Origin of the sequence: Curvibacter gracilis ATCC BAA-807, assembly GCF_000518645.1 — a bacterium.
Taxonomy (GTDB): Bacteria; Pseudomonadota; Gammaproteobacteria; order Burkholderiales; family Burkholderiaceae_C; genus Curvibacter; species Curvibacter gracilis.
This window is the reverse complement of sequence record NZ_JADZ01000018.1, coordinates 1-56,637: the sequence shown is the minus strand read 5'-3', so window position 1 is coordinate 56,637 and position 56,637 is coordinate 1. Positions and strand designations below refer to the sequence as shown.

Genomic DNA, 56,637 nt, shown 5'->3' with positions numbered 1-56,637 from the left:
GCATTGGCGCTCCGCAGCCGAGAGTCCCCGAGCGCGGCCCTGCGCTCGAGGGCCTGGGCGTCAGCGATCAGGTCCGTGTGATCGATGCGCCGCCGTCCACCAGCGACGCGGTCCCCGTCACGAAGGCGGCGTCGTCGGACGCCAGATACAGAACCGAACGAGCGAGCTCCTCCGGCGCGGCCACGCGCTTGAGCGCATGCAAATTCGTCACGAACGATTGCGACTCCGGTGTGTTGTTCATGCTGCGGTACATGTCGGTGTCCACTGCGCCGGGCAGGATGGCGTTCACGCGGATCCCCTTCGGGCCATATTCGGACGCCAAGGCCTGCGTCAGGCCGATCAGGCCCGACTTGCTGGCCGCATAGGCCGCCACGCCCGGGAAGGCAAAGGTGTGACCGACAAAGGTGGAGGTGAAGATCACCGAGCCGCCGCCTGTCTTCTCCATCTGTGCGATCTGGTGCTTGGCACCTAGGAAGGCGCCAGTCAGGTTGATCGCCAGTGTGTCGGTCCAGCCGGCTTCTGACACACCGGTGCTGGGACCGGCTTCGCCGAGCGTGCCGGCGTTGTTGAAGGCAATGTCGAGGCGGCCGAAGCGGCTCACTGCCAGTTCGGCGGCGGCCTTGGCGTGGGCTTCGGACTTCACGTCTCCCGCCAATGCCACGGCCGTGCCCCCGGTAGCGTGAATTTCCGTGACCAGCGAGTCGAGCTCCGAGGCGCGACGGGCGGTGACGACGATGCTGGCGCCTTCCTCGGCGAACAGCTTGGCGGTGGCTCGGCCGATGCCCGAACTGGCACCGGTGACGAGGGCTACTTTTCCGGACAGACGTCCCATGATGATCTCCTTGCGGTTGAGGCTCGGATGCCAGGACATCTCGCATCTCGTCGCCATGGATTCAGTATGGCGAGCGAGTACTGTTCGCGGTAGATTGCGAATCTCGGAACTACTTTCCGGAAAGCCAGAACAATCATGCTCAAAGTCGAGGGAATCGCCAGCTTCGTGGCCGTGGCCGAAGCGGGCTCGATCAGTGAGGCCGCGCGACGCCTGCACCTATCGAAATCGGTCGTCAGTGAACGCCTGGCCGACATCGAAAACAGTCTGGGTACCAGGCTGCTGCACAGAACCACGCGCAAGATCAGCCTCACCGAGGACGGCACCGCATTCCTCGAGAGAGCCTTGCGAATCATGCGGGAAATGGAGGAGGCCACGGCCGAGATCTCCGAGCGTCGAGGCACCCTTTCGGGCCCACTGCGAATCTCTGCGCCGGTCACCTTCGGGCGACGACATCTTGGCCCTGCGCTCTACCCGTTCCTGATCGCCAATCCTGCGATTGAGCTCACCCTTGACCTCGATGATCGGCGCGTAGACGTTTCAGCCGCGGGCTATGACGCGGTGGTCCGCCATGGCGTGATCGAGGACTCACGCTTGGTCGCGTGGACGCTGGCGCCAAGCCAGCGCGTGTTGGTGGCCTCACGAGCGTACCTGGAGCGGTACGGAACACCGACGGATGTGGAGGCGTTGCGCACGCATCGGGGCATCTTCTACGTCAACCGCGGCGTGGCAGACTGGCAGTTCGTGGGCGAATCAGGGGTGCAGAGCGTGCGCGCCAAGGTGGCACTGCGTGTGAACAACGGCGACATGATGTTGGACGCCACGCTGGCCGGCGTGGGCATCTCGCTGCTACCGGGTTTCATCGCAGGCGAAGCCATTGGGCGTGGCGACTTGGTACCGATTGAGGTCGGCGCCTCGACCGCCCACGAGTTCATCTACGTGGCGCATCCCGAAGGGCGGCGCACCTCGGTCAAGCTGAGAGCCATGACCGAGGCGCTGCGGAACGCCATAGGGACACCGCCCTACTGGGACGCATGGAAAGATGCGGAATCGGGTCGGAGCGTCATCGCGTAGCGCCCGGGCGCCAGCGCCTTCACGACGGTCCCGACCCGCCGTCGTCAAACCGCCTCTGCGCTTTCGCCGGCCTTCGACCGCGCAGTGGCGCCGGGTACAGGCCGAAGTTCCGTTCCCCGAGGGGCAGGTCATCACGGCGGGATTCAATCTGGCAAAGACACCCACACGCGTCGGAGCCAGACCTCTGCCACCTGCGGCCACCCGCTCGTGTGTCGAGCCGGCAGAGTGCCAGCGCCGGAAAGGGCACAAGAGGGTGAGCCGCCACGGGCTGCGCCCCTCAGCGGGCCGCCGGCGCAGCCAAGGGCGTCGGCTCAGGCGCCCGGGGCAGGGTCAGCACGAACTCGGCCCCGCCCGCAGGGTGGTTGGCCGCGCTGAGCTGGCCGCCATGCTGCTCGACCAGCCCGTAGCTGATCGACAGGCCCAGCCCGGTGCCCTTGCCCACCGGCTTGGTGGTGAAAAAGGGATCGAACAGGCGCGACAGGTGCTCCGGTGCGATGCCGGGGCCGTTGTCGCGCACCGACAGGCTCAGCCGCTGCGGGCTGCGGCTGAGCTCGATCCACAGGCGTGGCGGGGCGATGCCGGCGCCGGCCACGGCGTCCAGGGCGTTTTGCAGCAGGTTCATCAGCACCTGCTGCAGCTGGCCGCCGCTGGCGATCACCCAGGCGGGCTCACCGGGCTGCCAGTTCAGTTCAAAGCCCGCGGCCTGGCCCTTGCGCACCCAATGCACGGCGCGCTCGACCACCTCGCAGAGGTTGACGCAGCTGCGCGCCTCGGGGTCCATGGCCGAGAAGCGCTTGAGGCCGTTGACGATGTCGGTCGTGCGCGTGGCGCCCTCCACCGTGCCTTCGATCAGCGAGGGCAGGTCGGCCAGCAGCGCATCGATGCGCAGTTGTTGGCGCAGGTCGGCCATGGCGTGGGCGCTGGCGCCCCCATGCAGGGCGCCCAGGTAGCGTTGCAGGCGGTCGCTGTAGCGGCTCAGGGCGTGCACATTGCCCAGCACAAAGCTGATCGGGTTGTTCAGCTCGTGGGCCACGCCCGCCACGAGTCGCCCCAGCGAGGCCATTTTTTCGGAGTGCAGCAATTGCTGCTGCGCCTGCTTCAAGGCCTCGTGGGCGCTGCGCAGCTCGTGGTAGGCGCGTTTCAGTTCGGCGGTGGGCCGGGCCACGAACACCGTGCCGGCGCGGTGCCCGCTGGGCCCGACGCGCGGGGTGCAGTTGGCGTCCACCGACACCGCGTGGCCCTGGGCGTCCAGCAGCATCAGCTCCAGGCCCTCGCCGCGCCGTGGGGCCTCGTGGTGGCCCAGCACGCGGCGCGCCCGCTCGGCACTGGCCTCATCGGCCAGCAGGTCGAACAGCAGCGCTCCGCGCAAGGCCTCGTCGCTGCGGCCCACCAGCTCGCACAGGGCGGCGTTGGTCTCCTCGATGCGGCCATGTTCGTCGCACACCACCAGCACATCCGACATGGCCGACAGCACGCTGAAGATGAATTGCTGCGATTGCTCCAGCTCGGTGTTCTTCTTCTCCAGCTCGATCTCATCGCTGATCAGCTGCGAGTAGACCTCGTCCATCTTCTGGATCACGTCCACCCAGGTGGATTCGTCCACCCCGTCCATGGGCAGATGGGGCATCAGCGAGTCCAGGCCCTTGGGCCGCTCGGGGGGGTGTCGGGCGTCGGCCATGCTCGGGCTCAGTGGACGGTGCAGACCATGCAGGGGTCGAACGAGCGCACGATGTGCTGCACCGACACCGGCGTGGCCTCGCCGGGGCGCACCGGCGCGCCTTCCAGGGCCCCCTCCAGGGCGCCGGCCTGGCCGCTGGCGTCGCGCGGAGAGAAGTTCCAGGACGTGGGCGCCACGATCTGGTAGTTGGCCAGGCGGCCGTCGCGCACTTCCAGCCAATGGCCCAGCGCGCCGCGTGCGGCCTCGGTCAGCCCCACCCCCGATCCGTCTTCCCAGCGGGTCGGGGCACTCACGCACCAGGGCTCACCGCCCTGCAGGGCCCGCAGCCAGCCCTCCATCAGCGGCAGCACACGGGCCAGCTCCAGCAGGCGCGACATCACCCGCGTGTAGACGGTGCCACCGTGCCGGCCCACCAGGTCGAGCACCAGCGGCGAGCCGGAGCAGAGCTGGCGCGCGATGGCGCCGGTCTCCACCACGGCGCCACCCAGGCGCGGGGCCTTGTTCCAGGTGTAGGCGTGGGCCTTGTCGGCCAGCGGCTGGGTCAGGCCTTCGCTCGGGTGGCGCGGGCCTCCGGCATCGCTGAGCCAGGCATGGGTGGCGTCCTCCCGGATGGCCGCCAGATCGAGGGCTTCGCGCAGGCCCGTGTCGGCGCGCCACAGTCCGCCGGGCAGCGCATGCCCGCCCCCGGCCTGGGGGTAGGCGCCGTAGCTCAGGTAACGGCCGGGCCCGGGGCCCAGGCGCTGCAGGCCCAGCGCCTGGCTCACGCTCATGAAAAAGCGCAGGTCGCCCTGCCAGGGGTCTTGCGCATGCCAGGCCATCAGGGCGGCCTCGCTGTCCAGCGCATTGATCTGCTCCAGCGGCGCGGCAAACAGCTGCTCCTCCAGAAAGGCGCGGAACTCGCGCAACTGCGCCAGCAGGCGCACGCGCTCCACCGCCTCCAGTGCCCGCGTGCTGCCACCGGGCTCCAGCCCCTGGGTGTGCGGCCAGCGGCCGGCCAGGGTGCCCAGCAGGGTGAACCAGCGCTCGCGGGCGGCCAGGGCGGCGCGGCTGCGGCTGCCGTGGGTGGGGTCGTGGCGCTGCCGAGCGGCTTCGTGCCAGGGCTGGTCCGCGTACACCTCGCGGCAGAAGTCGGGCATGAAGAACAGGTAGAAATGCGTCAGGTGGTCGGCCAGGTTCTCGGTGGCCAGCACCAGGTTGCTCATGTGCAGGCCGTTGGGCGGCACGCTCAGGCCGGCCCGGTCGGCCAGGGCCCGGGCCGCGGCCACCGACTGCGAGACCGAGCAGATGCCGCAGATGCGGGGCACATAGACCAGGGCGTCCATGGGCGCCTTGCCTTGCAGGATCTGCTCAAAGCCCCGGTACATGGGCGCATTCACATAGGCGGCGCGCACCTGGCCGTCGGTGACCTCCAGGCTCACCTCCAGATCGCCTTCCACCCGGTTGAAAGGGCCTACCAGCAAGCGTGTCATTTGAGCCGCGTCTTTCGGATCGTGGGCAGCACCACCAGGTGGTCGGCCACCGCATTGAGTTTCACCCGCCGCGGGGTCGCCGATTTCGACAGCGAGGCCAGCGCCACGAACCAGGCCTTGGGCATGTCGGTGGGCAGCCCGATCGGGATGCCCACCACCTTGGGGGTTTCGTGGAACGGGTGGCCGGGCTCCTGAAAGCCGGGCTCGGTGCAGGCGATGCAGGCATAGCCGCCCCGGGTGCACGAGCCCTGGCCGTTCCACAGCCGGGTGTTGCAGTCGGCATGGACTTGCGTGCCCTTGCAGCCGCGGTGCTCCATCATGCAGCCCAGGTCGGAGGGCTTCTCGGCACTGGCCTTGAACTCGTAGTACTCGTTGCGCGTGCAGCCGTGGTGCACCAGGTGGTCGGCAAAAAAGCGCGGCCGACCCAGGGCGTCGAGCTGTTCGGCGCCGAACTCGCCGGCCGCCAGCGCCATCAGGCTGTCCAGCACCCACTGCGGGTGGGTGGGGCAGCCGGCGATGTTGATCACCGGCAGGCCGCTGGCCGAGCGGAACCCCGCCCCCAGCAGTCCGCCGGCGTGGTCGTCCTCGTACTGCAGGCCGCAGGCCTCGGTGGGGTTGTCGCCGCCTGCCGTGATCCCCCCCCAGGCGGCGCAGCTGCCCACGGCCACCACATGGCGGGCCTGCCGGGCCAGGCGGCGCACCCAATCGATCATGGGCAGGCCCGTGCCGGCCAGCACATGGAAGCGCCCGGTGCCCCCGGGGCCGCGCAGCAGCGAGCCCTCGACACACAAGGCATCGAGGTGCTGGTGCCCGTCCAGAATCCGCTGCAGCAGGTCGATCACCTCATGGCCGCTGGACAAGGACAGCGAGGGGTGCCACAGCAGCTCGATGCCCGCGTTGCGCAATTGACCGTGGAAGTCCTGGGTCTGGGCGCACAGCAGCGACATGCTGCACCCGCCGCAGCCGCCCGACTGCAGCCACAGCACCGTGAAGCCAGGTGGGTTCATGGGGTCATCCTTCCAGGCCGAAGCGGGCCATCTTGCTGCGCAGGCCGACCCGGGACAGGCCCAGCTCGGTGGCGGTGCGGGTCTTGTTCCAGCGGTGGCGCAGCAGGGCCTCGCGCAGGATCACCGCCTCGATCGCGTCCAGGCGCTCGCTCAGCGTGCCCGCGCTGGGCAGGCCGGAGGGCATGGCGCTGCTGCGCCCTGCGGCCCCGTGCAGCACCCGGCTGGACAGGGCGCTGGCGCCCAGCACCTCGCGGTCGCTGAGCGCCACGGCGCGGGCGATCTCGTTGCGCAGTTCGCGGATGTTGCCCGGCCAGGGGTAGGCCATCAGGCAGCCCAGCGCTTCGTCGCTCAGGCTCATCCCGGGCCGGCCCAGCTCGGCGCCGACATCGCTCACCAGGCGGTGGGCGATGAGGGCGATGTCGCCGGCACGTTCGCGCAGCGGCGGCACGGTCAGGCTGACCCCGGCAATGCGGTAGTAGAGGTCTTCCCGGAACAGGCCCTCGCGCACGCGCTGCTCCAGGTCGCGGTGCGTGGCGGCGATCACCCGCACGTTCACCGGCACCGGTCGGGCGCCCCCCACGGGCCGCACCTCGCCCTCCTGCAACACGCGCAGCAGGCGCACCTGGAAGGCCGGCGAGGTTTCGCCGATCTCGTCCAGGAACAGCGTGCCGCCATGGGCGCGCTGGAACAGGCCGGGGTGGTCTTCATAGGCCCCGGTGAAGGCCCCACGCTTGTGGCCGAACAGCTCGGACTCCAGCAGGGTGTCGGGGATGGCGGCGCAGTTCTCCACCACGAAGGCCCCGCTGGAGCGCGGGCTGGCGTAATGGATGGCTCGTGCCAGCAACTCCTTGCCGCTGCCCGACTCGCCCAGCACCAGCACGCTGATGTCGTAGCGGGCCACCCGGGCCGCCACTTCGCACACCGTGTCCAGCGGGCTGCCGGGGGCGCGTTCGATGCGGTCGAAGTCAAACACCGCCCGGGCCCGGTCGAGCTTGGCGCTGGCGCGTTGGCGCAGCACCGGTGTGCTGCTGCGCAACTCCAGGTGCAGCCGGTGGGTGTCACGCTGCAGGGCCTGGGTCTCCACCGCGTTGCGCACCGTGCCCAGCAGGTGTTCGGGCACCCAGGGCTTGAGGATGTACTGGTAGATGCCGGCGTCGTTGATGCCCGCGATGATGTCTTCCGAATCGGTGTAGCCCGAGATCACGATGCGCACCGTGTCGGGCCAGCGTTCGCGCACTTCCTTGAGAAAGCCCACCCCGCTGAGGCCGGGCATGCGCTGGTCGCACAGCACCACGCTGACCTCGTGCTGCTCCATGTGCCGGCGCGCGGCCTCGGCGTCGCTGGCCGTCAGGACCCGGAACTCCTCGTCCAGCGTGCGGCGCAGCGCCTCCTGCGAGCGCACCTCGTCGTCCACCACCAGCACAAGGGGAAGCAATTCAGGGGAGCTCATGGTGGGTGTCTTGGTGGGGCGGGCTGGCGGATTGTAAAGGGGGGCACAGCCTGGTCACAGGGCTGTTTTCCCGGGGGCTGGCGAGCCTTCAGCAGATGCGCGGCAGCGGTTCGCCGCTGAGCCAGTCCACCACCCGCTTGCCCCCGAAGCGGGTGTTCATCTGCACGAAATGGTGCGGGTCGGCGCTCACCGTGCCGATGCGCGTGGCGCGCCGGCCCAGGGGGTGGGCGCGCATCGCCGCCAGGACGGCCGCCTCGTCATCGGGGGCGCAGATCGCCACCAGCTTGCCTTCGTTGGCGATGTAGAGCGGGTCCAGGCCCAACAGCTCGCAGGCGGCCTCGACCTGGGGCAGCACTTCGATGGCCGCCTCTTCCAGCACCATGCCCACGGCGGACTGCCGGGCGATCTCGTTGAGGGTGGTGGCCAGCCCACCGCGGGTCGGGTCGCGCAGCACGTGCAGGCCCGGTGCGGCCTGCAGCATGTCGGCCACCAGGGTGTGCAGGGCCGCGCTGTCGGACAGGATGGCGGTCTCGAAGGCCAGCGACTCGCGTTGCGACAGCACCGCCACGCCGTGCTCGCCGATCGGGCCCGACAGCAGCACCACGTCGCCGGCCCGCGCATGGGCGCCGCTGACATCGATGCCCGGTGCCACCACGCCCACACCGGTGGTGCTGATGAAGACCCCGTCGCCCTTGCCGCGTTCGACCACCTTGGTGTCGCCGGTGACCACGGGCACCCCGGCCTCGCGTGCAGCCCGGCCCATGCTTTGCACCAGGCGCTGCAGATCGGCCAGCGCAAAGCCCTCTTCCAGAATGAAGCTGGCCGACAGGTACAGCGGCGCGGCGCCCATCATGGCCACGTCGTTGAGGGTGCCGTGCACGCTCAAGGCGCCCAGATCCCCGCCGGGGAAAAACAGCGGCGACACCACATGGCCGTCGGTGCTCATGACCAGGCGGCCGGCCGGGGGCAGGGGCAGGGTGGCGCCATCGTTGCCTTGGCGCAGAAAGGCGTTGTCCAGCGCGGGCAGGAACAACTCTTCGATCAACTGGGCGCTGGCGCGCCCGCCGGCGCCGTGGTTCATGTCGATGCGCCCGTGGCGGATGTCCAGGGGGCGGATGTAGTCTTTGCGCAGGCTCATGGGGGGCAGGTCCTTGGGTCCTTGGGGCTATTGATCAGGCCGATTCGGCGACGATCGCGATGTCGCGGAAGCGCCCGTAGGAATAGTGTGCGGCGCAGGCGCCCTCGCTGGAGACCATGCACGAGCCCACCGGGTTCTCGGGGGTGCACACGGTGCCGAAGATCTTGCAGTCGGTGGGCTTTTTCACCCCGCGCAGGATCGCCCCGCATTCGCAGGCCTTGTTGTCGGCCACGGCCCGGTAGGGCAGGTCGAAGCGGCGCTCGGCGTCGAAGGTGGCATAGGCGTCGCGGATGCGCAGGGCGCTGTCGGGCACCTCGCCCAGGCCGCGCCACTCGAAGCTGGGCCGGTGCTCGAACACCTGGGCCATCAGGGCCTGGGCGTGGCGATTGCCGTGGCGGTCCACCGCACGGGTGAATTCGTTCTCGACCAGCGCGCGCCCTTCGTTGCATTGGCGCACCAGCATCAGGATGGCCTGCATCACGTCCAGCGGCTCGAAGCCCGCGATCACCACCGGTTTGCGGTAGCCCACCGCAAAGGGCTCGTAGGGGGCCGATCCGATCACGATGCTCACGTGCGCCGGGCCGACAAAGCCGTCCAGCGGCACGGTGCCGTACTGGGCCACCTCGGGCGAATTCAGGATGTGCGTGATGGCCGCGGGCGTGAGCACATGGCAGCACAGCACGCTGAAGTTGAGCAGCCCCTCGGCCTTGGCCTGTGTGATCACCAGGGCGGTGGGTGGGGTGGTGGTTTCAAAGCCGATGGCGAAAAACACCACCTCGCGCTCGGGGTTGCGGCGCGCAATGGCCAGGGCGTCGGCGGCCGAGTACACCATGCGGATGTCGCCGCCACGGGCCTTGGCCTTCATCAGCGACAGGCCATCGGAGGCCGGCACCCGCAGGGTGTCGCCGTAGGTGCAGACGATGGCGCCATGCTGCAAGGCCAGCCGGATCGCCATGTCCACCCGGCCGATGGGCAGCACGCAGACGGGGCAACCCGGGCCATGCACCATGCGCACGTTGGGGGGCAGCAGCTCGGCCACGCCATAGCGCGAGATCGCGTGGGTGTGCCCGCCGCAGAACTCCATGAAGTGGTAGCGGCGGGCGGGGGCGGCCTCGCTGGCCAGGCGCTGGGCGATCTGGCGGGCGAGATCGCCGTTGCGGAATTCGTCGATGTACTTCATGGCTTGAGCGGTGTTTCGGTGTCGAGCAGGGGGGTGTCCAACGGAGCGTTCAGTTCAACGTCCAGGTGGGCCATCTCCTCAAAGAGCGCCAGGGTCCGGGCGGCCTCTTCGGGGTCGATGCGGCCGATGGCGTGGCCCACATGCACGATCACGTAGTCGCCCGGCCGCGCATCCGGCACCAGGGCGATGGAGATGGTCTTGCGCACACCGCCCAGATCGACGGTGGCCTGAAGGTCGTCATGGAGGTCGATCAGGAGGGCTGGCAGGGCAAGGCACATGGCTGGCTTTCGGGGGCGGTTTCGGTTTCGGTCGGGGGGGCACTGGCCCGGATCTGGTGGGCGGCCACCCAGGCCTGGCCCAGGGCCAGACCGGCGTCCCCGCAGGAGTGGTTCAGGGCGCGGTACACGCTCAGGCCGCGCTGGCGCAGCCCCTCGGTCAGCTGCTCGGTGAGCAGGCGGTTGAAAAAGCAGCCGCCGCCCAGGCACACCGAGCGGGTGCCGGTGGCTTCGGCCGCCAGCGTGGCCCAGTCGGTCAGGCCCCGGGCCAGCTGCCGGTGAAAGTGGGCCGCGGCTCGGGGGGCGTCGAGCTGCGGTGTGTCCAGCAACTCGGCCAGCAGGGGGCGCAGGTCCAGACCGCTCAGCGAGACCGGCAGCGCCGGCGAGGTGGGCAGGCTCTGCGGGCCGTGCTGGGCCAGCCAGGCTTCGGCGCGGGTCTGCAAGCGGATGGCGGCCTCGGCCTCGTCGCTTTGATGAATGCTCAGGCCCAGCGCGCCGGCGGCCGCATCGAACCAGCGCCCGGTGCTGCTGGTGGGCGGGCAGTTCAGTCCCCGTTGCAGCAGCGTGTGAACCCCGCGCGCACAGGCTTCGCCGGCCGGGGCGGCGAAGCGCCCGGGCACCTCGTCCAGTCGGCCCAGGGCGTGCAGGGCGGCTGCCGCCATGCGCCAGGGCTCGCGGGCCGCCCGGTCGCCACCGGGCAGGGCGATGGGGCTCAGGGAGCCCAGGCGGCGCCATTCGCCGGGGCTCACCCACAGCAGCTCGCCGCCCCAGGCGCCGCCGTCGGTGCCCAGCCCCACGCCGTCGAGGGCCAGGCCCACCACCGGCTGATCGAGCCCATGTTCGGCCATCACCGCCCCGATGTGGGCATGGTGGTGCTGGACCCCGACCGCAGGCAGTTCCCATTCGTGGGCCAGGCGCACGGCCAGCCGGGTGCTGAAGAAATCAGGGTGCAGATCGTGCGCCACCACCTGCACGCGGTGGCGCGCCTGGGCCGCCAGGCCCCGGGCCGAGGCCTCCAGGGCATGGCAGGCCTGCGGGTCGCTCAGGTCGCCATGTGGGGCGGACCACTGCAGGCCCTGCGGGCCGAGCAGGCAGGCGCGGTTCTTCAGCCAGGCGCCGCAGGCGAGCACGGTGGGCTGGGGGGCGGTGCGGTCGGGAGGCGTCACGGGGTCATCGCAGGCAAAAGCGCTGGTTTCAGGCGGGCACCCTGGCGCAGCTGAGCCAGTTCAGCCAGGCGTCCATGCCCTGGCCGGTGCTGGCCGAGAGCTTGATGACCTCGATGGTCGGGTTGACCTGGCGCGCGGCCGCGATGCAGCGCGCCACATCAAAGCGCAGGTGGGGCAGCAGGTCGACCTTGTTGAGGATCATCAGCTGGGCGGCGGCAAACATGTCGGGGTATTTGAGCGGCTTGTCCTCGCCTTCGGTGACCGACAGGATGGCGACCTTGGCGGCCTCGCCCAGGTCCCAGACCGCGGGGCAGACCAGGTTGCCCACGTTTTCGATGAACAGCAGGCTGTGCGTTTGGGCGTGAGCGTGATGGTGGTCGTGGTCGTGATGACCGTGGTGGGCGTGATCGTGGCTGTGCAACTGGGCAAACGCCTGCGCCACCATGGGGGCGTCCAGGTGGCAGCCCTTGCCGGTGTTGACCTGCACGGCCGGTGCGCCGGTGGCGCGGATGCGGTCGGCATCGAAGCTGGTCTGTTGGTCGCCCTCGATCACGGCCACCTGCAGGCCCGGCTCGCGCCGGCGCAGGGCTTCGATGGTGGCGCACAGCAGCGTGGTCTTGCCCGAGCCCGGGCTGGAGACCAGGTTGAGCGCCGTCACGCCATGGGCCTCGAAGTGGGCGCGGTTGAGGCGGGCGATGCGGTTGTTCTCGCCCAGGATGTCGGTCTCCAGCTTGATGGCCCGGGCCTGGCTCATGCCGGGCACGGACACGCGTGCCGCGCCGGCGCCAAAGTGCAGGTCGCCGGTCAGGGCGTTGACCTGCACCGGGGTCTCGGCCGCGTTTTCTATCTGGGTGGGGGCCTGGGTGGGGGCGGGGCCATCGCTGTGGTGATGGCCGTGGCCCTGACCGTGACCGTGCATGTGACCGTGCATGTGACCATGCCCGTGGGCATGTTGGTGGGCAGGGTCCTGGCTTGGGGAGGCGGTGCTGGCGCAACCGCAGACGACGCACATGGGCTTCTCCTCGGGGTGGTTCGTGATGTCGGGGTGGGGGGGCAGGGCGGGCTCGTGGGGCGGCGGGGCTCAGTCGTCTTCCACCTGCAGGTCCAGCACGCGCAATTCGGTGCCGCCGGTGGGCTGGAGCTGAAAGTGCCCGCAATGCGGGCAGGCCTGGCCCCGCTGGGCCAGCGCCACGGTGAGGCCGCAAGGCAGGCACCAGGCCTGACCCGGGGGCTCTTCGATGACCACGTGCGCGCCTTGCAGCAGCGTGCCCGGGGCCAGGGCTTCCAGGGCGAAGCGCAGCGCGCGGGCCTCCACGCCGGCCAGTTGGCCGGCTTCCAGACGCAGCTGGGTGACCCGTCGGAAGCCTTCCCGGCGGGCTGCGTCTTCGACCAGTTGGAGGATGCCTCCGGCGAGACTGGCTTCATGCATGCTGGGGGGCCTCCATCTCATAACTCACGCACGGATCGTACGCGCAGATCAGGGCCTGGACCTGGGCCTGCACCCGGTCTGGCGCGTCATGGGCGGGCCAGGCTTCCAGCGCCTGGGCCACCGACCCCCGGGGGTGGAAGTTCCACTCGGTGGGCGCCAGCACCTGGCAGTCCAGCACACGGGCCTGCGTGTCGGCCCGGCTCAGGCGCACCCGGTGCACCAGCAGGCCCCGCGCCATCTCCACGGCGGCCAGCCCTTCGCCCGGGCCGATGGGCCATTGCGCGGTCTGCAACCAGCCGCGGCCGCAGCGCCCCGGCTCGTCGGGCAGTGCCAGGCGAACCAATTCGGCCAGCCGGGCGCCCAGGCGCAGCCAGGGCGTTGCCGGGGCCAGGGTTTGAGCCGGCTGTGTGTGGCGGCGGCTCCAGGGACCGGTTTCGGCGCACTGGCCTTGCCAGTCGGGTTGACTGCTGAAGCGGTGCTCTGTCGCCAGCCGCCGGGCCAGCGCCTGGGCGGCGGCCTCGTCTGGCCAGGGCAGCAGCGGGCTGGCGGCCTGGGCCTGGTCGGTCCAGGCACGGGCCTGGCCCAGCAGGCGGGGCAGCCAGCCGTCGTGCGTGTCGCACCATTGCCTGAGATGGGTCTCGGGGCGCAGCTCCCAGGCGCTCAGCCAGCGCTCGGCGGGCTGGCCCAGCAGGTGGTGGGCCAGCCATTGCGGCAGATCCCCCAGGCCCGATCCCGGGCGCTTCAGCGCCGGGCAGCTGGCCAAGGCGTTGGCGGCCTGCACCGCGTGGGCGGGTTCGCCTCCCAACTGGCGTGGCCAGTCCAGCAGGATGCGGCGCAGGTGTTCGCGCAGGGTTTCCTCATGCAACGCGGCCAGGGCCTGGGCGTGGTCTTCGCCGGCCGGCTGGCCGCAGGCGGCCTGCACGGCCAGGCTGGCGCACAGGCGCTGGGCCTGCCCGCACAGGCTGAACAGCCGCCCCGCCAGCGCCGGCAACTGGTCAGCCGGCTGGCCGGGGGCCAGGCGCGCCAGCCAGTCCTGGCGGGTGCTGTGCAGGTTGTCCGGGCGCGCCCGGCCCGGCCGCAGGCGCAGGTGGCCGGCCAGGCCCGGGGGCGGCAGGTGCTCGCTCATGCGCTGGCCCCCCGGCCCAGAAAAAAGGCCCGGCGTGCCGGCATGGGTGGCGTGGCGCACGCGGGATGTCGGGCCTCGGCCTGCTTCAGCGGTGCGGGGTCTTGGCGCAGCAGTCGCAGCACCTCCTGCGCCGTGGCCTGTGCGGCGGCATGGTCGGCAAAGGCGAACATGGGCGAGAACAGGGAGCAGGCCTCGTACGCGCCCAGGGTGTCGTCCCAGGCCGAGATGAACTCGAACTCCGAGCTTCCGATCTGGCGGATCCGTTTGCGCCCAGGCTGCCGTGGCAGATCCTGGCGCTGCAGGGGCAGGCAGACCAGATTCATGAACCAGGGGGTGATCAGCACGCCGAGGCCGGCCTCGGGCTCTGGAGGAGGGGCTTCAGGATCGACCGGTGCGCATTCAAATCCCAGGGCTTCCACCCGCAGCAAGGGGTGCAGCACGGGGATGCCGGCCATGCGGTGGCCGGCAATCTCCTCGAACAGCCCGGCCAGGGCGCGGCTGCGCGCCTGCAGCAGCGCGGCAGCATCGGGCGGGTGGCGGATGTCGTGCACCATCAGGTCTCAGCGGATCTCAGCGGGGGGCGTCGTCCAGCACCATGAACTGGTCGGCGTCGCCGTCGCAGTTCGGGCAGCGCCAGTGCGTGGGCAGCGCGGTGAAGGCCACGCCCGGCGGGATCTGCCAGACCGGGTCGCCCTGGGCCGGGTCGTAGACCCACCAGCAGATCTTGCACTCCAGCCGCGCCCCCGGCGCCAGGCGGGTGGCGTCTCCGAGGTAGCTGCCTTCGAAGCGGGCGGCGCTGCCGGTGCTCATGCCTGCACCACCCAGTGCAGCACCTCCTGCAGGCGCTCATGCGAGTCCTGCAGGTCTTCCGGGGCGGCCAGCGCCACTTCGGGCAGGGCGGTGATCTCCACCGTGTTGAGGATCACGGTGTCCGCCGAGTTGTAGTACACCACCCGCCAACCGTTGGGCCGGCAGGTGTTGGTGATGCGGCAGTTGCCGTAGCCACGTGACAGGATCAGCACCCGACCCGTGCCCAGGTGGTGGTCCAGAAAGCCGATGTCCTCCACCGTCATGGGCAAGAGCGTGAGGTTCACCACATGGGCGGGCTGACCGGCTTGCCAGTCGTGCATGTGGTCTTCGATCTCGGCCAGCACGGCGGGGGCGTTCTGCACATTCGGGGGCAGGGCGCCGGCCCATTCGGGCAGTGCCGGGCGCCAGTCCTGCTGTGCGGCCTCGCGCAAGGCCTCGGGGATGGGGCCCAGTTCGATCTGGTCATCCACCGGCACGCCATGGACCGAGCGGATCACCCGCCACACGCCCGCGAACACGGATTCCTGCACGTTGATCTCCGTGGGCTCGTCGCCCAGCGGGGTCACCCGGGCGCTGACCTCGCCTTCGCCCAGCACCTGGTTCACCAGTTGCCGGTCGGCGGCGTCGAGGTGGTTCAGGCTGAGGCGCTGGTTGGCGCCGCCGTGGCGCACTTCGGCCAGGGCGCTCAGGGCCGCCTGCAGCACCCGGTGCGCGCCCACGCGATCGGCCACGTCCTCGGGTTCGGGCAGCGGTGGGGCGTGGAAGGTGCTCATGCCCTGGGGCATGGGCATGTAGTCCAGGGTGTCTTCTTCACTCTGGCTGCCGGGGCCCAGGCCCACGACGGGAATCGGAAAGTCTTTCATGCGGCAGCCCTTTCAATGGCAGTGGGAGGCAGCAGCGTCGCCCGAGACCACGGCAATGCCGACGCCGGGGGCGCGGCTGATCGGCCGCGCCAGGGTGGCGCCGACTTCGCGCACGAAATCCTCCCAGTCCAGCATCCCGCTCAGGGCGCCCACATAGCCGCCATCGCGCAGGAAGACCAGGGTGGGCCAGCGTTGCGAGCCGAAGCGGCGCGCCAGCCGCTCCTCGCTGGCACGGGGCACCACGCCGATCTGGAAGCGCCCGGCATGGGCTTGCTGCAGTTCCGGCAACACCACCGCCACATCCAGGCCTTCCGGGAAGCGGGTGGTGTCCCCGGTGAACAGCAGCACGCGGTCGCCGCCGGCGGCGGCCCAGGTGTCCAGGTTGTGCTCGTCGACCCATTGGCCGTTGAACTGCGTGATCAGGCGCTCGACCAGGGCCGGGGTGTCGGCCGGCGTGACCGGGGCCTGCACGGGCAGGCGGACCAGGTTCACGGGCAAAGAGGGGGTGTCGGTGCTCAAACGGGTTCTCCGGTGGTGGGCAGGGCGGGGCGGCCCGAGAGGGCCAGCAGTTCGTCCCGGCTCAGGCTCGAGGGCAGGGCAAAGGCCGGTTCGGCGCAGGCCTCGCCGGCCAGCGCCGCCTGCATCAAGGCCAGGGTGTCGTTGATTTCGCGCGCCCGCTCGGGCGACAGGATCTCCTGCGCGCTGTCGATGAAGACCAGCAGCCAGTCGCCCGGCTGGCAGGGGCCTACCAGGGCGGTGCGCACGCGGCGCAGCTCGCCGGGGCCGGCGCACAGGGCGTGGCCTGGCTCCAGCCGAACGACCTGCATGGGGATGCCGATGCACATGGGCTCAGGCTCCGGTCGGCATGAAGCGCTCGTCACCGACCCGGCAGGCCAGCGCCTCGGGCGGGCGCTCGGCTTCGTAGCGGTTGAGCGCCAGCTCGGCAAAGGTGATGGCTTCGTGATCGGGCAGCGGTGTGTCGCGCGGCCGGGGCTGGGCGCCCCACTGGCGCAGCCTGTCCAGGCCCAACGCCAGGGCGTCTTCCAGGGCCTGCTTGACCCGGGGCCGCAGGCTGCCGCCGTAGTCGTCCAGCTCTTCGGGCTGGCAGCCCAGCAGCACCACCTCCTGTGGATACTGCTCGGTGAGCTTGGCCAGCATCAGCACCTCCTGGAAGCCGGTCTGGTGCAGGCTCATTTTCTTGGCCCCCATGAAGGCGGGCACCTCGTCGCCCTCGATCACCTTGAGGGTGCCGGGCGGCAGCCCGTAGTCGATGGCATCGAAGATCAGCAGGCGCGAGGCGGCCTGCACGTGCTGGATCAGGTACAGGCCCTGGGTGCCGCCGTCGATCAGGCGCACCTGGTCGGCGAACTCGTAGCGCCGGTGCAGGGCCTCGACGCAGCGCACGCCGAAGCCCTCGTCGGCCCACAGCACGTTGCCGATGCCCAGCACGCAGAGGATTGGGGGGGCGTCGCTCACGGCCTCAGTCCTTGAAGGTGCGGTGGCCCGAGATCATGGTGCTGACCACGCTGGAGCGGCCCATGATGTCTTCGCGGATCGCGGCGTAGACGTGGATGATCACGAATACCACCAGCACCCAAAGGCCCAGGTGGTGCCAGGTGTGCACGTCCTGCGATTGCCCGAACAGGGGAATCACCCAGCCGAACAGCTTGTCGGCCCAGGAGCCGCGTTGCGCCCCTTCGGCATACAGCGCGAAGCCGGTCACGATCATGAACACGGTGGTGAGCAGAAACACGAAGACCATCGCGAAGCGGGCCAGCGGGTTGTGCCCCACGTACTTGCCCGGTCGGTCATTGAGAAAGCCATACCAGCGCAGCAGCACGCCGATCTCGCGCCAGTAGGCTTTCTGGAAGATGGGCACCCAGAACAGCTCCCGCGCATGGTGGTTGCCCACCAGGGCCCAGTACACCCGACCCAGCAGGCCGATGGCCAGCACATAGCCGGCGCTGAAATGGGCGAAGCGGATGTAGCCCATGATGAAGTGCTCACTGGCCTCGCCGCTGACCGTGGGCAGTGGCGAACCGATGAGGTAGCCGGTGATGGCCAGCACCGTGATGGCCAGGGCGTTGACCCAGTGCCAGGCACGCACCGGGGCCTCGTAGACATAGACCGATTTGAGCGCACGGGCCTGGGCGACCTGCAGCGCGTCGGCTGGGCTTTCGCTGGCCGAGACGGGCGTCAGCGGAACCTCGTTGGCAGATGGGGATGACATGGTGGTACCCGTTCATCAAAGTGAGGGGGGAGGCCGCCTCAGAGGCGGCCGAGCAGCATCAGGCCGCCACTGCCGGCCAGCAGCGTGGCCAGGCCCTGGCGCACCCAGCTCGGCACCCGTGTCAGCGCCTGGCCGGTCAGCAGGCCCAGGCCATGCAGCAGGGTGGAGCTCAGCACAAAGCCCAAGGCGTAGCCCATCCACAGCCCGCCCGCGCCGGCTTCCGCGCCATGGGCCAGGCCGTGCAGCAGGCCGGCACCGGCCACGGCGGCCAGCCCGAGCCGCACGCCGGTGCGCTGGCCCCACAGCAGCAGCGCGCCCATCAGCACCACGCTGGCCGCGATGGCGACCTCCAGCCCGGGCAGGACCGGGTTCACCAGGGCCAGCATCGCGCCTGCCAGCAGGCTCAGCAGGAACACGGCCGGCCCCAGCAGGCGCTGGCCGGCCGGCAGGGCCACGGCGGACCAGACGCCCACCGCCAGCATGGCCAGCAGGTGGTCCAGGCCCAGGAAGGGGTGGGCCAGCCCCTGGGCCAGGTCTTGCACGCCATGGCCGGGGTGGGCCTGGGCGGCGCCGGCCGCCAGCAGGGCCAGGCCGGGAATGAGGGGGCGCATCAGTGTCTTCATTGCGTTGTCTCCGGAGGTCGTTGGTCGTCGTTGCCGGGCGGGGTGTTCAGCGCACCTTGACGCTGGTCAGTTCAGCGCCGTCCGGGCTCATCACGTGGGTGGAGCAGGCCAGGCAGGGGTCGAAGGAGTGCAGGGTGCGCAGGATCTCCACCGGCTGCTCCGGGTTGACCATGGGGGTGTTCAGCAGGCTGGCCTCGAAGGCGCCGATCTGCCCCTTGTTGTCGCGCGGGCTGCCGTTCCAGGTGGTGGGCACCACGCACTGGTAGTTCTCGATGCGGCCGTTCTTGATGCGGATCCAATGGCCCAGAGCCCCCCGCGGTGCCGCCACGGTGCCCACGCCCTTGGCCTCGGCGGGCCAGGTGGCAGGGTCCCATTTCTCGACGTTGGCCGTGCTGGTGTCACCCGCCTTGATGTTGGCCACCAGTTCCTTGAAGTCGTCGTACATCATCTCGCCGCAGTACTGCGACTCGAGGGCGCGCGCCAGCGTGCGGCCGATGGTGGTGGGCAGCAACTGCTTGAGGCTGTACTGGGTTTCGGGCAGACCCAGGGCCTTGGGGATGCCGCTGTTGATCATGCTGGCCGAGAAGTCCACCTGCTCCTTCACGCGCTGGCAATGGGCGTGGCCTTTCTTGGCGTGGGCGTAGGCCAGGATGTAGCGCGACAGCGGGCCGACTTCGACGGCATGGCCGCGCCAGCGGGGCGACTTGATCCACGAGTACTTGGCGCTTTCGTCGATTTCCTGGATGTGGGTGCGCGTGCCCTTGGTCTTGTCGCCCAGGACGTAGTTGGGTTCGGTCACGCCGTCCCAGGGGTGCAGGCCCTTGGTCTCGTCGGCGTACTGGTACCAGCTGTGGGGCACGAACTCCTGCACCTGCTCGGGGTCGCGCGGGTCCACCTCGTGCAGTTCGTCCCAGTTGCCGTTGAGGATGGCGCCCCCGGGCAACTGGCGGGTGCGGGCGTCGCCCATGACCTTTTCATAGGTGCCGTAGTCCATCACATTGGTGGCGGCCAGCCCGCCGCCGTGCAGCCAGCCGGCCTGCTTGTACAGCGTGCCGATGGCCAGCACGTCAGGGATGTAGACCTTGTTGTTGAAGTCGATCATCTCCTGGATGCGGGCCTCGACGAAGTTCAGGCGCTCCATGTTGATCGGGGCACCGGCCGCGCCGTCGTGGTCGAGGTTGATGGCGCAGGGCACGCCGCCGACCAGGTAGTTGGGGTGCGGGTTCTTGCCACCGAAGATGGTGTGGACCTTGACCCATTCCTTTTGCAGGTCCAGCGCTTCCAGGTAGTGGGTGACGGCCATCAGATTGGCCTCGGGCGGCAGCACATAGGCCTTGGAGCCCCAGTAGCCATTCATGAAGGGGCCGAGCTGGCCGCTTTCGACGAACTTCTTCAGTCGGTTCTGGATGTCGCGGAAGTAACCGGCCGAAGACAGCGGGTGCGACGGCGAGACCAGTTGCTGGAGCTCCGAGGTCTTCTTGGGGTCGGCCTTGAGGGCCGAGACCACGTCCACCCAGTCGAGCGCATGCAGGTGGTAGAAGTGCACGGCGTGGTCATGCACCTGCAGGGTCTTGGCCATGATCTCGCGGATCAGGTAGGCGTTCTTGGGGATGACGATGCCCAGCGCGTCTTCCACCGCACGCACCGAGGTCAGGGCGTGGCAGCCGGTGCACACGCCGCAGATGCGTTCCACGAAGGCCCACGCATCGCGTGGGTCGCGGCCCTTGAGGATCACCTCCAGGCCACGCCACATGGTGCCGGTGGACACGGCGTTGCGGATCACGTTGTTGCTGTCGACGTTGACTTCGCAGCGCATGTGGCCTTCGATGCGGGTCACCGGGTCGACCACGATGCGGCGGCCCGAGTTGTCCATCTTGAAGCCTTGAGTTTCGTAAGCACCCATGTCTTGTCTTCCTGTTCTGGCCTGGTGTCAGGCGGTTGGGCTGGTGTCTTGCTTCTGGGTGGCGCGCTTGATGGCCGAGACGGCCGCGTGGGCGGCCACGGCGGCCCCCACGGCGCCGGCGGCGGTGGCGCCGATGCGGTCCGCGTTGGCCTCGATGCCGAACTGCGGGATGTTGCTCAGGCGCTCATAGAACGAGCCCTTGTCCCAGAAGCCGTCTTCGCTGCAGCCGATGCAGCCGTGGCCGGCCTTGATCGGGAAGCTGGTGCCCCCGTTCCATTGCACGGTGGAGCAGGCGTTGTAGGTGGTGGGGCCCTTGCAACCCACCTTGTAGAGGCAATACCCCTTGCGGGCGGACTCGTCGTCGAAGTGCTCGACAAACTGGCCGGCATCGAAGTGGGGCCGGCGGTAGCACTTGTCGTGGATGCGCTGGCTGTAGAACATCTTCGGGCGGCCCTGGCGGTCCAGTTCGGGAATGCGGTCGAAGGTCAGCATGTAGGTGATCACCCCCGTCATCACCTCGGCGATCGGCGGGCAGCCCGGCACCTTGATGATGGGCTTGTCGAAGATCACCTTGTGCACCGGGGTGGCCTGGGTCGGGTTGGGCTTGGCCGCCTGCACGCAGCCCCAGGAGGCGCAGGAACCCCAGCTGATCACGGCCTTGGCGTCCTTGGCCACGTGCTTGAGTTGTTCGATGAAGGGCTTGCCGCCGATGATGCAACTCATGCCATCCTGGTTCAGCGGCGGGTTGCCTTCCACGGCCAGGATGTAGTTGCCCTTGTATTTGGTCATGATCTCTTCGAGGATGGCCTCGGCCTGGTGGCCGGCGGCGGCCATCAGGGTGTCGTCGTAGTCCAGCGAGATCATCGACAGCACCACATCCTTGGCCAACGGGTGGGCCGAGCGGATGAAGCTCTCGGAGCAGCAGGTGCATTCCAGGCCGTGCAGCCACAGCACGGGCGTGCGGGGTTTGGTCTCCATGGCATGGGCAATCTGGGGCACGAAGGCCGGGCCCAGGCCGAGCGAGGTGGCGGTGAGGGAGCAGTACTTCAGAAAGCTGCGGCGCGAGATGCCCTGGCGGCGCATGACCTCGTAAAAGGTTTCCATGGGGGAGAGTCTCCTAGGCTGTTTGGGGGGACCCGACCGGTTTTGCCGGTGGTCCTGCAGGCAAGCACCTGTGCAAAGAAGTGGCAGGTGTTGATACAGCGCAAATCACGCGCCAGACCGCTGGGTCTTACGGGATTTCCCTAGGATGCTTCTGCAAGTGTTTGATATTCAAAGAAAAATCAGCGCCTGAATTTTCTCTTTTGAAATCGGCTGGTGGCGAGGTGGATGGTTGTCTTCCGGGGGTGATGGCAAATCGGAAGGTGGTTGATCACTGGCAGTGGTGACTTTTCAGGCGCCATGAGGCACCCCGCCTCACCTTTGCGGGCCTGTGCTGTGCCCTGGAGCCGGGCCTGGCGGCTGGAGTCGGCACCTGGCGCGCAGCCCCCTGGCTGCCAACCCGGGCATGGGGTGCGATGGCGGCCTGCGCGTCGGTGTGGCTGGGCGCGCGATTCAGCGCCGCGCCACCCAGTACACCGCGCCCTGCGCGCCATAGCGCTCGTCGTGCGGCACGTTCGGCGCCAGTTCAAACCGGTCACCCGCCCGCAGATGGCGGGTCTGGCCGTCCACCGTCAACCACATCTCGCCTTCGGTCACCAGTGCCCTGGCTTCAAAGGGGTGGGTGTGCAGGGGCACCACCTGCAGGGGTTCCCAGCGGCGCTCCAGCACCTCGACCGCGCCCTCGGCCAGGGCCTGGTCGCGAAAGTGTTCAAAGGTCTCGGGCATGCGGGCTCCTGGTCGGTGGGGTGGGTGAAATTATCGGGTGCCACAACCGTTCGTCTTATTGAATGACCCTATGTCCGAAATAGGGCGCAAATGCTTGACCTGGCGCAGCCCCACGCCGGGCTGTTGGCCGCGTCCTGCAGAAAAGCCGGCAAGCCGGCATACTCAGCAGCTTGCAAGAAGCGCGCACCCCTTGCCGGGTGGGCGGGCGGCCCTGGTGCCGGCCTTGCTGCTGCCTGGGCGGCCGGCTTCCTGTTTTCTGTGAACCCTCATGACCCCGAGCCGCACATGACCTACCCCAACACCCAACTCTTCATCCGTGGCCAATGGCTGGACGCCGCTGATGGCAAGACCCTGGCCGTCTTCAACCCGGCCACCGGCCAGGAAATCGGCCGCGTGGCGCACGCCAGCCGGGTCGATCTGGACCAGGCCCTGCTGGCCGCCCAGGACGGCTTTGCCCTCTGGCGTGACACCCCCGCCATCGAGCGCAACAAGGTCATGCGCCGCGCCGCCGCCCTGATGCGCGAGCGCGCCGGCGACATCGCCGTGCTGCTGACCCAGGAACAGGGCAAGCCCCTGCCCGAGGCCAAGGTCGAGGCCCTGGCTGCCGCCGACATCATCGAGTGGTTTGCCGATGAAGGCCTGCGCGTGTATGGCCGCATCGTGCCCTCGCGTGGCAACCTGGCCATCCGCCAGATGGTGCTGAAAGACCCGGTGGGCCCGGTGGCGGCCTTCACGCCCTGGAACTTCCCCATCAACCAGGTGGTGCGCAAGCTGGCGGCGGCCCTGGCCACCGGTTGCTCGATGATCGTCAAGGCGCCCGAGGAAACCCCGGCCGCACCAGCCCAGTTGATCCGCGCCTTTGCCGACGCCGGCCTGCCCCCGGGCGTGCTGGGCCTGGTCTATGGCAACCCGGCCGAGATCTCCAGCTACCTGATCGCCCACCCGGTGATCCGCAAGATCACCTTCACCGGCTCCACCCCGGTGGGCAAGCAACTGGCCGCGCTGGCCGGCCAGCACATGAAGCGCGTCACCATGGAGCTGGGCGGGCACGCCCCGGTGATCGTGGCCGAAGACGCCGACATCGCCCTGGCGGTCAAGTCGGCCGGTGCGGCCAAGTTCCGCAACGCGGGCCAGGTCTGCATCTCGCCCACCCGTTTCCTGGTGCATGAAAGCATCACCAAAGATTTTGCCGCCGCCCTGGTGGCGCACGCCCAGTCGCTCAAGGTGGGCAACGGCCGTGACGAAGGCGTGCAGATGGGCCCGCTGGCCAACCCGCGCCGCGTGACCGCCATGGCCGAGTTCACCCAGGACGCCGTGCAGCAAGGCGCCACCGTGGCCTATGGCGGCGCCCGCATCGGCGAGGCTGGCAACTTCTGGCAGCCCACCATCCTGACCGACGTGCCGCTGAACGCCAAGGTGTTCAATGACGAGCCCTTCGGCCCCATGGCCGCCATCCGCAGCTTCAACACCCTGGAAGACGCGATCGCCGAAGCCAACCGCCTGCCTTACGGCCTGGCAGGTTATGCCTTCACGCGCTCGCTCAAGAACGCCGACCTGCTGTCGCGCAAGGTGGAGGTGGGCATGCTGTGGGTCAACATGCCGGCCATGCCCTCGGCCGAAATGCCCTTCGGCGGCATCAAGGACTCGGGCTACGGCTCGGAAGGCGGCCCGGAGGCCATGGAGGCCTACCTCAACACCCGCTCGGTGGCGGTGATGAACGCCTGAGCACACTGGATCGGGGTGGGGCCGAAAGCTGCCAGAATCACGGCGCTATGACCCGCCCCCACCCGGACTCCGACGACCTGACCCACGCCCCCCGGCCCGACACGCCGGGGCGGATCAGCCGCAAGATCTTCCACTGCGTGCCCGACGCCGGGCAGCTGCCGGAGTCGATCCAGCGCAACCTGCAGCAGCTGCAGGCGCAAAACCCGGGCTGGGAGCAGCACATCATGGACGACCGGCGCCAGGCCGAGTTCATCCAGGCCTGGAGTACGCCCCGGCTGCAGGCGGCCTACCAGCGGCTCAACCCGGCCTATGGCCCGGCGCGGGCCGACCTGTTCCGCTACTTCGCGCTGTATGTGATGGGCGGCGTGTATTTCGACCAGAAAAGCGGCCTGCAAGGGTCGCTGGACGCGCTGCTGCGGCCCGATGACGTCTACCTGGTGGGCGATGGGGGCGACACCGTGCACCCTGAGCTGGCCCACACCGTGGGCGGCGAGTACATCCAGTGGTTTCTGGCTGCGGCGCCTCGCCACCCCTTGCTGGCCGCCGTGCTGCACCAGGTGCTGCAGCGCATCGAGCAGTACTCGCCGCTGCGCGAGGGCGTGGGCAAGATGGGCGTGCTGCGTGTGACCGGCCCCATCGCCTACACCCAGGCCCTGGCCCCGGTCTTGGCGCAGCATCCGCACCGCTGCATCGTGGCGCAAGAGGTGGGCCTGCGCTACACCACGCTGGCGCGCGAGACCTCGCACATGCAGCTGTCTGGGCGCCGGCATTACAGCGAACTTACCGCCCCGGTGGTGCTGGCCGACCCGGCCTGGCCCCTGGGCCGTCGCCTGCGCCATGCCGGCGAGGCCCTGCTGGCCGCCGTGCCCGAGCGCCTGCGCATCCTCAACCGGCAGCGGGTGGCGCGGCGGCGGCAGGCCCAGGGCTGATCAAGAAGTCACAAGTTGTCCAGCAGGCGTGCAATGGCTTCGGGCGAGGGCAACTGGCCGCGTAGATTCTTGGGCAAGGTCTTGGTGATCTCGTAGGTGGCCACGCCAATCGGCTTGCGCGCATCGCGCAAGGCGTATTCCACAACCGTGCGCCTTTTTTCCTTGCACAGGATGATGCCGATCGACGGGTTTTCGTCCTGATGCCGTATCTGGGCATCGAGTGCCGCCAGGTAAAACTGCATCTTGCCGACAAACTCTGGCTCAAACTCCCCGATCTTCAGCTCGATGGCGACCAGGGAGCGCAGGTGTCGATGAAAGAGCAGCAGGTCGATGAAGAACTCACGGCCGTCGACCTCCAGCCTGAACTGGCTTCCCATGAAGGCGAACATGCCGCCCATGGCCCGCAGAAAGTCTTCGATGCGGGCCATGAGGGCGCGCTCCAGCGCGCGCTCGTTGTGTTGTTCGCCCAAGTCCAGGAAGTCGAACAGGTATTCATCCTTCATGGCGAGGCTGGCCTGGGCGTGCAATGCCTGGGGCAGTGTCTTTTCAAAATTGGTCTGCCCGAGCAGCGATTTTTCGTAACTCTGGTTGTCGATGTGGTGGGCCAGCACGTTCTTTGACCAGCCCCACTTGCGCGTCATGCGCAGGTAGAACTCGCGTTGTTGAGGATCCTTGCAGCGCTCAACGATGAGTAGGTTCTGGCTCCAGCTGATTTCTCGCACCAGTGGTGCGAGTTTTTCATGGGCGCTGTAGGCCTCAAAGAAACTCTTGATTCGCCACAGGTTGGAGGCCGACAGGCCGTTTGTCCTTGGGAATGCGGTTTGTAAATCGCTCGCCAGTTGCGCCACCACGGCCTTGCCCCACCCTGCAACCTGTTGCCGCGCCACAATCGAACGCCCGATGTCCCAGTACAGGCCGACCAACTCGGTGTTGACTGCGCGCAAGGCCGCGTGTTGTGCCGACTGGATGCGTGTCTTCACCTCGGCCAGCAAGGCCCCGTAGTCGTGCTCGATGTGGCCTGGGGTCCCCGCTGAGAGGGCTGTCTTGCGACGCGTCTTTTGAGTGCTTGCCATCGCCATCCTTCCCATCGGGCCACAGGCCTTCGTTTGAGTTTTGACAAACGAGTGTAGGAGGGCGCTTGTTCAGATGGCGCGCTTTGGGCGGACGCAGGGGCACAGTCATCCGCCCCCGATGCCTGGTGATCATCTGGCCTTCCAAATGGCGTTACCAAAGCTGGCCCAGGCGGTCGGTTCAATGTGGGCCTGCGCCCTTCAGCCGGCCAGTGCCTCCAGGGCATCCTCGGAGAGCTCGGCTTCCTGGGGCGATCGTCCGGCGGCCAGCCCCGGCGGCTCGATCCCGTCGATCAGCCAGTCGAACAGGCGGGGCGCGTTCACGGCCTGGATCAGCAGGCGGCCCTGGTTGGCCTTGATGACCTCGGTGGTCAGCATGGATTGGGACAGCAGTGCCAGGGGGCTGGGTTCGATGTCGGCGGGGTCGAACTGGGTCACGGCGTGCAGGTCGTCCACCAGCAGGCCCAGGGCCTGGTCGCGGTGGCGCAGCACCATCACCTGGCTGGTGGGCGTGGTGCGCGAGCGCCGGCCATGCATCAGCTCGCCCAGGTCGAACACCCAGATGAAGCTGGCCTTGCCCTGCGGTGCCTGGTCGGCGCGCAGGCCCAGGATGCCGATCTGGGCGGTGCGCAAGCCCATCGAGGTGGTGCGCACCTCGGCAAAGGACACGGCCTCCTGCACGCATTCGGCGGGCAGGGCCATCAGGTTGCCATCGCTGAAGAAGGTGGCGAACTCCAGCCCGCCGGTCTGGGCTGGATCGTGCTCGATGAAGTACGTCCGGGTGCTGGCCTGCATCTGTGCCGAGCGCACCTCGCCGAAGTGGCGGTACACCACGGCGATCACGTCTTCGCGGTAGCCGTCGCTGGTCTTGAACTCGCGGTAGCCGCTCGACACCGAGCAGGCCTCGATCGCGTACTGGCCCTGGTGGGTGGTGATGCGTGACTGGTATTGCCCATGGCCCAGTGCCAGGGCGGCGGCCGTCAGGTCGAGCTGCGACCCGATGGGGTGCTCGGTACTGGTGCTGGCCAGCACCCGGCCCTGGCGGTCCACGAACAGGGCTTGCATCTGCTCGCGCCCACCCAGGCCGCTGCGCAGCATGTTCACCAGCTCGGGCCCCGAATCGAACACGATGCCGATGCCGCCCACCACCTGGTCTTCGTGCTCGGGGTGGCGGATCGCCGCGTGGTAGATGTAGGTGGGCGCGCCTTCGTAAAGGGGCGAAGCCTCGAAGGGGCTGACGTGGTAGTGCTGGGGGCTGCCCAGGGTCAGCACCTGGGACAAGGCCTCGGGCGAGATGGATTGCCCCGCCAGTTCGGCGCCGCCTTCACCGGTGGCCGCGATGATGCGCCCCTGGCGGTCGTACACCACCAACCGGGTGTACACGGTGTAGAGCTGGTTGATGTAGCCCAGGATGGCGGCGATGCGCTCGGGGGTGTCGGCCTCAGGCTGGGCCAGCCCCTGGCGCAGTTCGGGCGTCAGGGCCCACCAGCGGCAGTCGTCCGAGCGTTCGTAGAGGTTGCGGTCCAGCAGGTCGACCAGCAGGTGGGCGGTGAACTCGGCGTCCTGCAGCGACGAGGCCAGCACGGTCTGGTACAGGTCGTGGATGGATTGCTCGAACAGCTCATTGCTGCGGTTGCCGGTCTCGCTGATCTGATCGAGCACGGTCTTGAGCTTGAGCAGGTCGCCGGTCTGCCCGGCCGTCATCACCTGACCGTTCCAGACGATGCGCTGGATGTGGCGCGCGGCCATCATGATGTCGTGCAGCGGCGGGCAAAAGGTGTCGGCGTGCGACAGCAGCCCGTTGAGCAGGGTCGGGTCCAGGCTGCTCATGAGATCGCGCTCGCTGTGGCTGAAGGCCACGTCCAGCGGGATCATCACCTGCCCCAGCCAGCCTGCCGGGCCCGGGTAGCCCTGGTAGCCCTCGGCGCTGAAGGTGCGCACCAGGTACTCGCGCCCACCGAACAGGCGCAACTGGGGCGCGTGCTCCAGGTTCACCGGCACCTGGGCGCCCACCGGCATCCACAGCGGGTCGGCACTGGCAATCACTTCGTGCGAAGCGTCGAGCAGCAGCAGGTTGCTGCGCCGCGCCGGGTCGCCATGCGAGGCGAAGATGCCCTGCATCTCGTGCTCGAAATGAAAGCAAAGACACAGCACGCCCACCACCGCACCGGTGTCGGGGTGGTGCATGCGGCGCGAGTAGATCAGGGCCTTGCGTTTGCCCGGGCGCAGGTCGCTGGCGCGGAAGGTCTCGATGAAGCCGTCGCTGTCCAGGGTCTGCTGGATCAGGGGGTCGCTGCTGTGCTCCAGGGGCGTGGCCGGGTCGATCTGCACCAGCACATTGCCGGCCGTGTCCAACAGGATGATCTCGTCGTACACCGTGTACTTGCTGCGGTATTCGCACAGCCGGTGGTAGATGCGACCACGTTCGTCATGCTGGCCGGCCACGAAACTGCACAGCTCCCGGTCGGTGGCCAGAAAGCCCACATCGGCCGTGCGTTCGTACAGGTTGCGCACCACGATGTCGATCACGTACTGGGCCTTGGTGCCGATCTCGGTCAGCACGTTGCTCACCTTCTCCTGCACCAGGCTGCGCACCAGTTCCTTCTCGAGCTTGGCAAAACTGCTGCGCGTGGCCGCCATGGTGGGCAGGATGGCGCGGGCCTCTTGCGGGCAGTTCATCTTGGCCGAGGCTTCGATGATGCGCCACATCAGGTTCAGCTCCTGCAAGGAGCGCTCGCAGCGCCCCACGTCGCGCATGTGGGGCATGAAGACTTCGGTCTGGGCGGGTGTCAGTGGGCTGGCTGGCAAGATGATCCTTCTCGAGCATCAGTTGCTCTTCTGAAGGTGATGCAAAACTTATGCCTATCGCGCCCGGTTGCGTGGCGAATTTCGTGATGAAAGTCAATCCGTAATTGTCATATTTGGGTGGGTTTTGACGGCAACGGGTGGGGTTGTGCCGTTGTGGTGCTTCTTTGTCTTTTTTGGTGCGAAAAGCCCTTGTTTGGTGCGTTGCGCGAGGCGGCCCATCTCAGGTCGCCGTGGCAGCCTGCGTCGTGGTGTGCGCCCCGCCCAGGAACAGCCGCTCCATGTGCGGGTCGCTCAAGATCTCGGCGGCCGGCCGGTGCAGCACCAGGCGGCCCGACTCCAGCGCGATCGCATCGTCCGAGTAGGCCAGGGCGCTTTTCACGTTCTGCTCCACCATCAGCACCGTGGTGCCCTGGTCGGCCAGGCGGCGCAGCAGCTTGAACACGTCCAGCACCACCATGGGCGACAGGCCGATCGAGGGCTCGTCGATCAGGATCACCTTGGGGCGCAGCAGCAGGGCGCGGCCGATCTCCAATTGCTTTTGCTCCCCGCCCGACAGCGAGGCCGCCCGCGAGTGCAGGCGCTCCTTCACGCGGGGGAAGAACTCCAGCACCTCGGGGATGCGCTCGTGGGTGGTCTTCATGCCCAGGGTGATGCCCCCCAGCTCCAGGTTCTCGTACACGCTGAGCTGGCCGAACAGGTTGCGCCCCTGCGGCACAAAGGCGATGCCACGCGCCAGCAGATCCTTCTGACTGGCGCCGCCGATGCTGTCGCCGTTCAGCAGGATCTGGCCCTGGCGGGGCTTGAGCAGGCCGAACAGGGTTTTCAGCACGGTGGATTTGCCGGCCCCATTGGGCCCGATCAACAGCGTGATGGCGCCGCGCCGGGCCTGGAAGGACAGCTGGTTGAGGATCATGAAATCCTTGTAGCCGGCGGTCACGTTGTCAAAGGTGATGCAGGCCTCTGCATTGGGCATGGTGGCCATGTTCAGCTCCCCAGGTAGGCGTCAAGCACCTGTTTGTTGGCGCGGATCTCGGCTGGCGTGCCAATGGCCATCACCTGGCCTTCCACCATCACCATGATGCGGTGGCACAGGTCCATCACGAAATCCATGTTGTGTTCGATCACCACGAAGCTGCCGCGGCGGCTCTGGTTGAGTTGCTTGAGCAGGGTGCTGATGCCGCCCACCAGCGAGGGGTTGACCCCGGCACAGGGCTCGTCCAGCAGCACCAGATCGGGCTCGCTCATGAAGGCCATGGCGATGTCGACCAGCTTCTGCTGACCGTAGCTCAGCTCGCCGGCTTTCTTGTGCGCCACATGGCGGATGTGGAACTGGTCGATCAGCGCGTCCGCGCGGGCCCCCAGGCCCGAGTCGCCGGGCGCGAACATGCGGCCGAGCAGGCTGCCCCGGTGCTCCTGGGCGGCCACGATGAGGTTGTCGCGCACGCTCATCTTGCCGAACACCTGCAGGGTCTGGAAGGTGCGGCCCACGCCGCGCCGGCTCAGTTCCAGCGGGCCCAGGCGCGACACGTCCTGGCCGTGCAGCAGGATCTGCCCCTCATCGGGCGTGATCTGGCCCAGCATGCTGTTGAACAGGGTGGTCTTGCCCGAGCCATTGGGCCCGATGACGCCGAAGATCTCGCCGGGGCGCACGTCGAACGACACCCCGCCCACGGCCTGGATCGCGCCATAGGCCTTCTTCAGGCCTCTCACTTGCAGCAAGGGCTGGTTCATGGGGTTCATGCCTGGCCTCCGTTGGGGGTTGTGGGGGCCGCGCGTGCCGAACGGGCGGCCGATTCTTCACGCGACTGGCGCCGTGCGCGCAGGCGCTCGGGCACGCTCAGCAGCCCATCGGGCAGCCAGATCATCAGCAGCACCACGGCGGCGCCGAACACGAACAGGTACCAGGCCTGGGCAAAGCGCAGCCACTCGGGCAGGATCACGCCCACCGCCGAGCCCAGCAGGGGGCCGAAGAAGTAGCCCGGGCCGCCCACCACCACCATCAGGTACATCATGATGGACGAGCCCACGGTGAAGGTGGCCGGGTCAATGAACTGCACCTGCGAGGCATACAGCCCCCCGGCGATGCCGGCGTACACCGCACCGATGGCAAAGCTCATCAGCGTGTAGCTGCGGATGTCCACCCCCAGGCTCTCGGCCCGGATCGGGTTGTCGCGCAGGGCGGTGAAGGCCTTGCCCCACGGCGAGCGCAGCAGGCCCCACAACAAGGCCCCCAGCACCACGGCAAAGGCCAATACCAGGTAGTAGTAGGCCAGGTTGCCGTCCAGGCTGAAGCCGAACAGGCCGGGGCGGGCGATGTTGTTGATGCCGAAGGTGCCCCCGGTCAGCCACTCTTCGTTGCGCATCACCAGCCACAGGGCGGTGTTGAAGCCCAGCGTGGCAAAGGCCAGGTAGATGGTCTGCACGCGCAGGGCCGGAAAGCCCAGCAGCAGGCCCACCCCAAAGCACAGCAGGGCGGCCGCAGGCAGGCCGATCCAGAAGCTGATGCCGGCCTTGAGCAGGATGGCCACCGTGTAGGCCCCGATGCCGAAGAAGGCCGCGTGGCCCAGCGATTTCTGTCCCGCGTACCCCACCGTGAGGTTCAGCCCCATGGTGGCAATGATGAACACCAGCCAGGTGGTGAACAGGTGGATGCCGTAGTTCTTCAGAAACCCGGGCACCACCAGCATGGCGGCCAGGGCCGCGATGCCGAAGATCACATGCGCCTTCTTCATACCTTGCGCTCCTCTTTGCGGCCCAGCAGGCCCTGGGGCTTGAACAGGATCACCACCATGAAGATCACCAGGGCCACCGCATCCTTGTAGGCCGGCGAGATGTAGGCCGCGGCCAGGTTCTCGCACACGCCCACGATCAGCCCGCCCAGCAGGGCGCCGCGGCTGTTGTTGAAGCCGCCGATGATGGCGGCGAAGAAGGCCTTGTTGCCCAGGCCCTCACCCATGTCGAACTTGGCCAGGTAGGTGGGCGTGACCAGCAGCGCGGCCGCGGCGGCCAGCACGGCGTTGATGGCAAAGGTGTAGAAGATCATGCGCGGCACGTTGATGCCCAGCACGGCCGCGCTTTCGGTGTTCTGGGCCACGGCCTGCATGGCGCGCCCGGTCACGGTCTTGGCCAGAAAGGCCTGCGTCACCAGCACCAGGGCGATGGCGAACACAAAGGTGCCGATGTCGCTGCCCGACAGCGTCACACCCAGCACGTCGAACACCACGTCGGGGAACACCTGCGGGAAGGGTTGCGGCTCGGCCGAGTAGCCGGCCCGCACACCGTTGCGCATCGCGATCGACAGCCCGATCGTGGCCACCACGATGGGCATCATCCCGTACTTGAACAGGGGGTCGACCAGGCCGCGCTTGAACAGCCAGCCCAGCACCAGGCACGACAGCACGATGGCGATCGCAAAGGCCAAGTACAGCGACAGGCCCGCGTGCAGCATGGCCACCATCATGAAGGCGGGCAGCATCACGAACTCGCCCTGGGCGAAGTTGATGGTGCCCGAGGCCTGCCACAGCAGCGTGAAGCCCAGGGCCACCAGCGCATAGATGCTGCCGGTGGACAGGCCACTCAAAAAGAGTTGGAGAAAGTCGGTCATCGGGGATCCAGACAAGGGGAGAGCACCGGCCAGGGCGCAGGGCCCGGCCGGTCCGGCAATCACTTCTGGCGCAGCGGCGGCAGGGTTTGAACCACTTCGGCCTTGCCGTTCTTCACCTCGACCAGGAAGCTCTCGCGGTCCAGCTCGCCCTTGTCGTCAAAGCACACGTCCATCAGGATGTTGGGCTGCTGTTTGGTGCTGAAGCAGCCGCCGCGCAGGGCGGCCGCCACGGCCTTGCGGTCGAGCTTGCCCACCTTTTCGATGGCGGCCTTCAGGATGTAGACCCCGGTGTAGCCCTTGATGCCGTTGTGGTCGGATTCCGACTTGTACTCGGCCTTGTACTTGGCGCCGAAGGCCTTCAGTTGCGGCGCATCGATGGTCAGGCCCACGTGGGCCACTGCGCCGTTGGCCGCGTCGCCAGCCAGCTCGATCACCTTCTGGCCGGTGAGCGTGGTCTCGCCGATCATGGGCTTCTTCCAGCCCTGTTTGCGCAGCTCGCGCAAGGCGCGGGCCGACTCCTCTTCGTTGGTGTAGATCAACACGGCATCGGCATCGCTTTGCTTGGCCTTGAGCACCGCGGCCGAGAAGTCGACCTGGCCGGCGTCGGTGGAGATGTCGGCCACCAGCTTGGTGGGCGTGCCCTCCAGCAGCTTGATCAGGCTGTCACGCCCGCCCTTGCCGAAGTCGTTGTTCACATAGATCAGGGCCAGCTTCTGCGACTTGCTGTTGACATAGCGCACCAGCTTCGGAAACGACACGGCCTGACCGAACGAGGTGCGGAACACATAGGGGTTGCCCTGGGCCGTGATGGCGGCGGCCTCGCCACCGGTGAAGTTGGGCACCTCGCCGCGCTTGCTCTCGGCCATCGACACCATGATCGAGCCCGAGTACACCGGGCCGAAGATGGCGAACACCTCGTTGTCCACGGCCTTCTGGGTCAGGCCCTTGGCCACGCCGGGGTTGCTCTGGGTGTCTTCGGTGGTGTAGCTGATCTTCTTGCCCAGGATGCCGCCACCCGCATTGATTTCCTTGATGGCCAGCTCCACGCCGTTCTTGAACAGCGTGCCTGCCGTGGTGCCGGGGCCCGACAGCTCGACCAGGTTGGCGATCTTGATGCTGTCCTGGGCCTGGGCCAGGGCGGCGGTGCTCAGCAGCGCACCGAGCAGGGTGGCTTTCTGGACGATGCGGTATGCGGTCATGTTGGCGCTCATGTCTGTCTCCGATGGTGTGGTTCTGAAGGCGTGTCGATGGCCGGCGGGTGCCTGCAGGCCAAGGACGTGGGCGCAAGCCTAGAAGGCCTCGCCGGACGGTGGAAGCAGGGGATTCCTTGAGTTGCGCGATAAACGCGCGGTTTGGGCGCAACAGGGCCGTTTCACGGGTATCTACCGGCCATGCCGGCTGGGCGTATCGGGCGCGTGGGGCCGCTTCGGCTCGGTGGGCCAGCCCTTCAGTTGGGGCATGGATCAGGGTCTTGGGGGGCAGGTTTGTTGCACTGCACAAGCAAAAAATCGCTTGTTTTGGGTATGAAATTTTGCATCGTGAGATGTCGTTGCAAAAAATTGCCCAGAGGTCAGACCCTAGCAAGCAAAATCGGGGAGCATTCTTCAGTGACCACTGGCCAAGTCTTTGACGGGGCCGGTGGCGTTTGTCCAGCACCACTTCTTGAGATCTGCAATGAGTACCCAGCAACCCACCATCATCTACACCCTGACCGACGAAGCTCCGCTGCTGGCGACCAGTGCCTTCCTGCCGATCATCCGCACCTTCACGGCCCCGGCGGGCGTGGACGTCGTCACCAGTGACATCTCGGTGGCCAACCGCATCCTTGGTGAGTTCCCTGAGTTCCTGTCGGAAGAGCAGCGCGTTCCCAACACGCTCGCCGAGCTGGGCAAGAAGACCCTGCAGGCCGACGCCAACATCATCAAGCTGCCCAACATCAGCGCCTCGCAGAACCAGCTGGTGACCGCCATCCGCGAACTGCAGTCCAAGGGCTACAAGCTGCCCGACTTCCCGGAAAACCCGCAGACTGAAGAAGAAAAGGCCATCCGCCTGCGCTACAACAAGTGCCTGGGCTCGGCCGTGAACCCGGTGCTGCGTGAAGGCAACTCGGACCGCCGCGCCCCCAAGGCCGTCAAGGAATACGCCCGCAAGAACCCGCACAGCATGGCCGAATGGAGCCAGGCCTCGCGCAGCCACGTGTCGCACATGCACCATGGCGACTTCTACCATGGCGAAAAGTCCATCACCCTGGACCGCGCCCGTGACGTCAAGATGGAACTGCTGACCAAGAGCGGCAAGACCATCATCCTCAAGCCCAAGGTCTCGCTGCTCGATCGCGAAGTGATCGACAGCATGTTCATGAGCAAGAAGGCCTTGCTGGAGTTCTACGAGAAAGAAATCGAAGACGCCCACAAGACCGGCGTGATGTTCTCGCTGCACGTGAAGGCCACCATGATGAAGGTCTCGCACCCCATCGTGTTCGGCCACTGCGTGAAGATCTTCTACAAGGACGCGTTCGAGAAGCACGCCAAGCTGTTCGAAGAGCTGGGCGTGAACGTGAACAACGGCATGGCCAACCTGTACGACAAGATTGCCACCCTGCCGCAATCCAAGCAAGACGAGATCAAGCGCGACCTGCACGCCTGCCACGAGCACCGCCCCGAGCTGGCCATGGTCGACTCGGCCAAGGGCATCACCAACTTCCACTCGCCCAACGACGTGATCGTGGACGCCTCCATGCCCGCCATGATCCGCAACGGCGGCAAGATGTGGGGCGCCGATGGCCGCCTGAAGGACGTCAAGGCCGTGATGCCTGAGTCGACCTTTGCCCGCATCTACCAGGAGATCATCAACTTCTGCAAATGGCACGGCGCCTTCGACCCCAAGACCATGGGCACGGTGCCCAACGTCGGCCTGATGGCCCAGCAGGCCGAAGAATACGGCTCGCACGACAAGACCTTCGAGATCCCCGAAGACGGCGTGGCCAACATCACCGACCTGGCCACCGGCGAAGTGCTGCTGAGCCAGAACGTGGAAGCCGGCGACATCTGGCGCATGTGCCAGGTCAAGGATGCCGCCATCCGCGACTGGGTCAAGCTGGCCGTCACCCGTGCCCGCAACTCGGGCATGCCCGTGGTGTTCTGGCTGGACTCGTACCGTCCGCACGAGGCGCAACTGATCACCAAGGTCAAGATGTACCTGCATGAGCACGACACCACCGGCCTGGACATCCAGATCATGAGCCAGGTGCGCGCCATGCGTTACACCCTGGAGCGCGTGATCCGCGGCCTGGACACCATCAGCGCCACCGGCAACATCCTGCGCGACTACCTGACCGACCTGTTCCCCATCATGGAACTGGGCACCTCGGCCAAGATGCTGTCGGTCGTGCCCTTGATGGCCGGCGGCGGCATGTACGAAACCGGTGCCGGCGGTTCGGCCCCGAAGCACGTGCAGCAACTGGTGGAAGAAAACCACCTGCGCTGGGATTCGCTGGGCGAGTTCCTGGCCCTGGCCGTGAGCCTGGAAGACCTGGGCATCAAGACCGGCAACAACCAGGCCAAGATCCTGGCCAAGACCCTGGACGCTGCCACCGGCAAGCTGCTGGACAACAACAAGAACCCGTCGCCCAAGACCGGCCAGCTGGACAACCGTGGCAGCCAGTTCTACCTGGCCCTGTACTGGGCCCAGGAACTGGCCGCGCAGACCGAAGACACCGCCCTGGCGGCCAAGTTCGTGCCCCTGGCCAAGGCCCTGGCCGACAACGAGCAGACCATCGTGGCCGAACTGGCTGCGGTGCAAGGCAAGCCGGTCGACATCGGCGGCTACTACAAGCCTGACTTCGCCAAGCTCGACGCCGTGATGCGCCCCAGCGCCACGCTGAACGCCGCACTGGGCACCGTCAAGGCCTGACGCGCACCCCCCAAGTCAAAACCCACCGGATGCGGCCTTGGTCGCGCCCGGTGGGTTTTTTCATGTGACCTTCAAAGCCTGGCTCTCACGGCCCCCCGTGCGGGGGGCGGCAGGCTGGCAGCGCTTCAGAAGCTTTCCCAGTCATCCTGGCTCCGGTTGGCGCCGGCCGATGCCTGCGAGGCGGCCTTTGGCGCTGCGCTCAGGGCGGGGCGGGCCGGGGCCGCAGGCCTGCTGGCGGCCAGGCGGGCGGGCTGGGCTCGTTGGGGCTGGCTGCTGCGCTGTGGCCCGGCCGTCTGGCGGGTCAACGCGGCGTGGGCCGTGCCCAGCTTGAAGACAGCCACGGTCTGGACCAGTTGGGCGGCCTGGTTCTCCAGGCTTTGGGCTGCGGCAGCGCTTTCTTCCACCAGGGCCGCGTTTTGCTGGGTGGTCTGGTCGAGCTGGTTCACGGCCTGGCTGATCTGGCCCATGCCCGAGCTTTGCTCGGCACTGGCCGAGCTGATCTCGCCCACGATGTCGCTCACGCGCTGGATCGCCTGCACCACCTCGGTCATGGTGCTGCCGGCCTGCTCCACCAACTGGGCGCCCTGGGCCACCTGATCGGCGCTGTTGCCGATCAGGGTCTTGATCTCCTTGGCGGCGCTGGCGCTGCGTTGGGCCAGGGTGCGCACCTCACCTGCCACCACGGCAAAGCCCCGGCCCTGCTCGCCGGCCCGGGCGGCTTCCACGGCCGCGTTCAGCGCCAGGATGTTGGTCTGGAAGGCGATGCCATCGATCACACCGATGATGTCGGAGATCTTGCGCGAGCTGTCGTGGATGCCCTTCATGGTGTCCACCACCTGCGACACCACCTGGCCGCCGCGGCTGGCCACGCTGGAGGCGCTGGCCGCCAACTGGTTGGCCAATTGGGCGTTGTCGGCGTTGTTGCGAACGGTGGCCCCGAACTGGTCCATGGTGGCGGCCGTCTGCTGCAGTGCGCTGGCCTGTTCTTCGGTGCGCTGGCTCAGGTCGGTGTTGCCGGTGGCGATCTCGGTCACGCCGCCTGCGATCGACTCGGAGGCGGAGCGCACCTGCTGCACGATGTTCACCAGGCTGGCCTGCATGGCGCCCAGCGAGGCCAGCACGCTGCCCGCCGGGGCCTGGCTCAGCTTGGCCAGCGGGGTGGCCAGATCGCCGTCGGCCACGCGCTGGGCCGCTTCGCCCAGTTCTGCCGGCTCGGCCCCCAGGGCCTGGGTCAGCCGGCGGGTGATCAGCCAGCCCGCGAGTGCGGCCCCGAGCAGGGCGGCCAGACTGGCTGTGATCATCAAGGTGCGTTGCTGTGCGTAATGGGCCTCAGATTCAGCCACCATGGCCTGGGCTCGCTTCTCGGTGATCTGGGCGTACTCCTCGGTCTTGGCCAGCAGGCGGGCCAGCAGGGGGCGGCACTCGGTGTTCATCTTGGCCACCGCCGCGTCATGTTGCCCCTTCAGGGCCAGATCGATGATGCCGAGTGCCACCGGGCCATAGGCCTGCTCGATCTGTTCGATGTCGGCCACCAGTTGGCGCGCCTGGGCCGGCACATCGGCGGCCTTGACCCGTTCTTTCAGACGCGCCAGGTGTTCACCCACGGCCTTGTGGGCTGAAAGGGCCAGGGCCTTTTCAGCCTCCAGATCGGCACTCTGGGTCACCAGCACCAGGTTGCGTGCCGCGATGGCGCGCCCGGCCACGGCCTTGTGAACCTCTTCGGCCAGCTTGGCCCGCCGGTTGACGCCGTTCACATAGGTCTCGAACTCGGCGTTGGACGCCCCCAGGGCCTGGATGGCCAGCCCTGCGATCAGCAGCACCAGGGCGATCAAGCCCCCGAAGGCCAGAGTCAGCTGGCCACGAACCGACAAATGTGAAAGATTCATCAACACCTCTGGAATGGGTTCTCAAATCGCTCTTCATGGTGCCGTTCGCGAATGGAGCGCTCCGGCGATGATGCCCTTGAGGTGTGACAGCAATCAGAAACTGAAAGCCTCTGTCGTTGAGTCGGTCATGGTGATCTTCGCCGCTGACCCTCAATGGGCTTTTCAACACCCATGATAGACGGCAATTGTTCAAAAATGACTTTTTGTGACGATCTGCTGACGTTCGAGTTGCATTTGTTCCAAAAATAGACAGCCGCCGACGCAATCCTCCGGAGACGCCGACGGCGGCAGCTCAAACCCGAACCAGGGGTGCCCGGAACTGGTAGCCCTTGCGGCTCTGGCTGTGCAGCGGCACGTGCAGGGGCGTGGCCTGCTCGATGCGCCGACGCAGGCGGTAGATGGTGGCGTTGAGGCCGTTGTCGGGGCCTTCGGTCAGCGGGCGCCCCAGGCGCTCGTTGAGCGTGTTCTTGCTGACCACGGCACCCTGGGCCTCCAGCAGGCACTCCATGACCGCCATGTCGGTGCCGCTCAGGCCGATGCGGGTTCCATCGGGGGCCAGCAGTTCGGCCTGCAAGGTGTCCAGTTTCCAGCTCAGGCCGGGGCTCTGCACGGCGTTGGGGCTGCTGCGGCGTTGCACGGCCTTGATGGCCATGGTCACCTGTTCGAAACGCACCGGCTTGCTCAGGTGCATGTCGGCGCCGGCTTCCATCACGCGTTCAAACACATCGTTGTCGCGCCGCCCGGTGACCACGATGATGCCGGCTGCGGTCCGCTTGCGCAGGATGCGGATCAACTCCACCCCATCCACCCCGGGCAGGGTCAGGTCCAGCAGGTAGAAACCGTAGTCATAAGGGGCATGGTCGGCCAGCAGGTCATTGCTGTCGCCGTAGCGGCGCACGTTCACGCCCTGCTCCTGGAGGTACTGGGCCAGGTATTCGGCGTATTCCAGATCGTCTTCCACCAGGGCCAGCGTGGCCGGCAGAGTGGCCGCGATCGCCTGGCCGGAGAAAGCGGGTGTCGCGTTGGACGTGGGGGCTTGGGCGTCCGTGATGTCGGTGGTTTCGCTGAGCATGTTCATTCGTCTTCCTGAGGGGGCAAGATCATGCGGATTGTCGAGCCGGCAGCGGATTGCTGCAGCAGGCAGGTCTGTCCGCCGTGCATTTCGAGGATGCGGTGCACCAGGTACAGCCCCAGGCCACGCCCGCCGTGGCAGTGCCGGCCCTGGGTGCCGCGTTCAAACAGGTGGGGCAGCACCTGCGGGTCAAACCCTGTGCCCTGGTCGATCACATCGATCAGCAGTGCCAGGGGCTCGTCCGAGTCGGCCAGGCGCACCACGATGGGCGTGCCGGGCGGGCTGTGGCGCACGGCATTGAGCAGCAGGTTGCGCAGCGCCAGGCGCATCAGGCCCAGGTCCATCGAGGCGGTGCGGGTGGCGGTCTGCCGGTCCACACGCACCCGGGCCTGGTCGGCCTCACCCAGGTCCTGGATGCACACCTGGACAAAAGTGTCGATGTCCATGTCGATGCGGTTGAGCTTGCCCGGGCCGGCCAGCAGTGCAGCCGCTGCCAAGGTGTTGTCGATGCTGCTGCGCACCTGCTGCAGCACCGACTGGGCCCGCTCCAGCCGCTGGGTCAGCCCGGGGGGCGCGATCGTGACCAGGGCTGCCTGGGCGCTTTGCAGGGCGGCCGAGGCATTGTTCAGGGGCTGGCGCACCTCGTGGGCCAGCACATCGAGCATTTCGCTGCGCTCGATCAGCAAGTCTGAAAGCTCCTGCGCCCGCTGTTCAATGTCTTTGCGCATGGCCGTTTCGCGCGCCAGGGCTTCTTCGAGTTGCTTGAGCTGGGTGATCTCGGTGACCGTCACCACAAAGCCTTGCACGACGCCGTCCTGGATGTCGGGCATGTACTTGGCCAGGCTGTTGCGCCGCACCCCGTCCGGCCCTGGGACGACCCGCTCGAATGTTTGCTCCAGGCCTGCCAGTGCGCCTCGGACATAGGGCTCATTCAATGCAAACAGCTCTGGGCCCAACAAGTCCATCAACGTCATGCCGATCATCTTTTCCGGATCCGCACCGAACCAGGTCTTGTAGGCACCGTTGGCGTATCGGCAACGCAACCCCTGATCCCAATAGGCGATCATGGTCGGGGTCTTCTGCATCAGAAATTCGATGACCCGCAGGGCGTCTGCTGGAACGTTCATTTTGAACAAGTGTATTTGACGTAAGGCATTTTTCGCTTTACGAACTGCTATTTTCGCACGTTGCACCACTTTGGGGCGCAAGACGAGTGATCGCACGCCAGATCAGGTCTTGAGAGGCAGCAGGGCTTCGATCGAGGCCGGATCGACGGGGTCGATCTGTGCAGGCAGTAGGTGGCTCTGGGCCAGGCGCTGCCACAGCGCGCTGCGCAGGAAGTACCGGAACAATTCAGCGTCCAGGTGCTGCTCCCGGCACATGCGCGCCATGATGGCCAGGGTTTCGCTCAAGGGCTTGGGCGTCTTGTAGGGGCGGTCGGCCGCCGTGAGGGCCTCGAACACATCGGCCAGCGCCATCACCCGCTCGGGCAGGCCGAGCTGGTCGGCCTTCAGGCGTCGCGGGTAGCCCTGGCCGTCCAGGCGCTCGTGGTGCGTGGCGGCCAGCTCGGGCACCCGGCTCAGGGCCTGGGGCCAGGGCAGGGTCTTGAGCATGGTGTAGGTCTGCACGATGTGCTCGTTGATGCGGAAGCGGTCTTCCTCCGTCAAGGTGCCACGGCGCACCGAGAGGTTGTGCAGCTCGCCCATGTTCTGCTTGTGCCGAGGCAGGGCCATGTCAAAACCGTACACATTGCCTGGGGCGCCTTTTTCCACCGGCGGGCGCCGCTCGCCCCAGGGCACGCAGTGTTCAGGCCGATCGGCCAGCAGGGCTTCGCTGGCGGGCAGGGGCGGGGCCTCCGGGCGGGCTTGCTGCAGGCGATTCAACTCCTCCACCGACAAACCCAGCCGGTCATCAAAGTGGCGCAGCCAGGTCTGGGCGCCCAGCGCATGCAGGCGGGCGATGGCCTCATCACTCAGGGCTTCGCTGCCCAGGTTGCAGGCAGCGACAAAGGCAAAATCCTCTTGCAGGCTGCGCTGACGCTCGGCCAAGGCGGCGCGGGCCGCATCAGCGTCCTGCCCCTGGGCCTGGGCCTGCCAGCAGGCGATCTCGGCGTCGCGCCACAGCAGCTCGAAGCGCAGCCGCACTTCATGGATGCGGTTGCCGATCAGCTCCAGTTTGGTGGCCTTGTCGACGATGTGCTCCGGGCTGGTGACCTTGCCGCAGTCGTGCAGCCAGGCCCCGAGCTGGAAGGCATAGCGCTCCTGCTCGTTCAAACGAAAGCCCGCGTAGGGCCCGCTGGCGTCGGCCTGCAACTGGTCCATCATCTGGATGGCCAGCTCGGGCACGCGTTCGCAGTGGCCGCCGGTGTAGGGGCTCTTGGCGTCGATCGCGTCGGCCATCAGCCGGATCACACCGTCGAGCAGCTTTTTCTGGGCATCGATCAGCTGGCGCGTCTCGATCGACACGGCCAGCATGCCCGAAAGCTGTTGCGCAAATTGCTGGAAGGCCTGGCCTTCGTGGCCATCGTTGCCCTGGTGCACCAACACCAGCAGGCCCTGGCGGTCGCCCTGGCGCCCCTGCAGCAGCAGCTCACTGCGCTGTTCGCCGGCCGGCCCGGGCGCTGCGGCACCTGGCCCGGTCAATTGGGCTTCGAACGGGGAGGCCGGCTGGCCATGAACTGCGGCGCGCTGCATGCAGCCTGCACCCTCGTCCCAGAGGTACACCGCCCCGGCACGGCTGCGCGTGGCCTGCACCAGTTGCTGCAGCACCTGTTCGAGCATGCGTTCGACCTCGGGCTCGGTGGCCATCTGGTGGCTGAGCCTGAGAAAGCTCTCGATGGTCTGGCTCATGCCTTGCATCGCCAGCGCCAGCTCATTGACCTCCTTGATGGCCGAGGGGCGCAGGGCGGCCGGCGTGAATTGAAACCGCGCCACCTCACGGGCCTTGCTGGTCAACCCTTCGATGCCATGGCCGATGCGCGCCGCCATGGGCCAGCTCAAGGCGAGCATGGCCAGCACCAGCACCACCACGAGCAGCACGATGCGAAGCCGTTTGGCGCTCAGCTCGCCCAGCACCTCGTCCACCGGCGCGGTCACCAGCAGGCGCATGCCCTGGTCGGACCACATCTCGAAGGGCAGCACCAGGCCCAGCACTTCCTGCCCCTGCACCTGCAGCACGCGGGCCTGGCCCAGGCCCGCCTGGGGGGCGGGCTGGGTGCCTTGCTCCGCGAGTGCGCTCAGCCCGGCCTCACCCAGGTCCTGCACCCGGCGAAATCGCGGCAGGCCCTGGCCGGCCAGACCGGCCTGGGGGTGGTCGGGATCGGCGAGCACTTCCTGGCGGGCATTCACCAGCGCGATCCGGGCGTGCGGCGTCACGCGCAGATCGGCCAGCGAGCGACTGAGCTGGTCCAGCACCACATCCAGGCCGACCACGGCCTGCCCTGAATGGCTCAACTGGCTCAGGGTGACCCCCAGCTCCTGCGTGGTGAAGTAGGCATAGGGCTCGGACAGCGAGGGCTGCCCTGTGGCCTGGGCCTCCTGGTACCAGGGGCGTGTGCGGGGGTCGAAGCGGTAGTCGGGCATGGCCCGCCGCTCCAGCAGTCGGCGCGCGGTGTCAAAGAACAGGTACTCGCCCTGCCAGCGGCCCTGGCGGTCGCGGGCGCGCGATTGGGCCATGAAGTTCGACTTGGGCGGTGCGCCAAACAGCTTGCGCTGGGCCGGCTGGTCCAGCGGGCGCACCAGCAAGAAGGCGCCGTCTTCGTAGCCCACATAGACCGAGGACAGCAGCGGGTTGGCCACCAGCTCCTCCGACAGCACGTAGATGCGCTCCAGTCGTTCGTCCAGCGTGCGTGCGGTGGTGATGGGGTCGAAGGTGAGCTGACGCAGAGTGGACTTGGCTGGCTCCAGCAGGCCTCTGGCCCGCTCCGTCACCAGCTTGCCTGCGTCCGTGGCCATGCGTGTCGCGGTGAAGATCGCGTTGGACCGGGCCCCGGCCCAGCCGGTGCCGATCACCACCACGGCCACCAGCAACATGGAGAACACCACCACGGTGGCGATCGAAACCCGCAGTGAGAGGCCACGGCCTGTTTCCGTCCGCCCCGGTTGGGTGAGGGTGCTGGCGCTGGAGCTCATGCGGTGTCCCGGTGTGCGGTGGCCGGGTGCTCAGTCGATCCGGATCGACACCAGCTGCCAGATGGAGCGGTCGCGGAACTGGTCCAGCAGTGCGCCCTGGGCCTGGTCGAAGGGGTAGACCACAAACAGCGGGCCTTTGGTGCGCGTCGGGATGGCCTGGCCATTCATCTTGAGGGCCAGCACCACGTCCCAGTGCTCCAGGTCTTCCATCGGGATCTCCACCTTGTAATCGTTGACGGCCACCAGGGTCAGGCGGCTGCCTTGGGCCTCGGCGGCTTTGAGCACCTCGCGCAGCAGCGGCCCCTCGAACGAGACCGGCCGCGGGTCCCACGGGGTCTTGACACTGAAACGGCGCTGCGCAAGCGCACTCAGCATGGCCAGGTCGAACACGGCCTGCGCGCCCTGATTGGCTTGACCGACCCGGCCCGACAGGGTCAGCAGCACAGCCCCTGTGGGCTCGGGCAGCTTGCCGGCGGCGGCGCTGCGCCCCAGCAGGACCCATGCCAGGGGCAGAGCGAATCGGAGCAGGGCGCTGCGACGGCCCGGGGGCCGCATGGACTTGAGTGCCATTTCAATCCCACATGTTACGAATTGTTCTTTCAGGACATTATGGCCGCCTGCCTGCCGATGTGTCTTTCGTGCTGCGCAGCTGTCTGTCGCGCGCATCACCGGGCCACTTGACAGTTGTGGTTGCGGTTGCAAGCCAGGCCCAGCCCTGGGCGGCGTCGGCACGGGCTTCCCGGCTGTTCTTGATGGATGTCAGGAAACCCGAGGGGGTGTTGTGACAAAGTGTCAACAAAAGCAGGGCATCACCTGCAGCGCCCCTTCACCCTCACCCCCCCCTCCTGTCTGATCCCGCATGAGCTTTGTCGATTCCTCCCTGTGGCGGCCTGGTGCCGCTTTGATGCGTGGCCTGCGTTTCCCGGCCAAGATGACCTTGATCTCGGCGGCCTTCCTGCTGCCTGTGGCCTGGCTGCTGCTCGCCTACGGCAGCGCCAAGAATGCCGAGCTGGACTTTGTTGCCACCGAGCGGCAAGGCGTGCGTTACAGCCAGGCCTTGGCCCCGGTGGTGGATGCCGCCAGTGTCTGGCGGTACCGGGCCCGCAACGCGGCCGCGGGCCAGGCCGGGGGTGAACTGGCCCAGGCCCAGGCGCAATACCAGCAGGCCGTGCAGAAGCTGCAGGCCCTGGACACCGAACTCGGCGAGCGACTGGGCAGCAGTGCGGCCTTGCGTCAGGTGCTGGAGGCCAGCCGGGAGGCCAGCCAGTCCAGCAGCACGCCCGAGGCCGTTTTCACGGCCATGAACAAGTTGGCGGCCGCCCTCAGCCAATTGCAGGACAAGGTCACCGACGGCTCGGGGCTGGCACTGGACTCAGACCTGGCCTCGTTCCACCTGGTGGGCGCCACGCTGATGCAGCCCCCGGGCTTGTTGCGTGACACGGCCGAGCTGCGTGGCCTGGGCCGTGCCGCCCTGGCCAGCGGCCAGCTCAAGCCCGAAGCCGCCGCCAGGCTGCATGCCTTGCTGGGTGTGTTGGCCCATGAGCGCCAGCTGCTCACCGACAACCTCGACAAGGTGCGTGCCGCGGCCCCGGCCGCCGCCGGCCGCCTGAAGACCGATGCCGCCGCCGTGCTGCAGCGCCTGGAAGGCGCCGCGCGCAGCAGCTTCCCCCCAGGGCAGGTCGAGGTGCAGGGCGATGCCGAGGCCTTCCGCGTGCTGGCCACCGAGGCCTTGCAAGCCCAGTCGGATCAGGTGCGGCAGAACCTGGCCGTGCTCGACGACATGCTGGCCGAGCGTGAGGGCGCGCTGCGCCTGCACGTGGGCCTGACGGCGGCACTCACGGTGCTGAGCCTGCTGGTGGCCCTGTATTTCTTCATGGGCTTCTACCGTTCGATGACCGGCGGCTTCAAGCTGCTGCGCAAGTTCCTGCTCAGCATCTCGATGGGCGATCTGCGCACCACGGTCGACACCAAGGGGCGCGACGAGGTGTCCGACCTGATGCGGGAACTGGGCCACATGCAGACCTCGCTCACCGACACCGTGCGCCAGGTGCAGCAGGCCAGCGATCAGGTGGTGCAGGCCAGCACCGAGATCGCCCAGGGCACGGCCGACCTGTCGGCCCGCACCGAGCAGGCCGCTGCTGCACTGGAGCAGTCGTCGGCGGCGTTGGAGCAGACCACCTCGACCATCCAGATGACGGCCGAATCGGTGCGCCGGGCCTCCGAGATCGCCCAGCAAAATGCCAGCACGGCCGAGCAAGGTGGTCGGGTCATGGGTTCGGTGGTGCAGACCATGGAGCGCATCCAGGCCTCGTCGCAAAAAATCAGCGACATCATCGGCGTGATCGATGGCATTGCCTTCCAGACCAACATCCTGGCCCTGAACGCGGCCGTGGAAGCTGCCCGGGCTGGCGAGCAGGGCCGGGGCTTTGCCGTGGTGGCAGGCGAGGTGCGCAGCCTGGCCCAGCGCAGCGCGGTGGCGGCCAAGGAGATCAAGACCCTGATCGCGGGCAGCACCGAAGAGGTCAGCTCGGGATCGGCCGTGGTGCGCCAGGCCGGCCAGACCATGCAGGAGATCGTGGCCAGCGCCGAGAACGTGAAATCGCTGCTCGACGAGGTGGCCAATGGCGCGCGCGAACAAAGCCTGGGCGTGACCCAGATCGGCGCCGCGGTGCAGGAACTGGACCGCAACACCCAGGCCAACGCCGCCCTGGTCGAAGAAACGGCCGCAGCCGCCGGCTCGCAACGCCGGGTGGCCGTGGCCATGGCGGCCACGGTGGACGAGTTCCGCCTGCCCGGCCACCGGGCCGCGGCCCTGGTGGAAGGCGTGGATGTGGACGCCATCATCGACGCCCACCGCCAATGGAAGGTGAAGCTGCGCCAGGCGATTGAAGACCGCAGCCAGGTCGATACCGCCACCCTGTCGCGCGACGACTGCTGTGCCCTGGGCAAGTGGATCTATGGCGACGGCCAGCGCCTGGCCGAGCGCACCACCTTCAGCGCACTGGTGGGCCGCCACGCCCACTTCCACCGCGTGGCGGGCCAGGTGGGCGAGTTGATCAACCAGCGCCGCATGCGCGAGGCCGAGGACGCCCTGGCGCCCGGCACCGCGTTTGCGCAGGCCACCAGCGAAGTGGTCAGCACCCTCTCATCGGCCAAGCGCCTGGGCTTTTGAGCCGCAGGGCGCAGAGCTCGGTTGTCGGGCTCAGCGCTGGCGCGTGAACAGCCGCGCCGTGCTGGCCGCGGCCCCGAGCGCGGCTGTGCCGCAACCCACGGCCAGGGCGGTCTTGGCACCGTGCGTGCCCCCCAGGGCAAAACACAGGGCCACCCCGGCGGCCCCGCTGGCCTGGCCGGTCAGGCGGGCCAGGGCGATCATGCCGCTGGCCCCGCTGGCGCGTTCAGGCGGGGCGCTGGACATCAGCGCGCGCAGATTGGGCGACTGGAAAAAGCCGAAACCCGCCCCACACACGCACAGGCGCAGCACCAGGTCCAGCGTGCCGGGTTGCTCGGGCAGCAGGGCCAGCGACAGCATGCCCCCACTCAGCACCGCCAGCCCGATGCCCCCCAGCAGGCCCGGCGGGTGCCGGTCTGACAGGCGCCCCGCAAAGGGGGCCGCCGCCGCCACCACCACCGGCCAGGCCGACATCAGAAAGCCTGTGTCCACCGGATTGCGGTGCAGCACCTGCTCCAAGAAGAAGGGCAGCGACACAAAGGCCAGCCCCTGGGTGGCAAAGGCGCTCAGCGCCGTCAGCACCGACAGGGCAAACAGCGGCCGGCGCAGCAGGTCCACCGGCAGCATGGGCGCCGGGTGCCCGGCCTGGCGCCACAGCAGCAGCGCCCCGGCCACCACCGTCACGCTGGCCGGGATGGCCACCAGGGGCCAGGGCTCTTGCTGGGCTGCGGCACCCAGCGCCCCGATCAGGGTGGAGAAGGTGAGGGCGGTGAACACCGCCGTCAGCGGGTCAAAGCCGTGGTCGCGTGGCGTGCTGTGCGGCAAGGTGCGCCAGCCAAAGCCCAGGGCCAGCAGGCCCAGCGGCACGTTGATGGCAAACAGCCAGGGCCAGTCGGCCACGCTCAGCACCAGCGAAGCCACCGTGGGCCCCACCGCAAAGAACACCCCCACCACCAGCGCGTTCATGCCCACGCCGCGCCCCAGGCGCGAGGCCGGGTACAGCAGCCGGATCAACGCGATGTTCACGCTCATGATGGCCGCCGCCCCCATGCCCTGCAGGCCCCGGGCCAGTGCCAGCAGCGTCAGCGTGGGGGCCAGTGCGCAGGCCAGCGAGGCCAGTGTGAAGAAGGCCAGCCCACCCATGAACACGCGCCGCGGCCCGATCCGGTCGCCCAGCGCCGCAAACGGCAGCAGCAGGGCCACGGTGGCCAACTGGTAGGCATTGACCACCCAGATCGAGGCCGCCGGGGGCGCGTTCAGGTCATGGGCAATCGCCGGCAGCGCGGTGTTGGCAATGGCCGTGTCCAGCGTGCCCAGCCCCACGCCCATGAGGATGGCCGCCAGCGCCAGCAGCGCGCTGCGGTCCAGCCCGTGGTCGGGGTCTTCAGGTGGGGTGGGTGAGTGGGCGGGCCCGGGACGGGCGCTGGGCGATGCTGGCGGTGCGGACATGTCGCCGACTATATCGGCGCGGGCCAAAACGTGCTGGCGAGGCCGTGCGGGGTGGGGCGGCAGGCTCTCAGCGCGCTAGCGCGGCTTGCTGCACCACCAACTGGCCGCTGCGGCCTGGGATGGTGCCCAGGCCCACGGGGCAGCGCGGCAGGCGGGCCGGCTGCAGGTAGGCGGCGCACTCGCCCAGGGTGGCGAAGCGGTAGCCCTGTTCGCGCCAGCCGCGCAACAGGCGCTCGAACACCGGGGCCAGTTTCTGGCCTTCGAGTTCGGCATGCAGGGTGTAGACGTGCAGCGGCGCCACCTCGCGGGTGCGGGCCAGCAGGGCCTCGTGCACGTTGTCCACGGTCCAGCCGTCCAGGCCCAGCAGCTCGTCGAGCGTGGGCAGGGTGGTGGGCAGCTGCACCGGGCCGATCACCTCGCCCTGGGCATCGCAAGGCCAGTAGGGCTGGGTGCCACGGCCATCCGAGGCCACGCTGAAGCCCAGTTCCTTCTGCAGCCGGTAGGCCGCCTCGTTCATCTGCCAGCCGGCCGCGCCGTGCACGCTGGGGCGGGCGCCGAAGACCTCGCTGTAGCGCTCGACGGCCAGGGTCAGCTCGCGCCGGGTCCAGGCCTCGCTGGCGCCGGCCACGTTGTCTTGCCAGCGCACGTGGTCCCAGGTGTGCACACCGGTCTCGAAGCCAGCGCGCGCGATGGCGCGCAGGCCGTCGGCCTCGCGCCGGCCGATGTCGGGGCCGGGCAGCAGCACCCCATACATCAGGGTCTTGAGGCCGTAATGCTCGACCACCGAGGTGCGCGCCACCTTGCCGAAGAAGCCCGGGCGGAACACGCGCTTGAGCGCCCGGCCCGTGTGGTCCGGCCCCAGGCTGAACAAGAAGGTGGCCGGCGCGTCCAGCCGCTCCAGCAGCTTGGCCAGCGCCGGCACACCTTCGCGCGTGCCACGCCAGGTGTCGACATCGATCTTGAGTGCAATCACGCCCATGGCTTCGCTCCAGGCCGCAGGGCGATCAATTGATCAGGCCGCGGGCGCTGTCGAGTTGGTCTTTGTAGTGCTCAAAAAGGCGGGCCAGGGCCTGCTGCATGGTCACCTCAGGCTTCCAGCCCAGGTCAGCCTGGGTGTTGGCGATCTTGGGCACGCGGCGTTCCACGTCCTGGTAGCCCTTGCCGTAGTACTCGGCCGAGGTGGTTTCCAGCACCTTGACCTGGGCCGCATGGTCGCGGTACTCGGGGATGCTGGCGGCCAGGGTCATCATCTCGCCCACCAGCTCGCGCACCGACAGGTCGTTGCTCGGGTTGCCGATGTTGTAGATGTTGCGGGTGGCGCAGCCGTCCTTGTTGGCCAGGATCAGCATCAGCGCACGGATGCCGTCTTCGATGTCGGTGAAGCAGCGGCGCTGGGCCCCGCCGTCCACCAGCTTGATCGGCTCGCCGCGCACGATGTGGCCCAGGAACTGGGTGATCACGCGGCTGGAGCCTTCCTTGGCGGTGTGCAGGTTGTCCAGGCCCGGGCCGATCCAGTTGAAGGGGCGGAACAGGGTGTAGTCCAGGCCGTGCTGCTGGCCGTAGGCGTGGATCACGCGGTCCAGCAACTGCTTGGAGCAGGCGTAGATCCAGCGCGGCTTGTTGATCGGGCCGTAGACCAGGGGCGAGGCCTCAGGGTCGAACTCGTCGTCGCCGCACATGCCGTACACCTCGCTGGTGCTGGGGAACACGATGCGCTTCTTGTACTTGACGCAGTGGCGCACGATCTCGAGGTTGGCTTCGAAGTCGAGCTCGAACACGCGCAGCGGGTCGCTCACATAGGTGGCCGGGGTGGCGATGGCCACCAGGGGCAGCACCACGTCGCACTTGCGCACGTGGTACTCGATCCATTCCTTGTTGATGGTGATGTCACCTTCAAAGAAGTGGAAGCGGGGGTGGTCCATCCAGGGCTGCACGCGCTCGGACTGCATGTCCATGCCGTAGATGTGCCAGTCGGTGGTTTCGATGATGTGGCGCGTCAGGTGGTGGCCGATGAAGCCGTTGACGCCGAGGATGAGGACGTTTTTCAAGATTTTTTTCCTGTCAATGCCGGGATTTTCGCTCAGTCGCGGGGCGCCAGCGCCTGCCCGGGGTAAAGCGATTGAAAACGGGCCGCGTCCAGTGGGGCGCCATCGAGTCGCGCCGCCAGCACCGGCAGCAGCACACCGTCGGCGCCGCGCAGCAGCAGGCGCCCGTCCTGCACCAGCAGGGCCAGGCTGGAGTCGGCCTGCAGCTTGCCCGCGTCGGGCTCCGCCGGGCCCGGCGCGCCGGCCCACAGGGTGCGGTCGATCTGTACGCGGTGGCCCTCGGCCTCGAAGAAGGCGCCGGGGTAGTCGGGCGGGGCCACGCCGCGCACCCGGTTGTGCGCCTGCCAGGCCGTGGCCGTGGCCGGAATGCGCCCGTCTTCCGGGGTGCGGCGGCCGAAGTACTGGCCGGCGATGTGTTGCTGGGGTTGCAGCACGGCGGTGCCGGCCAGCAGGCCGGGCAGGCAGCGCGCCAGCACCAGCTCGGCGGCCAGCGTGACCTTGTCGAACACCTCGCGGGCCGTGTCGTTGCCCAGGATGGGCACGGCCTGCTGGTCGACGATGGCACCGTGGTCGGGCTTGGCGTTCATCACATGCAGGGTGGCGCCGATCTCGCGTTCGCCGCGCACCACGGCCCAGTTCACCGGGGCCCGGCCGCGGTAGCGCGGCAGCAGCGAGCCGTGCAGGTTGTAGGCGCCGCAGCGCGGCACCTCCAGCACGGCCTGGGGCAGCATGTAGCGGTAATAGAACGAGAACAGGTAGTCGGGGGCCAGGGCCTGCAACTGGGCCAGCAGCTCGGGCGTGTCGGCCGCCTCGGGCGTGATGCAGGGCAGGCCATGCTCGGCCGCCACCTGGGCCACGCTGCCGAACCAGATGGTTTCGTTCGGGTTGTCGGCATGGGTGACCACCAGCCGGATCTGCACCCCGGCGTCGATCAGCACCTTGAGCAGGCGCACGCCCACGTTGTGGTAGGCGAAGACGACCGCGCTGGGGGCGCTGTTGTTGGGCCCGTTGGCGCTCATCGCTTCTGCTCCAGGATGGCGCTGATCACGTAGCGCGGGCGCTGCCGCACCTCGCTGTAGATGCGGCCCACGTACTCGCCGATCAGGCCGATGCCGAACAGGGCCAGCCCGATCAGGAAGAAGGCAATCGCAAACAGGGTGAACAGGCCGCCTTCCTCGGGTCCGATCACGATGCGCCGCCCGATCAGCAGCAGCACCAGCAGCCCGGCACCGGCCGAAATCGCCATGCCCATCAGCGAGAACCACTGCAGCGGCACCACCGAGAAGCTGGTCACCAGGTCGAAGTTGAGGCGGATCAGGCTGTACAGCGAGTACTTGGATTCGCCGGCAAAGCGCTCTTCGTGGCCCACCACCACCTCGGCGGGGTTGCGCGAGAACTGGTAGGCCAGGGCCGGGATGAAGGTGTTCATCTCGCCGCACTGGTTGATCAGCGACACGATGTTGCGGCTGTAGGCGCGCAGCATGCAGCCCTGGTCGGTGATGTCGATGCGGGTGAGCTTGGCGCGCAGGCGGTTCATGGCCTTGCTGGCCCATTTGCGCCAGGCCACATCGTGGCGCTGGCGGCGGATCGAGCCCACGTAGTCGTGCCCCTCGTCCATCTTGGCCAGCAGGGTGGCGATGTCTTCGGGCGGGTTCTGCAGGTCGGCGTCCAGCGTCACGATGCGCTCGCCGCGGCAGTGCGCAAAACCGGCCAGGATGGCGCGGTGCTGGCCGAAGTTGCCGTTGAACAGGATCACCCGGGTCACGTCGGGGCGGCGGTCGAACTGCTCGGCCAGGATGCCCGGCGAGCGGTCGCGGCTGCCGTCGTTGACGAACACCACCTCGTAGCGCACCCCCAACTGGTCGAGCGCGGGGTACAGGCGCGCAAACAGCTGGGCCAGGCCGTCTTCTTCGTTGTAGACCGGGATCACCACGCTCAGCACCGGGTCATCCGGGTGGCGGTCGGCGGGTGGGGCAGAGGCAAGGGTCGGGTTCAAGGGCAGCTCACCAGAAAAATCAAGACAGGGCCAGGCGCACGGCAGCGCACACGCGATCGATATCGCTGTCGGCCATGGCCGGGAACAGGGGCAGGGTCACGGTGCGGCGGCCCACGTCTTCGGCGTGTGGGAACTGGCCTTCAAAGTGGCCCATTTTGCGGTACAGGGTGAACAGGTGCATGGCCGGGTAGTGCACGCCGATGCCGATGCCCTGCTCGCGCATGCGGGCGATGAAGTCGGCCCGGGCCACGCCCACGGGCAGCAGGGGCTGGAACATGTGCCAGTTGCTCTGGCTGAAATCGGCCAGCGGCAAATCAAAACCCAGATCGCGCGGGAACAGCTCGAAATAGCGCTGGGCCAGGGCGATGCGGCGTTGGTTGAAGCCCTCGAGCTGCTTGAGCTGGCCCAAGCCTATGGCCGCGGCCACGTCGGTCAGGTTGCATTTGCCCCCCAGCTCTTCCACGTCGGCGCTGCCGTCGGGGAAGCGCACCACGCCCTGCAGGCGCAGGCGCTCGAAGCGGCGGGCTTCGTCTTCGTTGTTCATCACCAGGCAGCCGCCTTCGGCCGTGGTCATGTTCTTGTTGGCATGGAAGCTGAACGACACCAGGTCGCCCTTCAGGCCGATCTCTTCGCCGGCCCAGTTCGCGCCCATGGACTGGGCGGCGTCCTCGATCACGCGCAGGCCGTGGCGCTGGGCGATGTCGTACAGCCGCTGGCGGTCCACCGGCAGGCCGGCCAGGTCCACCGGCAGCAGGGCCTTGGTGCGCGGGGTGATCGCGGCCTCGACCTGGTCCAGGTCGAAGTTGCGGGTGGCCGGGTCGATGTCGACCAGCACCGGCCGGGCGCCCACCTGCAGGATCACGTTGCCGGTGGCCACCCAGGTCAGGGCGGTGGTGATCACCTCGTCGCCGGGGCCCACGCCGGCCAGGCGCAGGCCAAGCTCCAGGGTGGCGGTGGCCGAGCTGGCCAGGCGCACCGGTCGCCCGCCAAAGCGGGCCGACAGCGCCGCCTCCAGGGCCTGGCAGCGCGGGCCGGTGGTCAGCCAACCCGAGCGCAGCACGGCGCCCACGTCTTCAATGGTGGCTTCGTCGATCGAGGGGCGGGTGAAGGGCAGAAAGGCTTGCAAGAGAGGCTCCAAGAGGCAGGTTCAGCTGCGGGCGATGATAGCGACGCCCAGCAAGATGACGGCCATGCCGCCCCAGCGCTGGGCCGAAATCACCTCGCCCAGCAGGGCCGAGGCCAGCAGCGCGTTGACCACATAGCCGATCGACAGCATGGGGTAGGCCATGCTCACATCGACGCGCGACAAGGCCACGATCCACAGCACCACGCTCAGCACATAGCAGAACAGGCCGCCGATCACCCCGGGGTGGAAGGCCAGCGTCAGGGCCACGTTGCGCAGGCCCTCAAAGCCCTGGATCGGGCCGACCGCGCTGGCGCCCGATTTGAGCAGCAGCTGGGCGCCTGCATTGAGCAGCACGCCGGCCAGAACGAACAGGAAGTCGGTGATTTTCATGGGGTGTGGGCAGAAAAAGGGTGGGGCTCAGGGCTTGGCCAGCAGCACGCGGCGATCGTCGCGCAGCACCACCCGGGCCTGCAGGCCCAGGGCGGTGAGTTCTGTCAGCGTGTCGCCTTCGAGGTAGGCCACGCCACGTGGCTCGGCCTGCCAGCGGGCCACGAACTCGGGCAGGCTGGCGATCCAGCGCTCGGGCTCGTGCTGCTCGCCAAAGCTGAACTCGTCACGGTAGTCCACCAGGGTGACCGGGCGGCGCAGGTAAAAGGGCAGGGTCTGGTCGTAGCTGCGCACGGCGTACACCGGCACGGCCGGGTCGAAGGCCTCGGGCACCGCCCGCACCAGCTCGGCACTGCTTTTCTGCAAACCGTAGCCGTTGTGCGCCTGCAGCCCGATCAGCACGCAGGCGCAATGGCTGATCGCCACCACCCCCACGGCCAGCAGGCGGCGGTTGCGGCGCAGCAGCCACCAGGCCAGCGCGCAGGCGCTCAGGAACAGCCCACTGGCCAGGCCGATGCCGTTGAGCAGGGTGTGTGCCACGGCCGGGTCGCTGTCGCTGCCCGCGATGCGCTCGGCCAGCAGCCAGGCCAGGCCGCCACCCAGCCACAGCAGGGCCGGCAGCCCCAGGTGCCAGGCCAGCGCCCGCTGGCTGGCGCGCTCGATGGCCGGGGCCAGCAGCAGCACCAGGGCCGGGAACATGGGCAGGATGTACGAGGGCAGCTTGGAGCTGGAGATGCTGAAGAACAGCAGCACAAAGCCCGCCCACAAAAGCAGAAAGCTCGGCGCAAAGTCGGCGCGGCGCACCCGGGCCAGCCAGGGCAGGGCGCTGGTCCAGGGCAGAAAGCCCAGCAACAGAAAGGGCAGGAAGTACCAGACCGGGCCCGAGCGGTTGTGGTCGGGCTTGAGGTAGCGGTCAAAGTGCTCGTGCACAAAAAAGAACCAGGCAAAGTCGGGGTTGCGCGCCGACACGGCCCAGAACCAGGGCACGGTGATCAGGGCGAACAGCAGCAGCCCCGGGCCCCAGCGCATGGCGCGCCAGATGCGGAAATCAAGCCGCCACAGGCTGTGCAGCACCAGCACCGCACCCGGGATCAGCAGGCCCACCAGGCCCTTGCTCAGCACCGCCAGCGCCAGGCCGGCCCAGGCCGCCAGCATCCAGCCGCTGCGCGGCCGGCCTTGGTCCTGCGCCTGCTGGCCCAGCAGAAAGCCGCACAGGGCCAGCGTCAGGGCCGCGCACAGGCCGGCATCGAGCGACAGGAAATGGCTGTTCAGCACCAGCCAGGTGGTGCCCGCGCCGGTCAGCAGCGCGATGCGGCCGGTGCGTTCGCCCCACAGGCGGCTGGCGGTGTGGCCCACCAGGCCCAGGGTCAGCAGCCCGGCCAGGCCGGACCACAGCCGGGCGCTGAAATCGCTCACCCCCAGCACGGCCATGGCCAGCGCCCCGCCCCAGTACTGCAGGGGCGGCTTTTCAAAATACAGCAGGCCGTTCAGGCGCGGGGTGATCCAGTCGCCGCTGTGCAGCATGCCCAGCGACAGGGTGGCGTAGCGGCCCTCGTCAGGGGTGATCAGGGCCCGGGTGCCCAGCGGCACCAGCCACAGCAGGGCCAGCGCGAACAGGCCCAGCCAGGTCCAGAGGCCGGCGCGGCCGCGCTGCAGCCCGGGGCCGGGGGCGGGCCTGCCGGCCGGGGCTTGAGGTTTCAAAGGGGGCATCGGCCGGCGTGTTGACGGGTGGCCAGCGCGCGGGAGTCGGATCGGTGTGGGGCCATCGCAACGGACTTCACGCGCACGCTGGTGTGTTGAAGGGGGGGCCGGCCGTCAGGGGCCGGTCGGGCCACGCCTAGGGGCGTTCCCAAGGCCGCTGATTATAGGAGGCGCCCGGGGCGGCCGCCGCTTGGGTTCAAGGGCTCCCGGTGGCCGCCAGCAACGGTGCCGGGGTCACGGCCGTGGGCTGCTGGAAGGGGTTGCCCTGGATCAGCACGATGGTGGCCGTGGGGGCCGCCGCCAGGGCAAACAGCACGGTGGCCGTGGCCACCACCCGGGGCCGGTCGATGTGCACCACCGCCACCGACAGCAGCGTGACAAAGCCCAGAAACGCCATGCCCAGCCATTTCAGCGGGTTGATGTGGGTCTGGCTCAGCGCAATGCGCAGGTCGCGCTGGCCCGCCAGCAGCCGCGCCTCGCGCAGCATCTGGGCCTGCACACCGGCGCCGGCCGCCTGCTCCACCGCCCGGCCGGCCAGCAGGTGCAGCAAGGCCTCGCCCTGGGCCTGCACGGCCGGGCTCTGCTCGCGCCGGGCCAGCTCGGGCCACTCGGCCGCGCTGGCGCGGGCATAGGCCAGCACCGCGTCGTCCAGCGACTGGCGCAACGGCGCGGGCAGGTCACGCCCCAGCACGCGCAAGGTGCGCAGGGCATCGGCCTCCTGGTAGACCGCCGTCATGGCCTTGTCGTGGGCGCTCCAGGTGTCGTTGGCCAGAAAGGCCAGGGTCAGGCCGAACAGCACGCCGATGATGTTGATGAAAGGCGGCGCCACCCCCTGCAGGCCCTGCAGCCAGCCGGCCCAGCGCGAGCGCAGCAGCGCCCATTGGATGAACAGCACGGCCGCCAGCGTGCCCAGCACGGCAAAGGCGGCGTAGGCGTAGTGGTCGTAGGCCAGCCAGGAGGTGGTTGGTGTCATGAAGAACGGAGGGCGGGGTCGGGGTCGGGGTCGGGTTGCACATCATGTTGCCATGCCCAGGCCGACCTGCCCAGCGACCCAGATCAAGCTGGCGTCGAGTAGCGCCAACGCCCAACCTTTGGTCGCCTGCTGCGGCGCTGGTCCGCGCTGGTTGACGTCTGGCAACACCTCAGCGGCCTTGCTTTCACAGCCTCACCAAGCCTGACAGCCTGGGCAGCCAAGCCTTCCTAGAGTGCGGCGCTGAAGCCAACAGCGCCTTCAGGGAGGATCGTCACCGTGCCCCGCACCGTCACCTACTGGTCTGCCGTGGCCCTTGAACTCAAGGGCAGCCCGGCCTTCGAAGTGCATAACCTGAGCGGGCGCGAAGCGCTGGGCGAGCTGTTCGAGTACAGCGTCGTGCTGCAAAGCCCCGACAGCCCCGACCTGAGCGAGCACGTCACGGCCAACCTGCCCTACAAGCAGATGGTGGGCCGCGAGGCGGGCGTGCGCATTGAGCTGGACGGGGGCGGCCAGCGCGAGATCAACGGCCTGGTCACCCGCGCCCGCTACCTGCGCTCGGAGAACCGGCGCAGCCTCTA

50 protein-coding genes are annotated in these 56,637 nt (G+C 68.1%); 6 read left to right on the top strand and 44 right to left on the bottom strand.

Annotation, left to right across the window (positions count from 1 at the left end):
- Positions 1 to 67: 67 nt before the first annotated feature.
- Positions 68 to 832 (bottom strand): SDR family oxidoreductase, encoded by a 765-nt coding sequence (locus L880_RS0115890; RefSeq protein WP_027476518.1) that lies wholly within the window; start codon positions 830 to 832, stop codon positions 68 to 70.
- Positions 833 to 967: 135 nt separating this feature from the next.
- On the opposite strand from L880_RS0115890, the gene L880_RS0115885 reads away from it, so the two are divergent.
- On the top strand, positions 968 to 1,903 hold the full coding sequence (locus L880_RS0115885) for a LysR family transcriptional regulator (RefSeq protein WP_027476517.1): 936 nt from the start codon (positions 968 to 970) through the stop codon (positions 1,901 to 1,903).
- Positions 1,904 to 2,180: 277 nt separating this feature from the next.
- Here L880_RS0115885 and L880_RS32520 read toward each other — a convergent pair whose 3' ends face one another.
- From L880_RS32520 to L880_RS0115775, 22 genes are all read right to left on the bottom strand, one after another.
- On the bottom strand, positions 2,181 to 3,581 hold the full coding sequence (locus L880_RS32520; RefSeq protein ID WP_043329638.1) for a PAS domain-containing sensor histidine kinase: 1,401 nt from the start codon (positions 3,579 to 3,581) through the stop codon (positions 2,181 to 2,183).
- 8 nt (positions 3,582 to 3,589) lie between these two features.
- Positions 3,590 to 5,050, bottom strand: coding sequence for a nickel-dependent hydrogenase large subunit (locus L880_RS0115875; RefSeq protein WP_027476516.1), 1,461 nt, complete (start codon positions 5,048 to 5,050; stop codon positions 3,590 to 3,592).
- Positions 5,047 to 6,057 carry an NADH-quinone oxidoreductase subunit B family protein gene (locus L880_RS0115870; RefSeq protein ID WP_027476515.1) on the bottom strand — a complete coding sequence of 337 codons (1,011 nt, stop codon included), beginning with the start codon at positions 6,055 to 6,057 and terminating at the stop codon, positions 5,047 to 5,049. The genes L880_RS0115875 and L880_RS0115870 overlap by 4 nt, the downstream gene beginning before the upstream one ends.
- A 4-nt stretch (positions 6,058 to 6,061) precedes the next feature.
- The gene (locus L880_RS0115865) at positions 6,062 to 7,507 is read right to left on the bottom strand and encodes a sigma-54-dependent transcriptional regulator (protein WP_027476514.1); all 1,446 of its coding nucleotides are present in this window, start codon (positions 7,505 to 7,507) and stop codon (positions 6,062 to 6,064) included.
- Positions 7,508 to 7,595: 88 nt separating this feature from the next.
- The gene (gene hypE, locus L880_RS0115860) at positions 7,596 to 8,645 is read right to left on the bottom strand and encodes a hydrogenase expression/formation protein HypE (protein WP_027476513.1); all 1,050 of its coding nucleotides are present in this window, start codon (positions 8,643 to 8,645) and stop codon (positions 7,596 to 7,598) included.
- Positions 8,646 to 8,679: 34 nt separating this feature from the next.
- On the bottom strand, positions 8,680 to 9,825 hold the full coding sequence (hypD, locus tag L880_RS0115855) for a hydrogenase formation protein HypD (RefSeq protein WP_027476512.1): 1,146 nt from the start codon (positions 9,823 to 9,825) through the stop codon (positions 8,680 to 8,682).
- A complete protein-coding gene (locus tag L880_RS0115850) occupies positions 9,822 to 10,103 on the bottom strand; it encodes a HypC/HybG/HupF family hydrogenase formation chaperone (RefSeq protein ID WP_027476511.1) in 282 nt (93 codons plus the stop codon). The genes hypD and L880_RS0115850 overlap by 4 nt, the downstream gene beginning before the upstream one ends.
- On the bottom strand, positions 10,076 to 11,266 hold the full coding sequence (locus L880_RS0115845; protein WP_027476510.1) for a Kae1-like domain-containing protein: 1,191 nt from the start codon (positions 11,264 to 11,266) through the stop codon (positions 10,076 to 10,078). Before L880_RS0115845 ends, L880_RS0115850 begins: the two co-directional genes overlap by 28 nt.
- A gap of 28 nt (positions 11,267 to 11,294) precedes the next feature.
- Positions 11,295 to 12,278, bottom strand: coding sequence for a hydrogenase nickel incorporation protein HypB (hypB, locus tag L880_RS32515; RefSeq protein ID WP_425389193.1), 984 nt, complete (start codon positions 12,276 to 12,278; stop codon positions 11,295 to 11,297).
- 69 nt (positions 12,279 to 12,347) lie between these two features.
- Complete coding sequence (locus L880_RS0115835; RefSeq protein ID WP_019574247.1) at positions 12,348 to 12,695, bottom strand: hydrogenase maturation nickel metallochaperone HypA/HybF; 348 nt, start codon at positions 12,693 to 12,695, stop codon at positions 12,348 to 12,350.
- Positions 12,688 to 13,821, bottom strand: coding sequence for a hypothetical protein (locus L880_RS0115830; protein ID WP_027476509.1), 1,134 nt, complete (start codon positions 13,819 to 13,821; stop codon positions 12,688 to 12,690). The genes L880_RS0115835 and L880_RS0115830 overlap by 8 nt, the downstream gene beginning before the upstream one ends.
- Positions 13,818 to 14,375: a [NiFe]-hydrogenase assembly chaperone HybE gene (hybE, locus tag L880_RS32510; protein WP_051443349.1), complete on the bottom strand. Its 558-nt coding sequence runs from the start codon at positions 14,373 to 14,375 to the stop codon at positions 13,818 to 13,820. The genes L880_RS0115830 and hybE overlap by 4 nt, the downstream gene beginning before the upstream one ends.
- A gap of 16 nt (positions 14,376 to 14,391) precedes the next feature.
- Positions 14,392 to 14,631: a rubredoxin gene (locus tag L880_RS0115820; RefSeq protein WP_027476508.1), complete on the bottom strand. Its 240-nt coding sequence runs from the start codon at positions 14,629 to 14,631 to the stop codon at positions 14,392 to 14,394.
- On the bottom strand, positions 14,628 to 15,494 hold the full coding sequence (locus L880_RS0115815) for a hydrogenase expression/formation protein (protein ID WP_027476507.1): 867 nt from the start codon (positions 15,492 to 15,494) through the stop codon (positions 14,628 to 14,630). Before L880_RS0115815 ends, L880_RS0115820 begins: the two co-directional genes overlap by 4 nt.
- 12 nt (positions 15,495 to 15,506) lie before the next feature.
- Positions 15,507 to 16,013, bottom strand: coding sequence for a thioredoxin domain-containing protein (locus L880_RS0115810; RefSeq protein WP_027476506.1), 507 nt, complete (start codon positions 16,011 to 16,013; stop codon positions 15,507 to 15,509).
- Positions 16,010 to 16,339, bottom strand: coding sequence for a HypC/HybG/HupF family hydrogenase formation chaperone (locus L880_RS0115805; RefSeq protein WP_027476505.1), 330 nt, complete (start codon positions 16,337 to 16,339; stop codon positions 16,010 to 16,012). Before L880_RS0115805 ends, L880_RS0115810 begins: the two co-directional genes overlap by 4 nt.
- Positions 16,340 to 16,343: 4 nt before the next feature.
- Positions 16,344 to 16,970 carry a HyaD/HybD family hydrogenase maturation endopeptidase gene (locus tag L880_RS0115800; protein WP_027476504.1) on the bottom strand — a complete coding sequence of 209 codons (627 nt, stop codon included), beginning with the start codon at positions 16,968 to 16,970 and terminating at the stop codon, positions 16,344 to 16,346.
- A 4-nt stretch (positions 16,971 to 16,974) separates the two neighbouring features.
- The gene (gene cybH, locus L880_RS0115795; protein WP_019574239.1) at positions 16,975 to 17,724 is read right to left on the bottom strand and encodes a Ni/Fe-hydrogenase, b-type cytochrome subunit; all 750 of its coding nucleotides are present in this window, start codon (positions 17,722 to 17,724) and stop codon (positions 16,975 to 16,977) included.
- 38 nt (positions 17,725 to 17,762) lie between these two features.
- Positions 17,763 to 18,335, bottom strand: a complete 573-nt coding sequence (locus tag L880_RS0115790) for a HupE/UreJ family protein (protein WP_245615185.1) — start codon at positions 18,333 to 18,335, stop codon at positions 17,763 to 17,765.
- Between the two features lie 58 nt (positions 18,336 to 18,393).
- Positions 18,394 to 20,250 carry a nickel-dependent hydrogenase large subunit gene (locus tag L880_RS0115785; RefSeq protein WP_019574237.1) on the bottom strand — a complete coding sequence of 619 codons (1,857 nt, stop codon included), beginning with the start codon at positions 20,248 to 20,250 and terminating at the stop codon, positions 18,394 to 18,396.
- Positions 20,251 to 20,277: 27 nt separating this feature from the next.
- Entirely contained in the window at positions 20,278 to 21,354 is a 1,077-nt protein-coding gene (locus L880_RS0115780; protein ID WP_019574236.1) for a hydrogenase small subunit, read from the bottom strand.
- A 450-nt stretch (positions 21,355 to 21,804) separates the two neighbouring features.
- Positions 21,805 to 22,077: a cupin domain-containing protein gene (locus L880_RS0115775; protein ID WP_019574235.1), complete on the bottom strand. Its 273-nt coding sequence runs from the start codon at positions 22,075 to 22,077 to the stop codon at positions 21,805 to 21,807.
- Between the two features lie 285 nt (positions 22,078 to 22,362).
- Between L880_RS0115775 and L880_RS0115770 the strand changes: the two genes are divergently transcribed.
- Together L880_RS0115770 and L880_RS34435 are read left to right on the top strand one after the other, a co-directional pair.
- A complete protein-coding gene (locus tag L880_RS0115770; protein ID WP_027476502.1) occupies positions 22,363 to 23,802 on the top strand; it encodes an NAD-dependent succinate-semialdehyde dehydrogenase in 1,440 nt (479 codons plus the stop codon).
- A 47-nt stretch (positions 23,803 to 23,849) separates the two neighbouring features.
- Complete coding sequence (locus L880_RS34435; protein WP_051443348.1) at positions 23,850 to 24,731, top strand: glycosyltransferase family 32 protein; 882 nt, start codon at positions 23,850 to 23,852, stop codon at positions 24,729 to 24,731.
- A gap of 8 nt (positions 24,732 to 24,739) precedes the next feature.
- On the opposite strand, the gene L880_RS0115760 is transcribed toward L880_RS34435, so the two are convergent.
- The 7 genes from L880_RS0115760 to L880_RS0115730 form a co-directional block, all read right to left on the bottom strand.
- Positions 24,740 to 25,804 (bottom strand): PDDEXK nuclease domain-containing protein, encoded by a 1,065-nt coding sequence (locus tag L880_RS0115760; protein ID WP_027476501.1) that lies wholly within the window; start codon positions 25,802 to 25,804, stop codon positions 24,740 to 24,742.
- Between the two features lie 198 nt (positions 25,805 to 26,002).
- Positions 26,003 to 28,567 carry a chemotaxis protein CheW gene (locus L880_RS0115755; protein WP_051443362.1) on the bottom strand — a complete coding sequence of 855 codons (2,565 nt, stop codon included), beginning with the start codon at positions 28,565 to 28,567 and terminating at the stop codon, positions 26,003 to 26,005.
- Between the two features lie 262 nt (positions 28,568 to 28,829).
- The gene (locus L880_RS0115750) at positions 28,830 to 29,591 is read right to left on the bottom strand and encodes an ABC transporter ATP-binding protein (RefSeq protein ID WP_027476499.1); all 762 of its coding nucleotides are present in this window, start codon (positions 29,589 to 29,591) and stop codon (positions 28,830 to 28,832) included.
- Positions 29,592 to 29,593: 2 nt separating this feature from the next.
- On the bottom strand, positions 29,594 to 30,340 hold the full coding sequence (locus L880_RS0115745; protein ID WP_027476498.1) for an ABC transporter ATP-binding protein: 747 nt from the start codon (positions 30,338 to 30,340) through the stop codon (positions 29,594 to 29,596).
- A gap of 5 nt (positions 30,341 to 30,345) precedes the next feature.
- Complete coding sequence (locus L880_RS0115740; RefSeq protein WP_027476497.1) at positions 30,346 to 31,341, bottom strand: branched-chain amino acid ABC transporter permease; 996 nt, start codon at positions 31,339 to 31,341, stop codon at positions 30,346 to 30,348.
- Complete coding sequence (locus L880_RS0115735) at positions 31,338 to 32,213, bottom strand: branched-chain amino acid ABC transporter permease (protein ID WP_027476496.1); 876 nt, start codon at positions 32,211 to 32,213, stop codon at positions 31,338 to 31,340. The genes L880_RS0115740 and L880_RS0115735 overlap by 4 nt, the downstream gene beginning before the upstream one ends.
- A gap of 59 nt (positions 32,214 to 32,272) precedes the next feature.
- Positions 32,273 to 33,424, bottom strand: a complete 1,152-nt coding sequence (locus tag L880_RS0115730) for an ABC transporter substrate-binding protein (RefSeq protein WP_084461344.1) — start codon at positions 33,422 to 33,424, stop codon at positions 32,273 to 32,275.
- Between the two features lie 463 nt (positions 33,425 to 33,887).
- On the opposite strand from L880_RS0115730, the gene L880_RS0115725 reads away from it, so the two are divergent.
- A complete protein-coding gene (locus L880_RS0115725) occupies positions 33,888 to 36,125 on the top strand; it encodes an NADP-dependent isocitrate dehydrogenase (RefSeq protein ID WP_027476494.1) in 2,238 nt (745 codons plus the stop codon).
- Between the two features lie 125 nt (positions 36,126 to 36,250).
- Here the strand turns inward: L880_RS0115725 and L880_RS0115720 are convergent, their stop codons facing one another.
- From L880_RS0115720 to L880_RS0115700, 5 genes are all read right to left on the bottom strand, one after another.
- Positions 36,251 to 38,011 (bottom strand): methyl-accepting chemotaxis protein, encoded by a 1,761-nt coding sequence (locus L880_RS0115720; protein WP_027476493.1) that lies wholly within the window; start codon positions 38,009 to 38,011, stop codon positions 36,251 to 36,253.
- A gap of 292 nt (positions 38,012 to 38,303) precedes the next feature.
- Positions 38,304 to 39,089 (bottom strand): response regulator transcription factor, encoded by a 786-nt coding sequence (locus tag L880_RS0115715; RefSeq protein ID WP_211245327.1) that lies wholly within the window; start codon positions 39,087 to 39,089, stop codon positions 38,304 to 38,306.
- Positions 39,086 to 40,210 (bottom strand): sensor histidine kinase, encoded by a 1,125-nt coding sequence (locus L880_RS34430; RefSeq protein WP_051443347.1) that lies wholly within the window; start codon positions 40,208 to 40,210, stop codon positions 39,086 to 39,088. Before L880_RS34430 ends, L880_RS0115715 begins: the two co-directional genes overlap by 4 nt.
- Before the next feature lie 102 nt (positions 40,211 to 40,312).
- On the bottom strand, positions 40,313 to 43,213 hold the full coding sequence (locus L880_RS0115705) for an HD domain-containing phosphohydrolase (RefSeq protein WP_027476491.1): 2,901 nt from the start codon (positions 43,211 to 43,213) through the stop codon (positions 40,313 to 40,315).
- A gap of 30 nt (positions 43,214 to 43,243) precedes the next feature.
- Positions 43,244 to 43,783 carry a putative pterin-binding protein gene (locus L880_RS0115700; RefSeq protein ID WP_027476490.1) on the bottom strand — a complete coding sequence of 180 codons (540 nt, stop codon included), beginning with the start codon at positions 43,781 to 43,783 and terminating at the stop codon, positions 43,244 to 43,246.
- Positions 43,784 to 44,072: 289 nt separating this feature from the next.
- Between L880_RS0115700 and L880_RS34425 the strand changes: the two genes are divergently transcribed.
- Positions 44,073 to 46,385, top strand: a complete 2,313-nt coding sequence (locus tag L880_RS34425; RefSeq protein WP_051443346.1) for a methyl-accepting chemotaxis protein — start codon at positions 44,073 to 44,075, stop codon at positions 46,383 to 46,385.
- Positions 46,386 to 46,415: 30 nt separating this feature from the next.
- On the opposite strand, the gene L880_RS0115690 is transcribed toward L880_RS34425, so the two are convergent.
- The 9 genes from L880_RS0115690 to L880_RS0115650 form a co-directional block, all read right to left on the bottom strand.
- A complete protein-coding gene (locus L880_RS0115690; protein ID WP_027476489.1) occupies positions 46,416 to 47,831 on the bottom strand; it encodes an MFS transporter in 1,416 nt (471 codons plus the stop codon).
- Positions 47,832 to 47,898: 67 nt separating this feature from the next.
- Positions 47,899 to 48,810, bottom strand: a complete 912-nt coding sequence (locus L880_RS0115685) for a polysaccharide deacetylase family protein (RefSeq protein ID WP_027476488.1) — start codon at positions 48,808 to 48,810, stop codon at positions 47,899 to 47,901.
- Positions 48,811 to 48,835: 25 nt separating this feature from the next.
- Positions 48,836 to 49,879 carry a bifunctional UDP-4-keto-pentose/UDP-xylose synthase gene (locus tag L880_RS0115680; protein ID WP_027476487.1) on the bottom strand — a complete coding sequence of 348 codons (1,044 nt, stop codon included), beginning with the start codon at positions 49,877 to 49,879 and terminating at the stop codon, positions 48,836 to 48,838.
- A 32-nt stretch (positions 49,880 to 49,911) separates the two neighbouring features.
- Complete coding sequence (locus L880_RS0115675; RefSeq protein WP_027476486.1) at positions 49,912 to 50,895, bottom strand: formyltransferase; 984 nt, start codon at positions 50,893 to 50,895, stop codon at positions 49,912 to 49,914.
- Positions 50,892 to 51,872: a glycosyltransferase gene (locus L880_RS0115670; protein ID WP_051443345.1), complete on the bottom strand. Its 981-nt coding sequence runs from the start codon at positions 51,870 to 51,872 to the stop codon at positions 50,892 to 50,894. The genes L880_RS0115675 and L880_RS0115670 overlap by 4 nt, the downstream gene beginning before the upstream one ends.
- A gap of 19 nt (positions 51,873 to 51,891) precedes the next feature.
- The gene (locus L880_RS0115665; RefSeq protein ID WP_157462916.1) at positions 51,892 to 52,998 is read right to left on the bottom strand and encodes a DegT/DnrJ/EryC1/StrS family aminotransferase; all 1,107 of its coding nucleotides are present in this window, start codon (positions 52,996 to 52,998) and stop codon (positions 51,892 to 51,894) included.
- 21 nt (positions 52,999 to 53,019) lie between these two features.
- The gene (locus L880_RS0115660) at positions 53,020 to 53,388 is read right to left on the bottom strand and encodes an EamA family transporter (RefSeq protein WP_019574212.1); all 369 of its coding nucleotides are present in this window, start codon (positions 53,386 to 53,388) and stop codon (positions 53,020 to 53,022) included.
- A gap of 27 nt (positions 53,389 to 53,415) precedes the next feature.
- The gene (locus L880_RS0115655; protein ID WP_169737767.1) at positions 53,416 to 55,086 is read right to left on the bottom strand and encodes a glycosyltransferase family 39 protein; all 1,671 of its coding nucleotides are present in this window, start codon (positions 55,084 to 55,086) and stop codon (positions 53,416 to 53,418) included.
- Between the two features lie 196 nt (positions 55,087 to 55,282).
- Positions 55,283 to 56,059: a bestrophin-like domain gene (locus L880_RS0115650; protein WP_027476482.1), complete on the bottom strand. Its 777-nt coding sequence runs from the start codon at positions 56,057 to 56,059 to the stop codon at positions 55,283 to 55,285.
- 276 nt (positions 56,060 to 56,335) lie between these two features.
- On the opposite strand from L880_RS0115650, the gene L880_RS32490 reads away from it, so the two are divergent.
- On the top strand, positions 56,336 to 56,637 hold a 302-nt coding region (locus L880_RS32490), incomplete at its 3' end, for a contractile injection system protein, VgrG/Pvc8 family (protein ID WP_043329633.1).

Bases quoted from the DNA above. Each gene is read 5' to 3' on its own strand.
- L880_RS0115890 (WP_027476518.1), bottom strand. From the start codon at position 832: ATGGGACGTCTGTCCGGAAAAGTAGCCCTCGTCACCGGTGCCAGTTCG.
- L880_RS0115885 (WP_027476517.1), top strand. From the start codon at position 968: ATGCTCAAAGTCGAGGGAATCGCCAGCTTCGTGGCCGTGGCCGAAGCG.
- L880_RS32520 (WP_043329638.1), bottom strand. From the start codon at position 3,581: ATGGCCGACGCCCGACACCCCCCCGAGCGGCCCAAGGGCCTGGACTCG.
- L880_RS0115875 (WP_027476516.1), bottom strand. From the start codon at position 5,050: ATGACACGCTTGCTGGTAGGCCCTTTCAACCGGGTGGAAGGCGATCTG.
- L880_RS0115870 (WP_027476515.1), bottom strand. From the start codon at position 6,057: ATGAACCCACCTGGCTTCACGGTGCTGTGGCTGCAGTCGGGCGGCTGC.
- L880_RS0115865 (WP_027476514.1), bottom strand. From the start codon at position 7,507: ATGAGCTCCCCTGAATTGCTTCCCCTTGTGCTGGTGGTGGACGACGAG.
- hypE (WP_027476513.1), bottom strand. From the start codon at position 8,645: ATGAGCCTGCGCAAAGACTACATCCGCCCCCTGGACATCCGCCACGGG.
- hypD (WP_027476512.1), bottom strand. From the start codon at position 9,825: ATGAAGTACATCGACGAATTCCGCAACGGCGATCTCGCCCGCCAGATC.
- L880_RS0115850 (WP_027476511.1), bottom strand. From the start codon at position 10,103: ATGTGCCTTGCCCTGCCAGCCCTCCTGATCGACCTCCATGACGACCTT.
- hypB (WP_425389193.1), bottom strand. From the start codon at position 12,278: ATGTGCGTCGTCTGCGGTTGCGCCAGCACCGCCTCCCCAAGCCAGGAC.
- L880_RS0115835 (WP_019574247.1), bottom strand. From the start codon at position 12,695: ATGCATGAAGCCAGTCTCGCCGGAGGCATCCTCCAACTGGTCGAAGAC.
- L880_RS0115830 (WP_027476509.1), bottom strand. From the start codon at position 13,821: ATGAGCGAGCACCTGCCGCCCCCGGGCCTGGCCGGCCACCTGCGCCTG.
- hybE (WP_051443349.1), bottom strand. From the start codon at position 14,375: ATGGTGCACGACATCCGCCACCCGCCCGATGCTGCCGCGCTGCTGCAG.
- L880_RS0115820 (WP_027476508.1), bottom strand. From the start codon at position 14,631: ATGAGCACCGGCAGCGCCGCCCGCTTCGAAGGCAGCTACCTCGGAGAC.
- L880_RS0115815 (WP_027476507.1), bottom strand. From the start codon at position 15,494: ATGAAAGACTTTCCGATTCCCGTCGTGGGCCTGGGCCCCGGCAGCCAG.
- L880_RS0115805 (WP_027476505.1), bottom strand. From the start codon at position 16,339: ATGTGCATCGGCATCCCCATGCAGGTCGTTCGGCTGGAGCCAGGCCAC.
- cybH (WP_019574239.1), bottom strand. From the start codon at position 17,724: ATGTCATCCCCATCTGCCAACGAGGTTCCGCTGACGCCCGTCTCGGCC.
- L880_RS0115790 (WP_245615185.1), bottom strand. From the start codon at position 18,335: ATGCGCCCCCTCATTCCCGGCCTGGCCCTGCTGGCGGCCGGCGCCGCC.
- L880_RS0115785 (WP_019574237.1), bottom strand. From the start codon at position 20,250: ATGGGTGCTTACGAAACTCAAGGCTTCAAGATGGACAACTCGGGCCGC.
- L880_RS0115780 (WP_019574236.1), bottom strand. From the start codon at position 21,354: ATGGAAACCTTTTACGAGGTCATGCGCCGCCAGGGCATCTCGCGCCGC.
- L880_RS0115775 (WP_019574235.1), bottom strand. From the start codon at position 22,077: ATGCCCGAGACCTTTGAACACTTTCGCGACCAGGCCCTGGCCGAGGGC.
- L880_RS0115770 (WP_027476502.1), top strand. From the start codon at position 22,363: ATGACCTACCCCAACACCCAACTCTTCATCCGTGGCCAATGGCTGGAC.
- L880_RS34435 (WP_051443348.1), top strand. From the start codon at position 23,850: ATGACCCGCCCCCACCCGGACTCCGACGACCTGACCCACGCCCCCCGG.
- L880_RS0115760 (WP_027476501.1), bottom strand. From the start codon at position 25,804: ATGGCAAGCACTCAAAAGACGCGTCGCAAGACAGCCCTCTCAGCGGGG.
- L880_RS0115755 (WP_051443362.1), bottom strand. From the start codon at position 28,567: ATGCCCCACATGCGCGACGTGGGGCGCTGCGAGCGCTCCTTGCAGGAG.
- L880_RS0115750 (WP_027476499.1), bottom strand. From the start codon at position 29,591: ATGGCCACCATGCCCAATGCAGAGGCCTGCATCACCTTTGACAACGTG.
- L880_RS0115745 (WP_027476498.1), bottom strand. From the start codon at position 30,340: ATGAACCAGCCCTTGCTGCAAGTGAGAGGCCTGAAGAAGGCCTATGGC.
- L880_RS0115740 (WP_027476497.1), bottom strand. From the start codon at position 31,341: ATGAAGAAGGCGCATGTGATCTTCGGCATCGCGGCCCTGGCCGCCATG.
- L880_RS0115735 (WP_027476496.1), bottom strand. From the start codon at position 32,213: ATGACCGACTTTCTCCAACTCTTTTTGAGTGGCCTGTCCACCGGCAGC.
- L880_RS0115730 (WP_084461344.1), bottom strand. From the start codon at position 33,424: ATGAGCGCCAACATGACCGCATACCGCATCGTCCAGAAAGCCACCCTG.
- L880_RS0115725 (WP_027476494.1), top strand. From the start codon at position 33,888: ATGAGTACCCAGCAACCCACCATCATCTACACCCTGACCGACGAAGCT.
- L880_RS0115720 (WP_027476493.1), bottom strand. From the start codon at position 38,011: ATGAATCTTTCACATTTGTCGGTTCGTGGCCAGCTGACTCTGGCCTTC.
- L880_RS0115715 (WP_211245327.1), bottom strand. From the start codon at position 39,089: ATGAACATGCTCAGCGAAACCACCGACATCACGGACGCCCAAGCCCCC.
- L880_RS34430 (WP_051443347.1), bottom strand. From the start codon at position 40,210: ATGAACGTTCCAGCAGACGCCCTGCGGGTCATCGAATTTCTGATGCAG.
- L880_RS0115705 (WP_027476491.1), bottom strand. From the start codon at position 43,213: ATGAGCTCCAGCGCCAGCACCCTCACCCAACCGGGGCGGACGGAAACA.
- L880_RS0115700 (WP_027476490.1), bottom strand. From the start codon at position 43,783: ATGGCACTCAAGTCCATGCGGCCCCCGGGCCGTCGCAGCGCCCTGCTC.
- L880_RS34425 (WP_051443346.1), top strand. From the start codon at position 44,073: ATGAGCTTTGTCGATTCCTCCCTGTGGCGGCCTGGTGCCGCTTTGATG.
- L880_RS0115690 (WP_027476489.1), bottom strand. From the start codon at position 47,831: ATGTCCGCACCGCCAGCATCGCCCAGCGCCCGTCCCGGGCCCGCCCAC.
- L880_RS0115685 (WP_027476488.1), bottom strand. From the start codon at position 48,810: ATGGGCGTGATTGCACTCAAGATCGATGTCGACACCTGGCGTGGCACG.
- L880_RS0115675 (WP_027476486.1), bottom strand. From the start codon at position 50,895: ATGAGCGCCAACGGGCCCAACAACAGCGCCCCCAGCGCGGTCGTCTTC.
- L880_RS0115660 (WP_019574212.1), bottom strand. From the start codon at position 53,388: ATGAAAATCACCGACTTCCTGTTCGTTCTGGCCGGCGTGCTGCTCAAT.
- L880_RS0115650 (WP_027476482.1), bottom strand. From the start codon at position 56,059: ATGACACCAACCACCTCCTGGCTGGCCTACGACCACTACGCCTACGCC.